Below are 57,671 nucleotides of genomic sequence, written 5' to 3'. Positions count from 1 at the left end.
TAACAACAAGATCCATGATCACCTTTAAACCGCGTCTGTGTGCCTCCTGTAACAGCCGTTCAAAATCAGCTAATGTTCCATAGTCTTGATGAATCTGATAATAATCACTAATATCATAGCCGTTATCATTTTGCGGAGATTGATAAATTGGTGTCAACCAAATGACATCACAGGCTAGTTCCTTTATATAATCAAGTTTTTCGATAATCCCTTGAATATCACCAACACCGCTTCCTGTTGTATCTTTAAAACTTTTCGGATATATTTGATAGACTGTTGCTTTTTTCCACCAAGGTTGTTTCATTCTTTCATCACACCTGCTTTTTCAAATTTCATAATAGATACCGTGGAATATTGATGAGCACGTCTTTAAGCTTGACGTTTAAATTTAGCAAATAGCAGCGTCAGCACAAACGGAATAATAAGTGCTATCGCCATTCCAATAAAGAAAGGACCCCAATTTTCTGTTACAATCGAGAAAAAAGCAGGTAGTCCCCCCACACCAATTGACAGTGCTTTTACCTCGTTTATCGTAATAAACATCCCAGCGATGCTTGAGCCGATAATTGCTGAGATAAACGGATATTTATAGCGCAAGTTGACTCCGAACATTGCAGGCTCCGTAATGCCAAGCCAAGCAGAAATTGAAGTCGTCATTGCCAAACCTTTTAATTTTTCATCTCTTCTATTTATAAACATCATGGCAAACGCTGCAGACCCTTGGGCAATATTAGACAGTGCAAGCATCGGCCATAGGAAAGTCGTTCCGGTAGAACCGATCAACTGTAAATCAACAGCAAGGAATGTATGATGCATTCCGGTAATAACAAGTGGACCGTAGACACCACCATAAATGAGACCTCCTAATGCAGGAACTGCTTTAAAAATCCCGACAACTCCATCTGTGATCCAGTTTCCGATCATAAATGTAATAGGTCCAATGATCATAAATGAGATAAATCCAGTTACTAGCAAAGCAATAGGTGCTACTGTTAACAGCTGAAAAGCATCGGGAATTCGCTTTCTTAAAAACATTTCAATCTGTGCCAACAAATATGATGCAGCAAGAACCGGTAAAACTTGTCCTTGGTAGCCCACTTTTTCAATGTTCAAACCGAATAGATGCCAGGTTGGTATTGAGCCTTCCTGTTGAGCACTTCCATATCCCCATGCATTTAACAGATCAGGATGGACGAGCATCAGCCCCAAAACAATTCCTAATAATGGACTTCCACCGAAACGGTTCACGGCACTCCAGCCGATTAACCCTGGCAGAAATACGAAGGCTGTATTTGCAATCAAATTAATGATGCTCGCTAAATCAGCCCAATTTTGGTGAACATCGATAAACGATTTGCCAGTGTAAAAAATATTTGGTGAGGTCATGATATTATTGATTCCCATTAATAAACCAGCGGTGACGATGGCTGGCAAAATCGGAATAAATATATCAGCAAGCGTTTTCACTGCACGCTGGAAAGGATGCAGTTTTTTCGCGGCTTCCTCTTTTGTAGCTTCTTTTGAAGATTCAGCTACACCAGCTAACGCTGTGAACTGTTTAAATACTTTTTCAACAAGTCCTTGACCGATGATAACTTGAAACTGACCATTTACAGAAAATGACCCTTTGACAACATCAATGTTTTCGAGTACTTCTTTATCGACTTCTTTCTCATCGACTAAGACCAACCGCAAACGGGTGACACAATGTGTTGCCGATACGATATTTTCTTTTCCACCGATTGCCTGAAGAATTTGTTCTGCAGATTGTTTGAAATTCTCCACATTATTCCCTCCTTAGAAACCGCTTTCATCTAAACATGTATATACATGTTATAGGTCTATTGTAATCATGTATATACATGTAGTCAACATTTTTTTAGCGCTTTCATTTTTTTTAAAAAAAAAGAGGCTATCCAGTAAGTCAATTTTTGACTATTGGACAGCCTCTTACATTGTAGGGTTTTATAATTTTCTTACTGTTATTTTACAATCGATTCAATACAAATGAATATATCTTTTTCAGTGATAGTTTTTTTAAATAATTTTATTTATATAGTGGAAACAACTTATTTAATATTATAGTTTTTTTCACCTAACTTACCTCCACCAACACCTTGGGTTGCAATTAATGTTACCGGTGTTTTTAAATCGTCCAATTCATAGGCCACTGCATTTTCTACTGTACCATTTTGTTTTATTGTTTCTAATTGAGAATCAAGAAATCGATCATCGGGGAGTCCAGCAATTTCAAGCTTATTAACTGAATTTGGATTATTGTCTTGTACCGCTTCAAATACTGCCATCCATGCTGTTGTAGGGTCAATATCTTTTTCACTTAAATTAGTTGCTTTATACCAAATTGCAAATATTGGTTTTTTACCATGTTCATTTCCTGTTTTTCCAGCAGGAATAACTTTTGTTTTAGTAATTTTAATTTTTAAGTCATTTAATTTTGCTTCATTCTCTTTAAAATAAACATCTTTTGATTCCTTTGAATTATTTTCAGTGACCGCCTGTTTATTTTTACTATCAGTATCGGAATTGTTTGCTTCATTTTGTCCACAACCAACAATCACCAATAGAGTGAGTACAGAAAATAATAATAAATGAGCTTTTTTCATGCTATTTATACCTCCTTTATGCTGCTATATTTGTTTTTGTCCTTTATATTTATTACATAAAATTTTAGAAATATACGACCCTATTCTTGAGGCTTATTAAGAAATCTCTAATGAAAAAAATAAAGAATGGTCACACTCCTGAGAGTCACAAATGGTTCAATAGAATTTGATCAGCTTTTAAAAAAATGGAGGGAAAACAAATGAATGAAGGTCGTCCAGTACCCGAATATTCCATCACAAAGAACGGCAAAAAAATGCCAAATAAACTTTGAAAATTATGGGGTTAATCCGTATTCTCATGTGGATTTGACAATAAGCCAAGACTGTTTGGTTTATAATATAAGGAAATCGATATTTTATTCATACCCAAAACAAGCAAAGAGTAGAACTCTTCCTACTTCCTACGTGACTTCTGAGATACTATGATTTTGATCCTGGTTGAGAGGTAAGAAAACTGTGGAAGAACAAGTTCTCCCCCAGCCACTTGCCAGAAGATTATCACACACCAAGTGAGCTATGCTAGGTGTGTAGGACGTGCAAAAATTAACAAATCAAAGTATAGGTTCCTTTACAAGCTGAACCTTGCATATACAAGGCCCTGCTTGAAAAGAAAGAATATGAACGAAGTAAAAAGTATTTGAATCATAACAAATCACGCATACCCTTTGTTATGATTTTTTTGTTTTTTTTTGATCATAGCGAATGACTAGGTACTCGTTAGAAAAACAAGTCATGTTAACGAGTAGTAAAAATGTAATGGTTACAAATACGGCGTTTTCATGAGATAAAAAAGCAGATGAAAAAAGGATAAGTGTCATCACAAGGTGAATATAGGAAAAGTGATAATGTCTACATGTTATACTCATAATCTAGCAAACTCTCCTTACATTAAACCATTGGGTATACACGATTCCAATCAAATGTTCTTTACTTTTTTTGAATCATAATCATGGTTTTCCTGTTCAACATCTTTTAAATAATACTTTTCAGAGGTAAAGAATTCGTTGTATAACGCTTTTACCTTTTTACTTAATAATATTAATGCAACAATATTTGGGATGAGGATAAACGACAGTGCTAAGTCTAAGAAACCCCAAATCACTTTCGCTCCGCCCGCAGCTCCGATGATAATCGCCACTAAATAGACTACTTTTAAGACATGCCCAGACATTTGTCCAAACAGAAATTCAGCTTGTTTTACGCCATAAAAGATAACAACTGTTATCGTTGAGACGACGAAGAACGCAAGTGAGATCGATACGAAATATCCTCCTGCATTTCCAAAATAACTACTAAACGCTTTTGCACTTAGTGCTGCAGGATCTTTAAGAGCATTTTCACTTGTCCAGACACCTGAGGAGAGGACGACAAAAGCTGTGGTAGTGCAGATGATCAGCGTATCAACGACAATTCCAATGACAGCCCAAAACCCTTGCCTTACCGGGTGATCAGTCATTGCAGCTGCATGTGCGATCGGTGCCGTTCCCATTCCTGCTTCATTGGAATAGAGTCCTCGCGCAAATCCCCAGCGGATCGTTTCGGCAAAAACTGCCCCTGCAAACCCGCCAGTAGCTGAAGATGAGGTAAACGCATTCGAAAAGATGAGAGAGAAAAATTCTGGAACTGCTGGAAGGTTCATCAACATAATGAGAAGACCAGCTCCCACATATGCTCCCGCCATAAGCGGTACAACCAACTCTGTCACTTTTCCAATCCGCTTAATTCCTCCAATCACAACTAAACCAATTAAAATTGCAATACCAAATCCAGCATAAACTTCATTAAAAGAAAAAGTTTGTGCTAATGAGACAGATGCTGCATTTCCTTGGACCATTATACTTGGGACAAGCTCAACAATCAATGCGACAGAAAAAAGAACGCCGAGCCATTTCATCCGCAATCCTTTTGTCATGTAATACATCGGTCCCCCGACAAATTCACCTTGGTCATTTTTTTCCCTATAATGAACAGCTAGCACGCTTTCGGCAAATTTAATCGCCATTGCAAACAATGCGATCAACCACATCCAAAAAACCGCTCCAGGACCCCCAAACATAATTGCTGCCGGTACACCGACGATATTTGCTGCTCCGACTGTCGAGCTAAGCGCTGATGTCAACGCCTGCAATGGAGTGAGTGTCCCTTCTCCCTTCGGCTTTTTTCTCACGCTACCTATCGTCTGTTTAAAAATATATAGAGGATATCGAAACTGAAAAAATTTTAGCAGGACCGTAAAATATATCCCTGTTCCTGTCAGTAGAATAATCAAAGGTGGTCCCCAAAGCCAATCAGAAATCAATTTTACCCAGTCTAGTAATTGTTCCATCTCATCACCCTTTTTTGTTTTTTGAAACTTTACCACCCATAAGCAATACTTAAACCTCTAAAGAATTTTTTGGACTTTTTAAACAATTATGACTATTATACCACTTATTTTACAGTGTTTCCAGTGACAATCCAACGACTGCCGTTCATCCAGCTCACCGCTTACGTCCCAATCGTTCATATACTCTTTCTTTATAAAATGCAGATGCTGGCTTTGAAAACATTCCTTTCTTACTTACAAGCTTATCAAGCCTAAGCTGATTTTCTGTTTTTCTCAGCAAAAGCTGTTCACGTTCATGTTCATCAGTGCATTGGGCTATTAAGTCTTCAATGGTCATTCGTTCTTTTTTTAATGCCTCTTCATCACCAGCCAGCCCAGCATTCTTCATGACACGATATGCCATCCGAAGGTGTTCTGGAATGTGAGCTGCTTCATCTTTTTTCAGTGGTTTGCCTATTCCAGGTAGTCCATCAAATTCTCCATCTTTGATTGCTCTTTTGATCTTATCCTCGGCGATTAAATTAAAGATATCCATGGTCTTATTCACCTTTTCTTTCATATGATATAATTAGTTTGACATCAATCATAATCAGCAGCTAACCAATTTTTTTACCAATTATAGTTTCTACTTTTCTAATTGGCGATTTCATGGTATATTTTATACATTCGTTTTTCTTTCGTTCCGATGGTTTTATGCTGATCCGGAAAAAAGGAGTGTAACAATTGAAAAGATTTATTAAAGAAAAAGGTCTTGCCTTTTTTCTCATAGCCGCTGTATTATTATGGCTAAAAACTTATGCTGCTTATGTCATTGAATTTAATTTAGGAATAAACAACACAGTTCAACAGATTTTGCTTTTTGTGAATCCGATTAGCTCAAGCTTGTTCTTTCTTGGAATAGGATTGCTTTTCAAGAAAAAAGTACAGCAGACAGCCATTATAGTGATTCATTTTTTAATGTCTTTTTTACTTTATGCAAATATCGTATACTACAGATTTTTTAGTGATTTTATCACACTTCCTACCATTATGCAGGCAAAAACAAACGGGGGACAGCTTGGAGATAGCGCTCTTTCATTAATTAATCCCCTCGACATTTTTTACTTTATCGATACAATCATTTTGATTGCACTTGCGATTTTTTATAACAGACCAACAGAAACAACTACAAAACGTCCATTTAAAATCGTAATGGGGGCAAGTATCCTCGTCTTCCTCGCGAATCTTGCGGTTGCGGAGATTGATCGTCCAGAGTTACTTACCCGTTCATTTGACCGCAACTATCTTGTGAAATATTTAGGAGCTTATAACTTCACAATTTATGATGCCGTTCAAAATATTAAAACAAACAGCCAGCGTGCTCTTGCAAGTTCCAGCGATGTAACGGAAGTTGAAAACTATATCAAAGCTAATCATGATAAACCAAATGCCAAATACTTCGGTAAAGCGAAGGGCAAGAACGTGATTTACATTTCACTTGAATCACTGCAGACGTTCGCAATTGACTATAAACTTAATGGTAAAGAAGTCACACCATTCTTAAACTCACTGGCTCATGATGATCACACATTTTATTTTGATAACTTTTTCCACCAAACTGGACAAGGTAAAACATCTGATGCTGAATTTATGATGGACAACTCGCTTTATCCTTTATCTCAAGGATCAGTGTTCATTAATAAAGCGCAAAACACATTGCAATCAGCACCAGCAATATTGAAATCTCAAGGCTATACCTCAGCCGCGTTCCACGGCAACTATAAAACATTCTGGAATCGCAATGAAATGTATAAAGCCATCGGATACGATAAGTTCTTTGATGCTACGTATTACGATATGAGCGAAGAAAAAACGAAAAACTACGGTCTAAAGGATAAGCCGTTTTTTGAGGAATCTATGCCGCTGTTAAAAAGTTTGAAACAGCCGTTCTATACAAAATTCATTACGCTCTCAAACCATTTTCCATTTGAAATGGATGAAGGCGATACAGATTTTCCAGCCGGTGAAACTGGCGACAGTGTTGTCGACCATTATTTCCAATCGGCTAACTATATGGATCAATCGCTTGAACAGTTTTTCAACGATCTGAAAAAGGCCGGTTTATATGACAATACGATTATTGTCATGTACGGTGATCACTATGGAATTTCAGAAAATCATAATGATGCAATGGCCAAAGTGATTGGCAAAGAAGTTACACCGCATGAGAATGCAAAATTACAACGCGTTCCTCTGTTCATTCACGTTCCTGGAGTGAAGGGTGAAAAATCCGATAAGTATGGCGGCGATGTCGATGTCATGCCTACTCTCCTCCATTTGATGGGTGTGAACACAAAAGATTACTTGATGAGCGGATCTGACCTTCTTTCTCCTGAACATCGTGAAGTTATTCCATTCCGAAATGGCGACTTCGTTTCACCGAAGTTCATGAAAGCAGATGGAAACTTCTATGATATGGGAACAGGAAAGCTTCTTGAGGAAAAAAACGTTGATCCAAATGTAGAAGAATCAGTCAAAAAAGAACTGGAAATGTCAGATAAAATTGTCGATGGTGATTTGCTTCGGTTCTATAAACCGAAAGGATTTAAAGCGATCAATCCAAGCGACTATGACTACACAAATCATCATCCAAAAACGTCAGAATCACATACTACATCACCAAAGAATTCTGACTCTGAATAATAAAAAATAAAAGGAACAGCACTCGCTCTCCATTTGGAAAAGCGGGTGCTGTTCCTTTTTTAGGATTAGATATGGTAAGCTTATTTTGGAATATAAAAAAGAAAGCGGGAATGCATCGTGATTGTAACAAATGATCAAGAGCTTGAGGGGCTCAAAACTATCGGCAGAATTGTTGCTTTGGCAAGGGAGGAAATGAAAAAACAAGCAACTCCAGGTATGAGTACAAAAGAGCTTGATTTGTTAGGAAAACAGGTACTCGAATCTCATGGGGCTACATCAGCTCCAGAAAAAGAATATGACTTCCCAGGAACAACATGCATCAGTGTCAATGATGAAGTAGCTCATGGAATCCCCAGCCAGTCCGCAATATTACGTGAAGGAGATCTCATTAACATTGATATTTCTGCCGAATTGGGTGGCTTTTATTCAGATACGGGTATTTCATTTATTGTTGGTCAAGGTGATGACACCTTGCACAAACTCTGTCAATGTGCAGAAAGCGCATTTCAAAAAGGGCTATTACAGGCGCGAGCTGGAAAAAAACAAAATCAAATTGGTAGGGCTGTTTTCAATGAAGCAAAAGCAAACGGATTTACTGTTATTAAAAACTTGACCGGTCATGGAATCGGAAAAAGCCTTCATGAAGCACCAAATCATATTTTAAATTACTATGACCCATTTGATGATGCACTTTTTAAGAACGGAACTGTGATTGCCTTGGAACCATTTATCTCAACAAAAGCCGAACATATTATAGAAGCTGGAGACGGATGGACTTTTAAAACACCTGATGGAAGCTTTGTCGCACAGATTGAACATACGATTGTCATTACAAAAGATAAACCAATTATTTTAACACAGCTGTAAATGGAAAGTCATCAGACTAAATTCATCCACATGACATAACTGAAGAAGAGACTAAAGACTCAGTTTTAACAAATATCTGATTTCCTCTTTTAACCTTACTCGATTGATGTTAGAATGCCCTTACAAATGAGTAATAGAAAGGGGTTTTCTGACATGCATTACGGAAGCAAAGGCTGGTATGTGGAAGAATTGAAAAAACTAGGGATGACGAAGTATGAAGGAAGAAAGCTTCAAAGCTTCAAAGCACATTTTTTAGCTAACTTATTGAACAGTATAAAAAAATAACAGTTTTGCCGTGCCGATGATAGGCACGGCTTTTTTTTCAGGTGGTGGATTATCTTTCTAGTTGAAGCCATAACCTCCCACTATTAGCCGCCTTATCTTCAAATCGGTATTCTTGTTAGAAAACAAACCAACAAAGAAATAAGGGCTTACCCGTTTTCCTTCATGTCTAAACCGTGCGATTAAAATGGAAAATATGATAGCATAGAGGAAAAGGGGTGTTCTCTATGCTTCAATATCGAATCATTGTTGATGGACGGGTCCAAGGTGTCGGCTTCCGCTATTTCGTGCAAATGGAAGCCGATAAACACAAATTAACAGGCTGGGTTCGAAATCATGATAACGGTACCGTTGAAATCTGTGCAGAAGGACCTGAAGAAAGCTTAAAGTCTTTTCTAAAAACGGTGAAACAAGGCAACCCATTCTCAAACGTAACAAATATTCAAGTCGAAACAAAACAAGCAGAGGGATACCAAAAATTTAAGATTAGCTATTAAAGACCGCCAACAATGGCGGTTTTTAACGCTCTTGACATATTATCTTTTTCAGGATAGTATTTAGTTAAATAACTAATTAACTAAATACTTAAGTTAAGGATGTTTACAATGAACCAGACATTTAAAGCATTAGCTGATCCAACAAGGAGAAAGATATTAAAACTACTGAAAGAAAAAGATTTGACTGCTGGTGAGATTTCAGCACATTTTCAAATGTCAAAACCCAGTATCTCTCAACATTTAAAAACTTTAAAATTAGCTGAACTCATTCAAGATGAAAAAAAAGGACAATACATCATATATTCGCTGAATACAACAATGTTTCAAGAGATTATGAGCTGGGCATTAACTTTTACTGAACAAAACAATCAAGATTCGGGGGATCAACAATGAAAAAGCATATGATTTCACTATCAATTATTTTCATTAATATACTATTGTGGGGATTTTCATATCCTTATCTTTCTAACCATATTCCGATCCATTGGTCATTCTCAGGTGAAGTTGATCGATATGCGACAAAAACAGAAGCGATGTTATTAATGTTGGGATTGCTTATATTTTTATATGCGGTGATGATTTTAACACCTAAACTTGAACCACGCAAAAATAATTTAGCGCTTTTTTCAAAAACGTATCACATTATCGTAAATGCCATGCTGCTGTTATTTTCTGTACTCAATCTGCTGCTTGTCCTGACTGGACTAGGATATCATGTCCCAATGGGAAGCTTTGTTCCAGTACTAGTAGGAGCGATTTTGATCGTCATTGGAAATTATCTCCCCAGAGTGCGTTCCAATTTCTTTATCGGCATTAAAAATCCTTGGACATTAAGCAGTGAGAAAGTCTGGAAAAAAACTCATAGATTTGCTTCAAAGATGTTTACCATTGCAGGAATTCTCATGGCAATAAACGGTTTGTTCCCTATAGGTAACTATGGAAATGTAGCCATGCTGGCTCTATTTTTAATAGCCGTTTTTGCTCCTTATGTTTATTCTTATGTTTTATATCGACAAGAAATGGGTTTTCATAAAAAGTAAACAAAGGCTCCACGGTGTTGGAGCCTTTCATATGTGAGGGAATATGATGATCAATGCCTATTAAAAGTTACCTTATTTAGAGGTTACCAATCAAGGTGAGAAATTGTCCTTTTTCGGATCGAAAAAGGGCGCAATTGGTTAGATTGAGGGAAACTGAAGATGTAAATACGCCTTATTGCACTTCAAGCAGAAATGAAAAAAATGGCTCAGAGAAAAAGGAATCAATATGAAAACTGCTTTTGGCTTTCCAGTTGCAGAACAGCCAATTGATTTGCCAAGTCATCCATATGCCCACTAAATATCTTGATCATTTTATTTAAAAAATTTAGGTTTAAGTATCTTATTTTGATAATATTTATGAAAAATATGAGTTGCTGCTGGTGATAACGGTGGAATCAGCCAAGTCCAGCTAGCAGCTAACTCACGGCCCGCTTCCGCTTCTTGTTCTTCAAACCGCTTAAATTGACTTGCCGCTGTATGATGGTCAACAATACTAACACCTGCTTTTTTGTATGAATAAAGGACCGCTCTGTTTAATTCAACAAGTGCTCTGTCTTTCCATAATGAAGTGGTTTGTGTTGTATCAAGGCCCATGATAGCCGCCACTTTTTCGAGCATATTATAGCGATCTGAATCTGCAAAATTACGCGCGCCAATTTCTGTTCCCATATACCAACCGTTAAAGGGTGCAGCATGATATTGTATACCCCCGATTTCCAGCTTCATATCAGCAATGATTGGCACAGCGTACCATTTCAGCTCTAAATATTGAAAGGCCGTGATTTCGGGATGTGAAATGTGAACCTCTTGGACTATCGACCTTGGCAATTCATACAAAACAGGATCGTGATCATCAACTTGAAAAACAAGTGGAAGCAGATCAAAAGGCGTTTTTTCCCCTCTCCAACCAAGCGTCTCACACATCTTTGTCAACTCAATTGTAGCTGGATCACCAATTACACCATTTTCTGTCTCATATCCAGCATACTTAATCAACTGTTGGTTCCAAATCTTCACCTTGTTAGGGGGGAAAATCGTGATATATGGCTTAATTTTTCCGCCATTTGTCGCAACTTGAATATGGTAAAACAACGCCTCCCGCACATCTTCTTCTGTCAAGACATCCCGCTTGTCAATGACTGAAAGACAGTTCCAAAACAACCGGCCAATACAGCGGCTACTGTTTCTCCAAGCCATTCTCGCTCCATGTTCTAACTCTTCTTTCGTATGGATGTAACTACCGGTTTCGGTGATTTCATTTTTAACATACTGTAATCGCGCTTGTGTCTCCTCAGCGGATTTATTCAGTTCCTCACAGTATGTTTCAATAAAGGTACTGGCTTCATTCCAAACTTTTTGTTGTTCATCCACCAAAATCTCTCCTTCCCGCTGTATCATTGTATCTCTCTCAAGCTTATTTTAAAACCTAAAAATAGCAATAAAAAGTTTCATTTTTCCTTAAACATTGCCAGATGCATTAACCGAATCAATCACTTTGCAGGATTAAAAAAACATTCAGAAGACTGAATGTTCAGGTTGTAATGGTAAATCGAACAAGTCTAATTAAAGTTTAAAACCTCCTCTGAAAATGGGATATCTGAGGAGGCTTTAATATGATATAGTATACGAATAAATTCTCCGAACCCCATAAAAAATCAGCATGCCAAATGGATGCTGATTTTTAAAAACTCTTTATTCTTTAGATCGATCCAGAATACTCCACACAATAAATACCAATCCTATTAACAAAGATATAATACTCAATATCAATAAGTTATTAGGAATATTCTCAAGAAGAACATTGAATTCTTCTATTGACCAAGTATCACTATTTGAAGCACCAATTGAAGCACAAATATATCTAGTCGAATAAAATATAGCTGATATTAATAAAAAAACAGAACCTAAAATACTTTTAATCATAAATTTGCTGCTCTTTTCATTTTAGAATTTAACCACTCTATACTGACGCTCTACCCATCTTTGCGGGTACACATATTTTGTAGCGTAAACTTTTGAACGGGGATGATACTTTTGTTCTTGTTTAACCTTATACTTTTTGTACACATGTCTATACTCTAAACGATACCTTCCACTCTTATATTCCTTAGACACAAAACCTACTGTTTGCGACCACGAGTCCGTAATGTCAAAGCCAACTACGGCCTCCAAATCTCTTAGCGGAATTTTAAGTGTACCAGAATATCTATTAGCAACAGTTCTAGTATGAGATGCAGTTAACCTTCCCCCACTTATCGTAGAAGCTCCAGCATATTTCCATGAGCTATATGAATGGCCTTGATAAGTTTTAGAAACCCCAAACCACATTAAGCTTCTTTCTAATGGAGAAAATGAATGATCTTCTTCAAAAAAAGCCTCTGCACCTATTGTCTCATCATTAGATACAAAATCTGTGTAGATATCAACAACCACTTCACCTTCTGCTAATCCAGAATTAACATCTACATCCAATTCACTTGCTGACGATTTTGTAGTAGGAACAAAAAATAATGTGAAAACCAATGCCACAGATGCAATCGATGATAAAATTACTTTTTTCATACTTGCCACCCTTTCCAGTTTGTATTAAACTGGATGACTTGCCTTGATGAAAATGATCGAAATTTCAGATAAATTCAAGCGTATTTATCTTTTCAAGCCCTCCTTTCTTGTTCAAATTAACACCTTAAAATACTTCATTCAACATAAATATCATTTTTTTCACGCCATAATCTTATAAGCTTCCGTCTTATACTTTCCCTGCTCCTCCAGAACCTATTAATCCATAAGATCTTTTCTTTAGTAGCTGTTGTAGTCACATTTCCGCCAAACGAGACCAATGTCATTAAATATTCTGCCACTTATCTTGGCCTTCTTTTCCGATTTAATATAAAAATATATTTCTCTAATCCCAGTTTTATTATAATATAGGCTGAGACTCATATCTTCCTCTTGGTGAGGGCTCCCACACACCTAGCCTATCTTGGTCTTCTTCATATTCTGGCAGGCAGCTGTGAGGAGAACTTGTTCCGTTACATTTTGTTTTCCCCTCAACCGACAGTAGCGAAGCCCATGCAATTGTTTTGAATCCTCAAAGCTTCGCTCTATTTTTTCTTTTCTTCTTTGATAAAGTATTTTTTCTGAGACAGACAAGCGATTTTGTCTGACCTTTTCTTTATGGTCTTCCCATACGTGTCTAGAGATGACTTTTTGATGTTTTTTCGATCGTGTACAGTTAGGGCATGAGGCGCACTGTTCAGGATTTGATTTATAAAATCTGTAGCCTTTTCGATCAGTTGTAGAATAAGAAAGTATTTGTCCATTTGGACAGATGTAGTTGTCTTTCTGTTTATCGTATTGAAACTTCCACTTTGGAAACAAACCTCTTGTCGGATGAAAGCGCCTGTGGGCAATGACACCAAAAATGTGACGATCGAACAATCCTTTACAAATGGGCGTTGTTAAATAACCAGAATCAAGACCGACTGCTTCTATCTTAAAACCAAAACGGTTGATTTGATGATCTAATTGGTCAAGATAAGGCATAGAATCATGAACATTGCCAAGTGTTACATGGGCATCAGTAATCATATTATATTTCATATCTGTTGTACGGTGATCCAAATAGAAAAAGCCTTCGGGTTTGTTTTCACAATAAGGATAGCCACTTTCGGGATCGGTTGTGCTTTACCTGATCTCTTTTTCACCTTTCACCTCCTCTTTAGCTTTCAGAGGCTTTTTTCATGTGTCTCCCGATCTTCTTGAATCGCTTCGTTTAAATCATGAATGTAGTTTAGTGTATCCTGTGTAACAGTTGTTCTCATGTATTTATGCTTATTGGCATTGGCTTTGAGGTGGGTAGAGTCAGTGAATAAGACACGCCCACCTACCATGTCATGATTGATGGCTTAAAGGACGATTTCATCAAAAATATCTTGGAAGATATTTTTGTCTTTAAAGCGAGTGCGTCTATTCCAGCTGATGGTCGAATGGTGTGGGACTGGATCATTGATATTTAATCCTAAAAACCACCGTTCTGAGTTCATTTTAATACCACGCTGAAAGCTTATTGGAACCCTAGGTCTTTAAAGGCTGCCGAGATTTTCTCGACAGCCTTTAAAGACCTATGAAACAGGAAGCCGATTTGAAAGATCGAACAATTCCTGTGAATAGTCGGTTCCTTTCATTGGGACACCGTGGCCTGTTAATAAAGATGCAGGCTGTAACTCTGCCAGCTTTCTGATCGAATCCGCTGCTTCCATGAAATCCATTGTAAAGTAGGCTGGTGGACCGTTGAGCTCTTGCTTTTGAATAGCAACTTCAAAAAGAGATTCTTGTTCAACTGTTGTCACCGCATCACCGGCAATTAACGTTCTATCTGACTGTCTAAACAGCGAAATATGACCAACTGTATGACCAGGTGTTTCTAACCATTCCCAGCCATTAAGAAACGGAACAGATCCATCTTCAGGTAGAGGCTTGACATTGGCTGAAATATCGATTGAATGTCGTGGAAATAATGGTGAAAGTTTGGCAACAAGACCATCTTTTATTTGCGGTTTTGCTGGTGGATAATCGGCTTTCCCTGTTAAATAAGGCAGTTCTTTCGGATGGGCGAATACAGGAACAGACGATGTATCCAACAACTCTTTCAAAGCCCCGACATGATCAAAGTGTCCATGCGTCAGAACAATCGCTTTCAGCTTGAAATCACCAAACTGTCTTTCCGCTTCATCAAGTATGAAAGAAGCAGATTTTGGCATTCCCGCATCAATTAACACCACTTCCCGTGAATCACGATTAAAAATAAAATAAACATTAACAATTTGAACCGTTAATCCGTAAACTCCATTTGCATACTCTTCCATAACTCCGCTTTTAACAGATGTTAAAGGCATCTTCATCATTTTCACCGCCATTTTTAAATATGTACGGTTAGTTTTGATCTATTGCCAAATCATTATGAACTAAAACACAGTTCAGTTTTTACCAACGTGATGACGTATGATAAGAACGTTTTTTTGGCAATAAACTTAGCACATAACGGCAAAGGCTAAAGCCAAACATACTACCAAATGTATTTAACATCAAATCGTCAACATCAAAAGACCTTGCTTCGATCAAACCTAATGCAGAGAATCCAAGCTGTAAGCTTTCAATGATCAAACTCGTCAGAAAAGACAGTAGTAGCGCTTTTTTAAAGGTTGTTTCTTTCCAGAGAATTCGAAGATAAACCCCTAATGGAAAAAGTAGCAAAACATTGAGTGCCGTCAGTTTAACAGCATTCCAAAAAAAGAAGTCAAATCCCCCTTGCTGATACATCTTGACCCAGTCGCTCACAAAATAAAAGGGAATCAACTGCACAATCAGTCGGGCAAATTCTTTCTGCGGAGGAACATAAATTCCACCGATTGTATAATGAAAAACACCGCATAAAAACACCAAAAAGCTCGCAAAAATAACTTTTCTAAAAAAGCTGGTCTGTTTTCGATGCTTAATCAAATCATATACAAAATAAAGCAAGACAAAAACAAAACCGACCTTCCCTAAATAAACCATTGAAGCCACAACCATCCACACCTTTTCACATTATTCATCAATTTTTAATGAGTTGGAAATACTCATACTTTTAATTTTGTAGTACGGAACAAGAAGCGAAAGCATAGCGAAACTAGCAATACTTAAAACCGCATACCAATAGTACCTCAAATAATGAAAAACCCCGGAAGCAGGTGGGCTTGTCAACATCATCATCCAAATGATCAGACCGCTGACGAGAAACGCGATCATCAAATAAACAATTAGTTCGATTAGCAAATCTTTTAAAATTGCTTTTACACTCTTACCAACCGCTCGATATATAGCATGTTCAGTCTGTCTTTGTATGGCTTTCGAGTACATAACAGCTGCTAATGATAAAGCCGAATAAAATGTTGTCGTCAAAAATAAGATCATTCCAAGAATTGAAAGATAGTTCGAAATGACCTCATATTTTTCGTTGTGCTCTTCATCTGAATCGTACATGCTACCAGGAATAGAAGCAACAATTTGTTTTGCTTTTTTTGTAAGTGCTTTCTTATTCTCTTTAGAGATATGAAGATCTGCAAAAATCACAAATTGCTTATATCCAGAAAAAACGTGATGCGTGTGTGCAACCTTTTCAGAAATAGCAACAGTAATTCCGTCACGTTCGATCGGAACTTGATTCATTTTGATTTGAAAGGGTGCACTGATCACCTTTCCAACCTTAAAATCCCAATGTTTAAATGTAAGCTCTTCATTTTTTTTGGTCTGCTCAACTCTGCCGATTTTTACATGGTCTTGCGAGTTAATTCTATTTTTCAAAGCTGCTTTCGGAAGAAATAGGAATGCAGTTTTCGATTTTTCAAATTTTTCAACTGCACTTTTTTCAATATGATAGTTTTTTTTAAGATAATTAAGTTCCTGATCATTGACTAAAACAAACTTGACATTTGGTATGGGGGTGAGGTTTTTAGGAATATTTAAATGATCTACCATACTTTCTGAAATTTCTCCATCTGTATTTTCCTGTTTATTGTCATTGATCCAGGATACAAAATAAGGTGAAAGCTGTTGTTTCGTCAACAACAATGTCGTTTCAAGTGTATTCGGGTATTTATCAACATACAGAACACCAGGAAAATGAAGAAGTTCATCTGCTGTTTGATAACGAAAGGAAACAGATTGATTCGTTTCAATCATAAATCCATTTACTTGCTCTTGAATGATCATTTGTTTTGAAGCAAGGGTATAATTAAGCGTTTTTTGATCATCATGACCCAGTGTTTCATCAGCAATTAACTGTGTAAAAAAGAACATCAAAATAGAACATGCCAAAACTGCCGTCAAAAGTACAGTTGATTTCCAATGAAACAACAATTGAATGAGTAAAGATTTTAATTTGAATGGTAAATTGGCGATTTTCTGATATAGACGAGAACCTTTAGGTGTTAACTGATTTCCTTTCAGATGGTGGGCAATCGAATGTTTATTCATTTTCCCCATGATCATCCATCCCGTAAAACATAATGAGCAAAATAATAGGCCCGTCCATATGATGACAATCGGAACGGCTTCTACCATTGAAGAAAAAACGTTCATATCAGTCAATCTTTGAGGATGGAGTTGCCCTTTGAAAAGTATGCCAATTGGAAATGCTACTAAAAAGCTAATCAGTATGAGGATAAGGCTTTGATAAAAGATCAGCAGAAAGGAATGATATTTTTTTGCACCGTAAGCTCTTAAGATTGCCATTTTTTTGCGATAGTCGCGATAAAAAACTTCAAACAATTGATAGCAACAGAGCATCGACCCTAATATTAAGACGATTGAAAACAGCAAGCAAAACATTGCGATTAACTCAGATTTTTTTAACCCTTCTTCAAAAAGGTTTTCATTTGCATATAACTGTTCAATATTTGATAAGTGACTTTCAAAATTTTCATACAAGTCATTTTCAATCTCTTCAACCTTGTGTTGTTTGACTGAAAAAATGAGACTTTTTTGTATCTTAGATTTCGCTTGAACACTTTTTCGATTTACAAAAATATTCGGGTATGTATTATAGCCATTTTTAATATCAACTGGAGCTGACCAATTGGCTGAATAATTTTCAATGATGCCGACTATTTTAAATGATTCTTCTATTCCCCCTATCTTTAGTTTAACTGTTTTGCCTAGTGAATTTTCCTCATTGAAAGCTTGTTGTAAATATGACTCTATCGCTATTTCGTGTTGATCTTTAGGCATTCTTCCTTTTAAAAGACCGATATGTCCTAATTGAAGAGCATCCTGATCCATCCAGCCTATCGTTGCTCCCAGATTTGAGTGATCAACATGTTCGGTATATCCAGCTAATGAGATGCTTCCAGATTTCTCTATACTTGAATTGTTCTTCAGCTCGTTCAGCTGTTTATCAGTTAAACCATTGATAACCCCATGATGTTCTCCATATTTTTCATAAGACTTTTCTTTTGTGAATGTCACAATATCATTTGTTGCACTGTTTACCATAATCAAAAAGATCATCGAAATGGCAATGACAAGCAGCATGACAAAAAACAGCTTTTTTCTCTGAAATAATGATTGAAAGGCAAATTTCAGCCAAAACATAAGACAACACCTTCATCTCGTTTTTAGTACACCATCTTCAATTAAAAATAGCTGATCTGGTTCTTCTACTAAATTTTCGTCATGTGTAACAACCACCAAAGTTCTATGTTTTTCTTTACATAATTTCACCAACAGATCCATGACATTTTGACTGTTTTTTGTATCTAAATTTCCAGTTGGTTCATCTGCAAAAATGATCTCCGGGTCGTTTGCCATTGCTCTGGCGATTGCTGTCCTTTGTTGCTGTCCACCAGATAGCTGATAAGGAAACGCAGTTAGTTTTTGTTCGATTCCTAAATGCTCTGCAAGTTCCCGAATATATGACATATTGAATTTTTTCTTATTCATCACCAATGGCAATATGATATTATCAAATACCGAAAGTTCAGGAATTAAGTGATAAGCTTGAAAGACAAAACCAAAATGCTGACCCCTAATTTCTGCTTGGGCCGCATCATGGAGTTGATAAAAGTTTTGCTGCTGAAATAATAATTGACCTTTAGTAGGTTGTTCCATTCCTCCAAGCATACTCAATAAAGTAGACTTTCCTGAGCCACTCTTTCCCATGATGACATTAATAGACCCTTTCTCAATAGCAATGGAAGCAGGGTGCACCGCATAGAATAGCGAAGCACCCTCACCAAAAGACTTGGCTATTTGATTCGTTGCTAGAATCATGCTCATATGATCTCTCCATTAATCTTATTGTATAACGTTCCCTCCGCCTTTAATATTGATCCCATAATCGGAGTATGTGTGTTTAATCACTTTTATTCTATAATCTCCTCCACTGACCTTCCCTACATTTTTTGTGTATCTACTTCCAGTTGTTAATTGACCAGTGTCACGACTTTCAAAAGACCAATTTTTTTCAAGATATACCGTATACTGATGTTTATCTGATAATGTTCTACCAGTTCGCACATTAATTGTATCTGCATTGGCAGTTATAGTTGTGGACTTGTTGTTTAAATTAAACTTGTAACTTCCAGTGACTGAAGAGCGAATATTAAAAGAGTAACCTTTACTGTAAGCCAGGCCAATAGCACTGATGCTCAAAATAAGGCCTAAAATCAAAGTGGATACAATGACTTTCCTTTTTTTATTTTTCAACACTATCTCTCCTCCCTTCCAAACCGCCTATAAATTTGAATTTAATACAACAATAAACATTCAGCTAAATCGTAGCTCACATATGATGAAGTGTCAACGTCATTTTATTGATTTTTAGAATGAAAACATCATAGAGGATTTTGAACATGAACGACTATGTTTATTGAATACTTCATCAAATGAAAGTAGCAACAAACAAATCTACTTTTTTAGGAATCAACATTTCTTTAAAATATAGTTATCCCATCAAATTCCACCTCCTCCTTTTACATTAAATATTAACATCAATTACCACCTGAAAAACTGACAAAATTTATCTAAATGATGACAATTAAAACCACCAGTGTGAACTAGCGGTTTGCTCTGCGGCTGAAAGCCTGGAGAGGATTTATCCTTGGAAGGGGTATAGCGATGAACATTGTCACGCATTGGTGGCTGTTCGAGATGGTACCGGTGTCCGGGGTGCTGCGAGCAGGACGACGAGTACTTAATATAGAACCGCAATGCGGCGCCATTTAACCACCCGAGGTCACCGTAGAGGAGCTTGGACACGCCGCCGGCAGATCCGAAAGCATGCGATTAGAGCAATACGGTGAACTGCAGCACAGATTAAAGAGCTGATCAATAACCAAAGACCAAAAATGTTAGAGTTTGACGTAGGATACAAAATATTTTATATATCACCATCAAAACTCCCAATATTATCAATGGTTAAAAACCTCTTTCGACCCCGACCATCGTTGTTCAACCACCAGATATAGCAGGGTGCACCGCATAGAATAGCGAAGCATCCTCACCAAAAAACTTGGCTATTTGATTCGTTGCTAAATTCATATGATCTCTCATTAATCTTATTGTATAACGTTCCCTCCGCCTTTAATATGGACATCAGGAATATCGGGGGCTGGGAGTTTTTTAACCACTTGCACTCTATAGTCCCCTCTACTGACTTCACCTACATTTTTTGTGTATCTTCTTCCAGTTGTTAATATACCCGTGTTATGAGTCTCAAAAGACCATTTTTTCGCAATATAAACCGCATACTGCTGTTCGTTTGCTGATGGTTGACCAGTACGCACATTAAAGGAATCTGCTCCTGCTGTGATTGTCGTGTACTTGTTGTCTAAATTAAAATTGTAACCTGTCCTTGACGCAATTTCAGAGCCCAGATCAAAGGAGTAACCCTTGCTGTAAGCCAGACCAATCGTACTGAAGCTCAAGATGAGACCTAAAATCAAAGTAGAAACCATGATCGTCCTTTTTTTATTTTTCAATACGATCCCTTCCTTCTTTTGATTCACCCGAAAATTCACATATGAGGAAGTGTCAATCACATGATTAAATTCTTAAAATTTTACCGCTAGAATCGACTACTTCATCCACTGGAAAAGCAACGAGAAATCTCTTTATATCATTCCATAAAATTCTATCAACTCCTTTCACATTAAACATTAACATAAAATCCCACTAACTAAACGAATTAAATGAATCTAAGTCATGACAAAAAAACTGCCCCTATTTAAGGAGCAGTCTTCTATTTCTCAATCACTTTTCCTCTTTCATAAACAATCGGTTGCAGATGAATATCTAATTTCTTAGCTAGTTTTGCTAATCTTTCTGCTTCACCATGGTTGACAAGGCTAATCACGGTTCCTTCATTACCGGCTCTCCCTGTTCGCCCAGAGCGGTGAATATAGCCTTCTTCATTTGGTAAATCAGCATGAATGACATATGGCAAATCTTGAATGTCGATGCCGCGTGCTGCGATATCTGTTGCTAGTAAAAGCGGGAATTCTCCTGCTTCAAATGCTTGCAAGATCTTCGCTCGCTCCATTTTTTTTGCTTCACTATGAAGGACACCAACATCAACATGATGATAATTAAGTTTTTCAGCGTACACAGTTAAATTGCCAATATCCTTTACAAAAACGAGTGCATGCATCCCCTCAAGTCTAGAGAACTTTTGCAAAATTTTAATTTTATCACGCTGATCACAAACGAGAAATTGATGTTTTACTTTTGTTGATTCTTCATTCGTGCGTTTTATTCGCACAAGCTCTGCTTCATTTGTCAGATCATTGAGCTCTTGTTCGACTTCTTTCCTTAATGTTGCTGAAAAACAGAGGAGCTGCCGATCCCTAAGGGTTGATTTGATAATCCCTTGAATCGTACCGCGATGCTCTGGAGTCAGGAGGTGGTCTGTCTCATCAAGAACAATCGTTTTAACTTCATGCATTTTCAGCTTTTTTATTTTGATCAGTTCAAATACACGACCAGGTGTGCCAACAATAATATGAGGATGTTTTTTTAGCTTTTCTTGCTGTTTTTTGATGTTGACTCCACCGATTAAAGAAGCTGCTCTAAGATCAGATCCTTTTTTCCATTCGACAATCACATCGAATATTTGCATAACAAGCTCTCTGGAGGGTGCAATGATCACGGCTTGAACATGTTTTTGATCCGGTTTGAGCTTTTCCAATAAAGGTAAAACATAGGCGAGTGTTTTACCTGTTCCCGTCGGTGACTCGGCAATGATATCACGCCCTTCTAGAATGGGCTCGGCTGTGTGATGCTGAACTGCAGTCGGTTGCTGAAAACCTGTTGCTTCCCAATTTGTCTTAATAAATGGTTGGACTTTATTTAAAAATGGCCAATTATCTGTCATGTTTTTCTCCTTTATTCTCTGGTTGATTCTGCTCTTAGTATCTCAAAACAAAAGCGGTAGCGCAATTTTTCTTTTATTGTCCCCCAACTGTTCGATATAATCTTAGAGAATGCTAAAAACATTAGAGGTGCAAAACATGAGTTTATTATCGGTAACAAAGTTAAGTCACGGTTTTGGTGACCGGGCGATCTTTCATGATATTTCCTTTCGATTGCTAAAAGGAGAACATGTCGGTTTGATCGGAGCAAATGGTGAAGGAAAATCTACCTTCATGAATATCATTACAGGAAAACTAGAACCTGATGAAGGGAAAGTAGCATGGTCAAAAAAAGTCCGTGTTGGCTACCTTGACCAGCATACAGTACTTGAACGTGGACGGTCGATCCGTGATGTGTTGAGAGATGCTTTCGATTATTTGTTTAAGATGGAAGAAGAAATGAACGCGATTTACGGCAAAATGGGCGAGGTCGATCCAGATGAACTCGAAAAATTGCTTGAAGAAGTCGGGATCATTCAGGATGCTTTAACAAACAATGATTTTTATGCGATTGATGCAAAAGTTGAAGAAATTGCCCGTGGTCTAGGGCTTCAAGACCTTGGCCTTGACAGAGATGTGACAGATTTAAGTGGCGGTCAACGGACAAAAGTACTGCTTGCCAAACTGCTTCTTGAAAAACCTGACATCCTCCTGCTTGATGAGCCAACAAACTACTTGGATGAGCAACATATCGAATGGCTGAAGCGCTATTTGCAAGAATATGACAATGCGTTTATTCTAATTTCTCATGATATCCCATTTCTAAACAGTGTGATCAATTTAATTTATCATGTTGAAAATCAGGAGCTTACTCGCTATGTCGGTGACTATGATCAATTCCGCGAAGTCTATGAAGTAAAAAAACAACAGCTTGAAGCAGCTTATAAAAAACAACAGCAAGAGATTTCTGAGCTAAAAGATTTCGTGGCTCGTAATAAAGCCCGTGTCAGTACGCGCAATATGGCGATGTCCAGGCAGAAAAAGCTTGATAAGATGGAGATGATCGAACTGCCGTCTGAAAAGCCAAAACCGGAGTTTCACTTTAAACAAGCAAGAACATCAGGCAAACTGATCTTTGAAACAAAAAATCTTGTCATCGGCTATGATGAACCACTATCCCGTCCATTAAACTTGAAAATGGAACGCGGCCAAAAAATCGCCTTGTATGGCGCAAATGGAATTGGGAAAACAACTTTACTGAGAAGCCTGCTTGGTGAAATTTCTCCACTTTCAGGTGAAGTTGAGCGCGGTGAGTACCTTCATATCGGTTATTTTGAACAAGAAGTTAAACAAACCAATAACAATACTTGTATTGAAGAAGTCTGGAATGAGTTCCCCTCGTTTACTCAATATGAAATTCGTGCCGCTCTAGCAAAATGTGGATTGACCACAAACCATATTGAAAGCAAGGTTTCTGTATTAAGTGGAGGAGAAAAAGCAAAAGTCAGACTCTGTAAGCTGATTCATTCGGAAACAAATCTACTCGTTCTTGATGAACCGACAAATCATCTTGATGTTGAGGCGAAAGACGAATTAAAGAGAGCCCTAAAAGAATATAAAGGTTCGATTTTGCTCATTTCCCATGAACCGGAGTTTTACATGGATATTGTAACAGAAACATGGAACTGTGAATCATGGACAACAAAGGTTTTATAGTGAAACACAAGGCTGCTGAATGGCAGCCTTGTTTCTTCTTTACTCAAGCGGTTTAAGCGCATTCTCGACTTTCATTTGCATGTCTCCAAGATACTGCTTAAATGTATGAATCTTTTCCAGTTTCTTATCAATCATACACATTTGTTCGCTTAGCATATCTTGAATTTCCTCAAGTTTTGCTTTTCTTTCTCCCTTATCTAAAGATAATAAATATCCTTCTTTATTCATCTCAAGTTGTTTGCTTGTTTCGATAAATTGTTGTAGCTCTTGCAAAGAAAATCCTAGTACTTCTTTTGTCATAACCACTTTCTCAAGCTCTTCTAAATCGTCTTCGGAATATAGACGGACTCCGCCATCAGTACGCTTTGGTGCAGAAAGCAGGCCAATTTCTTCATAAAAACGGATCGTTCTTTTTGTCAAACCGCTTCGTTTCGCCATTTGGTCAATTTTCATCCAGTTCATAGCCTTACCTCCCATGTCTTTTACTACATTTATTATACAACGAATGTTTACGTAAACGTTAGCGAAAAATTTCTCGGGAAATGAAAAAAGGACTCGGTTACATTCAACCAAGCCCTTCTCTAGTGAAGGTGACAGGCAACTTGACAAGTGATCTAAAGCCAAATAGTTTCCGATAGGAAATATCTGTTTGCACAAGTCGCAGTTCAGGGAGACGTTCTATTAATGTCAAAAGAGCAACTTGTGCTTCAATACGCGCCAATGATGAACCTAAACAAAAATGAGAACCATAACCAAAAGCTAAATGTGGATTCGGTTTTCTCGTCATGTCGAAAAGATGAGGTTTTGTAAATGTTTTCGGATCACGATTGACAGCCCCTAAAAGAATGTATACCTGTTCACCTTTTTTCATGGTGTTACCGTTCAACTGATAATCTTCAGAAACGATTCGAGCTGTTAGCTGTGTTGGACTCTCAAAACGTAAACATTCCTCAACAGCAGATTCAATCAAGGCCGGATTTTTTATTAAAGCAGTAAGCTGACTGGGATGATTCAGCAAAGAATATAATCCATTACTGATCAAATTTACTGTCGTTTCATGTCCGGCAATGATCAGCAAAATACATGTTGCCAATAATTCCTCTTCTGTTAAAGAATCTCCCTGTACAAATGTACTAATGAGGTCATCTTTAGGTTCATTTTTTCGTTTTTCAATCAGGGATCTGAAATATGTCATCAACTTCATGACAGTAGCACCGCCATTGATTAACGTTTTTCTTGAGCGGGTGAAATCGATTGTTTCAATTAAGCTTGCCGTCCATTCTTTAAACTGATATCTGTCCTCTTTTGGGACACCTAATATTTTTGCGATCACAAGAGTTGCTAAAGGAAAGGAAAACTCTGAAACAATGTCGACTTGTTGTTTCTTTTCCAGTTGATCGAGCAACTCATCTGCGATTGCACGAATAGACGGGCGAAGAGATTCTACCTGTTTTAATGTGAATGCTTGACTAACTAACGTTCTGATGCGTCGATGATCAGTCTGATTTTGAAATAATAGCATATGATGTTGTATATTTTTAAGGACTTCGTATTTTGTCGATGTGATTGGAAGAGGAATCCGGTTTTGAAATTTGCTGTCACTTAAAATGATTGTCGCTTCGTCATGACCGGTCACATACCAACCGGATTGTTTTAAGATTGTTCCCTTATAAACTGGTGCAATCGCTCGCAATTTCTCGTAAAAAGAATATGGATTTTGCCAAAAATTTGCGTGGGTACGCATGCTTGGTTTGATCAGCTCTAATTCTGGCGTCATCTCATACCTCCTGACTTGCCATTTCCGCTGCTGTTTCAATTTCAAAACCTAAATCAGTCAGCATTTTATGGTCATCTGTTTCCTTCTGGCCGGCCGTCGTTAAGTAATCTCCGACAAAAATAGAATTAGCCGCATATAATCCTAATGGTTGAAGTGAACGAAGGTTGACTTCCCGACCGCCTGAAATACGAATCTCTTTTGTCGGGTTCATAAAACGGAATAAGGCCAATACTTTTAAACAATACAATGGATTTAATTCATGGACTCCTTCCAATGGAGTGCCTGGAATAGCGTGTAAAAAATTAACCGGAATTGAGTCAGCATCAAGTGTTTTCAAACTTCTAGCCATATCAATGACATCCTGTTTTGTCTCTTTCATTCCAATGATGATACCGGAACACGGAGACATTCCAGAGTTTTTCACTGTCTCCACTGTATGGACTCGGTCATTATATGAATGGGAGGTTGTAATGTTTGCATGATTGCTTTTTGATGTATTGAGGTTGTGGTTATAACGGTCAACTCCTGCAGCTTTTAACCGTTTAGCTTGCTCCGGTTTTAGAATGCCGAGACATGCACAGATTTTCAATCCATACGTATTTTTAATTTCTTGGACAGCTTCAACAACTTGATCAATTTCCCGGTTTGATGGTCCTCTTCCACTAGCTACGATACAATATGTTCCGATCTGTAAATCATGAGCCTGCTTTGCTCCTTGCAGTAATGTCTGTTTATCTACCATACGGTAAGCATCAATCGGTGCTTTGGAGATGGCAGATTGAGAACAGTAACCGCAATTTTCCGGACACAGCCCTGATTTTGCATTCATAATCATATTCAGTTTGACTTTTTTTCCGTAATACTGTTTTCTAATTTGAAAAGCGGCATGCATCAACATCAGAATATCTTCATCTGGACTTTCCAAGATAGACAATGCCTCTTGGTTTGTTATTTCCTCTCCTTCCAACACTCGGCTTGCAAGTTCGATCCACTTGTTCATTTTCCTGCCCCCATTTGCGTCATTAGTTGAGAAACATCGATATGGTTCTTGACCATTTGTTTAACTGTTTTTTCTGTGATATCTTTCAGTTTTGGCGTTATCCCAATAAGTGGAACATCACATAGTTGTTCAATGATATTTGGATTGGTTTTTTCATCAAGATTTGGTCGCTCACTCCTGCCATTTATAACAATGCCGGCAATCTGAAGACCGAGTTGTTTTGCATATTGAACCGTTAAAAAAGTATGGTTAATCGTGCCAAGATCAGGTCTGGCAACAATTAGAACAGGCAATTGCAAAGCTTTGATTAGATGAGCAACTAAGTAATTTTCACCTAATGGGACTGCAATGCCTCCTGCCCCTTCGACAATGACATAATCATGCTGTTTTTTTATCTTGTTCCAATGATTGATCACTTCATTAATGCTAACCATTTTTCCTTCTTGCTTTGCGGCAACGTATGGTGCAAGTGGTTCTTTATATTCAAAAGGGGTAATTTCTTCATGGGTCAGACATGTGTGTGACATTTGCTTTAATAAGGCTGTGTCACTTTGCGGATTGTCGCGTGATATTCCGCTTAAAAATGGTTTAAACACGCCGACATCGATGTTTTTCTCTTTCAATAATGCGGCAATACCGCACGATATGATCGTTTTTCCAACTCCCGTATCAGTTCCTGTAACAAAAATCCCTCTCATTTTTTTAAATTCAACTCTTTTCCGATGAAATCAAATACTTCTAGCAAAGTAGCTATTTCTGTTAAACTGCTGTCAGCAGTGACTGTCAACCGAATTCGGCTTTCTCCTTCGGGAACTGTTGGTGGACGAATTGCTGGTGCATAGATGCCAGTTTCCTGAAGGCGTTTTGCAAACAAAACGGTTTTTTGAGAATCACCAATTATGACCGGAATAATTGGTGTATGCCCCCCCTTCACTACATATCCCAGTCGCTTTAAGCCACTTTTGATGGTCGTAATGATAGAATGCAAATGCTGCCGTTTTTCTTGGCTATTTTCGATGAGCTCCACAGCGGTAATGGCAGCTGCACAGCTTGCCGGTGGAATTGCAGTTTGAAAGATAAACGTTCTCGCATGGTTTCGCAAAAAATCAATTAACGTTTTCGAACCTGCAACAAAACCACCTTCTACACCAATCGCTTTACTTAAAGTACCGATCACAACATCTGGACAAACGCCAAAATACTCACTTGTCCCCCGTCCATTTTTTCCAAAAACCCCTGTTGCATGGGCGTCATCAACAATCACGATTGCCTGAAAACGTTTGGCAAGCCGCATGATCTTGTCAAGTGGTGCAATCGTTCCATCCATGCTGAATACACCGTCTGTTACAATAAACCGCCGTTTAAAACCTTTTATTGTCGTTAATTTTTCTTCAAGATCATCAACATCAATATGCTGATAAATGACTGTATCAGCTTTTGACAAGCGGCAGCCATCAATGATACTAGCATGGTTGTATTGGTCACTGAAAATAATATCGCCTTTTTCAGGTATTGATTGGAGCACACCAATGTTGGCTAAATAACCGCTTGAGAATAGGAGAGCCGCTTCTGTTTCCTTAAAGTTGGCAAGTTTCTGTTCGAGTTTCTCATGCCATTCCGTATTGCCTGTTGTTAATCGTGACCCACTGCTTCCTGTGCCACCATCATGCAATGCCGTTTCTGCAGCCAAAATGACTTGTTTATGATGGCTCAAATTTAAATAGTCATTGGAAGCCCATACTTGATTGTTGTCTTCTGTCGCTGGTAATGTCCGATACAGACCAGCTGTTTTCGTTCTTTCTAAGCGCTTGCTTAACCATTCATCAACACTCACGGCTAGTAACCTCATCAATCGCTTCTTTCATGATCGCCACCATCGCTCCCAGCTCATCTGTTGTACTGCAAAGTGGTGGCAAAAATGCAACAACATCACCGAGCGGTCTTGTCAGCATGCCAAGTTCTCTCATTTTTAAAGACACTTGGTAGCCAACTCGTTGTTCTGGTGGATAAGCTAGTTTTGATTCCTTTGACTGAACAAGCTCGATCCCGCACATAAAACCGAGTTGGCGGATATCGCCCACATGAGAAAGTGATGTTAACTCATGAAGTAGTTCATGAAGAACTTTTGATTTGGCGGCAACCTGTTCAACGATGTTTTCTGATTGAAATAAACGCAAATTTTCAATTGCAACAGCACAGCCAAGCTGGTTTCCCGTGTACGAATGGCCATGGAAAAATGTTTTTAGTGTTTGATAGTCATCATAAAATGCTTGATAGATATCCTCTGTAGCTAATGTAATCGCAATTGGCAAATAGCCACCGGTAAGGCCTTTTCCTGCTGCCATTAAATCAGGTTGAACATTTTCATGCTCACAAGCAAACATTTTTCCGGTTCTGCCAAATCCTGTTGCCACTTCATCAACAATCATTAACACATCATATTGTGTGCAAAGCTGGCGGACACCTGCTAAAAATCCTTCAGGCATCGTGATCATGCCTGATGCTCCTTGAACCATAGATTCAATTGATAATGCAGCAATCTCACTGTGATGCTCGCTTAACAGTTGTTCGAGCTCTGCAAGACATTCATCACGACATTTGTCAGCGTCACCACTTTCAGAGCGATAGACATAAGGAACCCTCGCTTTGAAACTATCAAACATGAGCGGACCATATACATGATGGAAAAGCTCAATTGAACCAACACTGACCGCTCCGATTGTATCGCCATGATAGCCGTTTTGCATCGCAATAAACTTTTCTTTCTCTGGTTTCCCTTTATTTTTCCAATATTGGAATGCCATTTTTAGAGCAATTTCCATTGCTTCTGCCCCACTGTCTGAATAAAACACCCTTGTCAACTGCTCAGGGCTGATATCGACTAAGGTTTCGGCTAGTTCTGTTGCTGGGACGTTTGTCATTCCTAACAATGTTGAATGCGCAATTTTACCAAGTTGTTTTTGAATGGCCTCATCTAATTCCTTTTTCCGATGTCCATGGACATTAAGCCATACTGATGAAAAACCGTCATAATACTCCTTGCCATTGATATCTTTTAGCTTAATTCCGGTTCCACTTTCAATCATTAATGGATCTTTATCATAGTCTTTCATTTGGGTAAAAGGCAGCCAAAGATGTTTTTTACTTTTTTCAATTAGCATCTTGATCCCCCCAGTAAATCATGACAGGCTGTTTTTCCAAATCATTGATGCAGTTTTCTAAATCTCTTGATGAATCAACAAAAAAGATTCGACAGCCGTTTTCATCTCCACACTCTTTTAATTTTGTGACCCGTTGATAGCCGAGGTTTTTGCTTGCCACATAGCCGGTTATGTAATCGGGGTCATCTGAGAAACAAAATTCAGCAATGACAGCAGGATGATCACATACTTTTGTTGCAAGAGCTAGTGCCTCTTTTATTCGAGATTTTAGCGGAATGTCGTGTTTTGTCGCCCACGTCCGAAAATTGGTGTCAGACCAATCAATTCGGGAGACACGCACACCTTTTTCCTTTCTTCCATCAATTCGTTTGCCTGAGTGAATATCAATGAAAACAGCACCCCTTACTTCTGAATATTCAGGCATTTGTTGATATGCTTTTTCAAGTGCCACGCTTGGAACACCAGCATATTTAAGAAGTTCAACAGCCAATTCTTTTCCTGTTTCTACTGAATTCACTTGATTTGTGTTTACTTGTAAAGGATGAAGTAATTTAATCGGTTGATTTATGGCTTCAAATTGAATTTGCATAAAATCCGGTTGTCCTCTTGAATGTCCAAGGCTTTTAGCTAGCAATGCATTAATCGCCTGTTTTAAACCGCTGTACGTTGTAAGCCGCTCTCCGCCGGATATATGTTTTCCACCTTCTTCATGAGATCCATTTTGGGAAGCTCTCATTCTGACACTGTAATATTTTTCTCCCTTAATGCTCTTACCCTCCATTTGTTAACTTATTTATTTTTTAGGTTAACATTACAAATAGAATATTAGTATTCTTTCATGAATATGTCAATGAAAATAAAAAAGACAAAAGAGACTAAGAAATTCTCTTTTGCCTAGATATCTACGACTGTTCAAGCTCTTCAATCATCAGCGACAGCTCTGTCCAGCGTTCCATCGCTTCTTCAAGCTTTTCGGCCGTTTGATTTTGTTCTTCCATCAGTGTCTGGATTTTAGCAAAATCACTGCCTGCTTTTGCAATTTCCTCTTCAAGCTGTTTATGTTTTTCTTCGAGTTCTGCAATTTTGTCTTCAATACCTTCCCATTCCAACTGATCTTTATATGAAAGTTTCTTTCGTTTCTTTTTTTGAATAGGTTCGGCATCGACCGATCCTTGAGAAGGTTTCTGGCGATTTATTTCCTTTTGTTTCTCCATGTATTCGCTGTAAGAACCTTGAAAGCGTGAAATGATTCCGTTTCCTTCAAACACCAGCAAACGGTCAATAACGCGATCAAGGAAATAGCGGTCATGGGACACGGTGATGACAACACCTGGAAACTGCTCCAAATAGTCTTCTAAAATACTTAGTGTTTCAGTATCAAGATCATTTGTCGGCTCATCAAGAAACAAAACATTTGGCTCTTCCATTAACACTTTGAGAAGATAGAGCCGTCTTTTCTCACCACCGGATAGCTTCCGAACATAGGTGCGCTGCATCTTGCGCGGAAACAAAAACCGTTCTAGCATTTGTTCAGCGGTGATCACTTGTCCATCAACAGTCTTGACAATTTCCGCTGTTTCTTTTATATATTCAATCACTTGCACGGTTTCATCCATTTCACTGTGATCCTGTGTATAATAACCGATTCTAACGGTCTGTCCAATGGTGATTTGACCTGCTTCAGGCTCAAGGCGTCCAGCCAGTGCATGTAACAGGGTCGTTTTTCCAATACCATTTGCCCCAATCATCCCAATTCGATCTCCTGGAACAATCAGTTCATTAAACGAACGGACAAGCTCGTTTCCGCCGCGGCTGATCGTAACACCTTCTGCCTCAATCACTTGCTTACCAAGACGGTGTGAGCCAATTGCAAAATCGAGAGATGAATTCACCTCAAGTCCGTCCTGATCTTTTAACTCTTCGACTCGCTGAATTCTCGCTTTTTGTTTTGTAGATCGGGCTCTGGCTCCTCTTCTCAGCCAAGCAAGTTCTCTTCTCAACAAGTTTTGCCGCTTTGTTTCGTTTTGCTCAGCAAGTGCTTCCCTTTCAGCCCGTTTTTCTAAAAATATTTCATAATTGCCTTTATACGTATAAAGGTGTCCGCGATTTAGTTCATAAATCCGGTTTGTCACCCGATTGAGAAAATAACGGTCATGTGTGACCAGAACGACTGAACCCGGATATCCGCTTAAATAGCTTTCAAGCCATTCAATTGTTTCATTATCAAGGTGGTTTGTCGGCTCATCTAAAATGAGAAGATCTGCGGGCTGGATCAAAGTTTTGGCAATTGCAACCCGCTTTTTTTGACCTCCAGAAAGAGCTCTCACTTCTTTTGTTAGATCAGTGACACCAAGCTTTGTTAAAATCGTTTTTGCCGCTGTATTGGCATCCCATGCACCATATTGGTCCATTTTACCTTGAGTCGCAAGAAGATTCTCCTGTTTTTGCGGATCTTCTGGAAACATATTGAGTTCCTGCAAGGCTTGTTCATACATCCGCATGGTTCGCATCATCACAGAATCACCGGAATAAACGTGCTCCAGCACCGTTTCAGAGCCTTCCATCTTCGGCTCTTGTGGCAAATACTCAATTTGCAGGCTGCCTGATTTCGTGATCTCGCCTTTTTCCGTTGACTCAAAACCAGCAATCACTTTTAATAAACTACTTTTTCCCGTTCCATTTGGCCCAATCAAGCCGATTCGCTCGTTTTCTTCAATATGAAACGAAATATTATCAAATAATGTTTTTTCTCCGTATGTTTTATATAAACCTTCTGCTTTTAAAATACTCATGTATTCTACCAATCCTAACATCATGTCATAATTATATTTTAATGCAGTTTAGAAAAGAAAACTAGTATCACTATAAAACAGCAGGCAGCCAAAGATAAACACTAGTCACAATAATGAAAATCCCCGTGATATTCAGCCAAAAACCGGCCCTGATCATATCCTTCATCTCTAGTAATTGAGCGCTGAAAACGGCGGCATTTGGTGGAGTAGAAATGGGTAGCATAAATGCGCAAGATGAAGCAAGTGCAGCTGCCGCCATTAATCCAGATGGTTCAACGTGAAGTGCGGTCCCCAAACCGACAGACATCGGGATCACCATATTGGCGACAGCTGTATTGGACATGATTTCTGTCATAAATAAAATCGCCGCTGTTAATACAATCAAAACAAACAGATACCGATTACCTTCTAATAGCTGAAGCTTACCGGCTATCCAACCTGTTAAGTTGGTTTCTGAAAATCCAGATGCAAGCGACAACCCTCCACCGAACAACAGCAACAAACCCCAAGGCAACCTCTCAAGATCTTTCCATTCTAAAATTCTTTCATCTTTTCTACTAGGAATAGTGAAAAGCATAACGGCTCCCAAAATAGCAATTGATGGATCTGATATGTGAAAGGGAAGCAGAAATTTGAACATCCATAAACAAGCGGTCAACAAAAAAACGCTGAATACCCATTTCTCCTCGTTTGTCGCAGCACCTAACTCTTTAAGATCATGATTGATAAACCCAGACTTTTTTCCTGCAAAGTCGCTAACTTTAAATTTAATCTTTGTCAAATAAATATAAAGAATCAATAAAAATACAACAGCAACCGGAAACCCGAATAAAAACCATTCAAAAAACAAGATTTCATGATGAAGTAGCTTTCGGGACATTGCCGCAAACACTGCGTTCGGTACAGAACCCACCAAAGTGGCGAGGCCGCCGATTGAGGCAGCATAAGCGACAGCCAACAAGATACTTTTGCTGAATTTTTGCAAGGAATCCCCTGTTAAAACGTGTTTCTCCTCGACTTCTTTAATCACCGCAAGTGCAACGGGAAGCATCATCAAAGCGGTAGCAGCATTGGAAATCCACATTGATAAACATGCTGTCGACAGCATGACCCCAAGTACAATCCGTTGGCTTTCCGTACCAATCCGTTTTAAAATATGCAACGCAATCCGTTTATGAAGATCCCATTTTTCAATCGCTATCGCAATGATAAAGCCGCCCATATACATAAACACAATCGGATCGCCATATGCCTTAGCTGTCGTCTCTACATCTAAACCGCCAAATGTCGGTAACAAAATAATCGGAAGTAGAGATGTAGCCGGAATTGGCACAGCTTCGGTGATCCACCAAACAGCTGTCCAAGCCGTTACAGCAAGAACGATCCGAGGGGCGTGTGCTAACTCCGCCTTTGGCATCAAAACAAAAATCAGCAAAAAACTGATGGGTCCTAATGCTAAGCCGATCCGTTTTGTTGGTGTATAAACATTCATATACCCTCCCCCTTCGAAAGTGTTTTCATCACTTTCGATTTGTCTGGGGGAAATTCCTTGTGGATTTCTACATTCCTAAAACAGAAATAAACTTAGTTGACAAACTTTTTTCCTCTATCCACGATTGAAAATCGGTTATCATCAAGATCAACTGCTTGATATTTGTATGCGGATTTTCCATAAACTCTGCCTCAGCATAGGCAAACGGAAACCCTAAAACATTATCTATCCCTATTTCATTAAAAGAATTTCTGATAACACTTCTCAAAAACAGGCATCATGTAACAAAAGTTTTCTCCCGTAATCATAAAATCCTTTTACATAAGAAAAACGGGGATCATTTTTGGAATGCGATTGGGGAAAAGTTCAAATTGAGACTAATAAAGGAATTTAATGAAGAATTAGGGTGGGACATAAAGATCATCAAGTGATCGAAAATTTTTACGCCTTACAAACAGAAAAGTAAAAACATTAGACCCGAGTTCATTCCCTTTCGAGAAAGATAGACTTAGATGATGTAAAAATAAAGCCAAAAATAGTAAAAAAACGTCTCTTTGAGAAGATGTGAACACTTTTGAAAACTCTAAACTGTAAAAAAAAGAGAAGCCTTCGCCTCCCTAGTCTTCTACCTGATATTCTGCCATTTTAGCAAGATTTTGCACGTTTTTCTTCATTTCTTGCATCGTTAGCGAAATTTGTTCTACATTAGCTGCTTGAGCTGTTGTATCATTAATCACTTGAATCGATTGTTCAAGACCTTTCAATAAAGCGTGGATTTTTTTCGTAATTTCATCAATTTGTCCGACATTTTCTTTTGAGTGTGTTGCCAATTTTCTGATCTCATCCGCTACAACTGAAAAACCTTTACCAGACTCTCCTGCTCTTGCAGCTTCAATTGCTGCATTCAATCCTAGCAGATTACTTTGATCTGATATGCCCTTAACTGTCACTGAAATTTTTTCAATTTCACCGGCACTCTCACTCACTTCTTTTGCCTGTTTCGAAATATCTGTCATCTGCCCGGAAAACCCGTTCACTGATTTTGCAAGTTCTTGAATAGAAATAGCAGTCTGTTCAACGATTGCAGACAGACTCTCAGCGACCTGATGGAGCTGATCTGCTTTTTCAAAGTTTGTACTTAGGCTGACTCCACCAATGACGCGGCCGTTTTCATGGAGTGGAACCGCTCTTACAACAAGTGGGATACCGAACTTTTCTTTTGTTACTAAACTTACTTTTTGTCGATTTTGCCGGATTGCGTCAGTCATCACGTCTCCATCTTGCAAAGGATCACCGGAATTCGCATTCAAAGACAACGTTTTTCCTGGAATATGAATGATAAGTTTTTCTGTATCATAAATGCGAATGGCCACATCATCTTGAATTAACTGATTTAAAAAAGGAGCTACTTTTACAAATGCGTCCAAGAGAGGATGAATTTCTTTATGTTCAATTCCACTCATACTTAAACCTCCTGATTCTCTGGTCATGATTTCGAAGATTTATTTGATTCCTATGAACTCGAAGATGATTTGAAACACATCGATCAAGGACAATTTTAGGAAAATTAAAAATTCATCTTTTATATCGGCTTTTTTTAAAGAAATTAAAATCTACTAATAAAAAAAGATTTTACCGGTTATTCGGTAAAATCTTCTATCCGAAAAAAATGTTAAGCATCTAAATCAACATTATGATACACTTGCTGAACATCTTCCAAATCTTCGAGTGCATCAATTAGTTTTTCAAATTTCTCCTTTGCATCCTCTGGCAGTGTCACGTCATTTTGCGCAAGCATTGTCAGCTCTGCGACAGTAAATTCAGTAATACCAGCGTTTTGCAGTGCTTCTTGGACAGCATGAAACTGATCAGGTTCAGCGTAGACAATGACTGCATCATCTTCTTCAAGAATATCCCGAACATCAATATCGGCTTCCATTAATAACTCGAGCACTTCATCAGCTGTTTTGCCTTCAAAACCGATGACTGCAGTTGGATCAAACATATAGGCAACAGAACCGCTCACTCCCATATTACCGCCGTTTTTCCCAAAAGTAGAACGCACATCAGCCGCCGTCCGGTTCACGTTGTTTGTCAGCGCATCAACGATCACCATAGAACCGTTCGGGCCAAATCCTTCATAGCGAAGTTCATCATAACTTTCTTCAGCACCGCCCTTCGCCTTTTCAATCGCCCGTTCGATAATGGCTTTTGGGACATTATACGTTTTTGCCCGCTCAAGCACGAATTTTAACGCCTGATTTGACTCAGGATCTGGCTCTCCTTGTTTCGCCGCAACATAAATTTCGCGTCCAAACTTAGAATAGACCCGACTTGTATTCGCATCCTTTGTCGCTTTCTTTTCTTTTATGTTGTTCCATTTACGACCCATGATGTAACCACTCTCTTTCAACATTGAATCTTTTATTCACAAAATCTATTATAACGCAGGATGATGAGATTTTATGTTATTCAAACAGAGAAATTGCGACATTTTTTTGGAGATGTGTTTATTCAGTTTTTATCTGTAGCATTTTAGCTTAATAGATTTGAATTAAAGTACCCTCTCAATGACCTATAAAAAAGTAATTAACAATCATTATAATCATTAAAAAATTGCTTTACATAAAAAAACGTGATATATATTTAAGTTTTATAATTTCATAGATAAAAAGGAGTTGTTCATTGGGCAAATTTGGTAAATACATATACTTACCAATCTTAGCTTTATTTCTGTCATATAGCTTATCATATCCACTTTCTGTTAGGGCAGAGGAAGGCCATGAGATAATCACAGAAGATCATGCGAAAGAAATGGTTGAGACTTATGATAAATAAACTGAAAATATTGAAAAATCAGAAGATGTTGAAGTAGATGAGAGATATGTTAATGAAATGATTTTAAATCAAGAAAAAACAATGAAAGAAATTGAGAAAAAAATTGAGGAAGCCAAAAACAAAGGTGAAAAATTATATACTCAACAAGAAATACTCAATTTAACAGCTCGAGATGTTGGTATTAGTAATGAAGACATGCAACAAGTTAAACAAGCAATAAAAAGTGAACAACAAGAAACAGACAATGTTATTGAAGCATTTGAAGAGATTGGTGAAGATGAACATCCAATTGTACAAAATATAGAAAAACACCAAGAAGAATTTAAAATTCCATTATCTTTAGTATATGTTGATCATAACGAAGATAAAAAAGATGGAACTATATCAGGCGGTGGCTGGCCATATTGCCTAGACGATAATGGATATGGGTATAAAAAATTTATAACCTCTGATTGCTATAAAGCATTAATATTTTTACCTGTTTGCATGGCAGATTCAACCTTAGGTAAAAAATGGCCAAATCTAAAATACTGTAAAGCTTATAAACGAAACTGTTCACCGGTAATTGGACATAGTAAATATAAGCACAAACATGCTTGGTGGCAACGGATTCCTTAATAAAGGAGAAAATATTTTGAAAAAAGCTCTATTTTTAATTTCCTTGTTGTTATTGATTCTTTCAATTACAGGCTGCACATTAGAAAGAACAGCTGAACATCGCAAGCATGGAAAAAAACCTAATATCGTCAGCGACAAAAAAGAAGTCTCACAAATTGATACAGGAGCAGCAGTCAGCAGCTACCATGAAGATCATATCACTGGAAAAGGCATAAAAATTGCTGTCCTTGACACAGGTATTGATACAAAAAATGATGATTTATCATTTGAAAAAGGGATCAATGTTATCGGCAAAGATCAAAAAAATGTGCAAGATGATAATGGTCATGGAACAAAAATTGCCGGGATCATCGGTGCCAGAAAAAAACAATAAAAACCTAATTGGAATTGCTCCCGAAAGCAAACTGTACATTGCAAAAGTTGCTGATCACAATGGAAAAGTAAGCTATGGCGACTTAATCAAGGGTATCAATTGGGCGATCAAGGAAAAAGTTGATATCATCAATATCAGTCTAGAATTTGAAAAAGACAATCCCGAAATGCATGAAGCAATAAAAAAAGCTTATAAAAATAACATGATCATCATATCTTCCTCTGGGAATATTAGATTTGAAGGTGACACTTTTGAAGCTTATCCAGGCAAATATAAAGAAGTCATTTCAGTCGGAATGCTTAATACTGTAGGTGAAATTTATTCAAAAGAATTTGAGAACAAACAAGTTGATGTTTTTGCTCCAGGTGAAGACTTAACAAGTTCATACTTTAACAATAAGATGACTTTGGATACCGGAGTATCATTCGCTACAGCATATGCTTCTGGATATGCAGCCTTAATCATTCAGTCAGATCAAGAAAAACATTTGAGTATCTCTATCGACAGTGTTAAAAAACAAATGAAAACTGGGCTTGAACAAGGAATACATGGTTTTCCTTTAGAAGTTTATCTGATGATAGCCATTCATCTATTAACGATCATTGTATTAGTGGGACTCGTTCTATACCATATCTGGTTTTTCATCAACAAGAAAAAACACAATAAACGATATCCAAAAATAAAAATCATTTTAATGATAGTCATCATGATTTTTATAAATGTAGCGGTACGAATATCCATCATGTTATTCAATCTTTAAAACAGCTTTCACTAGAAGGCTGTTTTTTTAATGCCCTTCGCTTTCCGTCACAAAACTGTAACTTTTATCATGTAAATTTTAATCAAAAATCGTTATTATAGGTATAGGGGTATATGTATTTATAGAAAGGAGTACTTCAACATGACCAAAAAAATTGTGATTATTGGCGGAGTCGCTGGCGGTGCATCGGCAGCTGCACGGCTCAGAAGATTAGATGAACAATCTCAGATCGTCCTGTTTGAAAGAGGCGAATATATTTCTTTTGCTAATTGTGGACTTCCTTACTATATTGGTGAAACGATTAAAAAACGTGAAAAGCTACTTGTTCAAACTGTTGAAGGGATGAGCAAGAAGTTTAATTTGGACATTCGAAACCTTAGTGAAGTCGTTAAAATCAATCGTCACCGCAAGACGGTGACAGTCAACCATTTACCTGAAAATCGTATGTATGAAGAAAGCTATGATGTGCTTATCCTTTCACCAGGAGCAAAACCGATCATCCCACAAATTTCTGGGTTAACAGAGGCAGACAATGTCTTTACATTGAGATCCATTCCTGACACCGATCAGATTAAGGGCTTTGTTGATAATCATCAGCCTAAGGAAGCCGTTGTGATCGGAGGCGGATTTATCGGTTTAGAGATGGCAGAAAATTTAGTTGAGCGGGGTATCAATGTAACACTTGTGGAAATGGCCAAACAAGTGATGGCACCGCTAGATTACGAAATGGCAGCAATTGTTCACAAACACCTTATCGAAAAAGGTGTCAATTTAATTTTAGAAGATGGTGTTCAAGCCTTCCGTGACAACGGAAAAGAAGTGATGTTATCAAGTGGAAAGGTGATCAACACTGATTTCACGATTTTATCCATTGGCGTTACACCTGAAAATCAATTAGCTGCGGAAGCCGGTCTTCACATCGGTAAACGTGGAGGCATTCAAGTGAATGAGTTGCTGCAAACAAATGACGAACACATTTATGCGATTGGTGATGCGATCGAAACAGCTGATTATCTCCATCAACAACCTGCTTTCATTCCATTAGCTGGTCCAGCCAATCGCCAAGGTCGAATTGTTGCCAATAACATTTACGGTAAGAAAGAAGCATACAAAGGTACATTGGGAACATCGATTGCCAAAGTCTTTGATTTAACAGCAGCTGTGACAGGCAGTAATGAAAAAACATTACAAAGACTTGGTATTGATTACGAAGTTGTCCATGTTCATCCTGGTTCACACGCCGGCTATTATCCAGGTGCACATCCGCTTGCACTTAAAATCATCTTCAGCCCTGACAGCGGACAAATCTACGGTGCACAAGCAGTTGGGAAAGATGGAGCTGATAAACGAATTGACGTTCTATCAGCTGCAATCAAAGGCAAGCTCTCAGTATTTGACTTAACAGAACTTGAACTCGCCTATGCCCCTCCATTTTCATCAGCAAAAGATCCTGTCAACATGGCGGGCTATGTTGCTGCAAATATACTTGAAGATGGATTGGAGACTGTTCAGTGGCATGAAATTGATGAAATCGTCGAAAATGGTGGCTTTTTAATTGATGTTCGTGAACCACATGAGAGAAAACAAGGCTTTATTAAAGGCTCACTTAACATTCCGTTAAGCGAAATCCGCGACCGACTTGAGGAAATTCCAAACGATAAGCCAATCTATGTCGCTTGCCAAGTCGGGTTAAGGGGTTATCTTGCCGCTAGAATCCTGACTGGCAATGGATATCAGGCAATTAATTTGGACGGCGGCTGGAAAACATATTCTTCTGTTAAACATTCTTAAAGACAAGAGCCTTTCATAGAGAGAAAGGCTCTTCATTTTGCTCTTTTGCATAAAAAAGCACTACTAACAAACACTAACATCTGTAAACATCTTCAATGAAAGGAGCTTGCCATATGAATAAAAATGATCTACAAGAATGCATTTCAGAATGTGAAAGTGCATTAACTCATTTAAATCATGCATTGCGCAAAGTACATGACCAAGCAAAACCTAAAATGGAGCATGCTGTAAGAGATCTAGAAGAATGTATTCAAGAATGTCGAAGTCATTTGTAAGACTATAGTTCCTGCTGTTCAGATCTATTTTAAAAAAACAATTACAAACACGTTACCGAAACGAAAATTTAATAAAAAATACTCCAATAAAGGCGGTTACTCTTCGGCAGGCATGACCTAGATTGGGCGGAATATTTTGATTCCCGCTCAATCCAGGTCTGTTTTTGTGGTATAAAAATGGATGGCTTGGTTGAGGAATAGCGTTTATAGGATGTCTGGGAATTGAAAAGAAGTCATCTAAAAGAGAACACTCAAAACAAAAAATGTTTTGATGATAAAATAAACACTTATGATCAAGAAAATAATGATGAGTGAGAGTCTTTTTTTACTCTTTATTTCATGAATGCATTTATATAAGAAAAAAACAGTTAATAGAATGGTTAAAATATAATCAATATTTTGTAGAGTCGAACCCATAAGTACCTCCCTATATTTTGTTAATATTTTATTATAAAGAAAATAACACCCTTACGACAATGACCAATAAGAACTATATTTTCCCTACGATAGAAACAATTAAAACTCCAAAAAAAGAAGCCCTGTAAAAGGACTTCTCTTCATAACATTAGCCTCCAACCGGCAATTCTGCTGTTTTCATATCCCCTGATGCCATATGATTATGCTGTTGAGATAAAGCCGCTCCACCTAAAACCATCGTTACCAAAGATAAACAAATCATCATTTTTTTCATTACACTTCACTCCCTAATGATTTCATTTTATTTTCGGCTTTCACAGCCATTTTGACAAATTCGAGTGCTTCCTTATAGTGGCCTTTATCTTCATAATACCTAGATATAAGCAAACAAAGATCATGAACACCGTCTAAATCATTTAGTTTTTCTAAATCGTGAAGATCTCTCAAGCAGATTGCCATACTGTCAGACGTTTCACAGCAATACAATTCATAAATAATATTTATTTTCTTTTCATATATGTTATTACTATTTCGAGATAGTTCCACTTGTCCTTTTTGATATGAAGTCATTGCTGCTTCTTTTTCTCCGATCTTGAACAGCTCCCTTGTCAACATATAAAGAGAATTGATAAAGTAACATGACTCACACCATTCTTGATTACTCAATGCTTTTTGTAATGCATGGATACATTCTTCTGATCTGTTCAAAGTTGAATAAAAAATACTAATATCATGGTAAAGCATCGCTTCTAAAAATGGATCAGCAATCTTTTCTGAAATCTTAATAGACTCTTTGAAATAATGTTCCGCCTCTTTGAAACGTTCAATATGCATGTAATTAGCGCCCATCACAACGAGGGACACCGCCAATCTTTTTTCATACCCCTCATGCATCTTAAATATGGTCATTGCATCTTTTGCATAATTGAGAGAAACTTGATTTTGCCGAAGAGACATATACAGCCAACCCAATTTAATATAAAACTCAGCGTGCTCAATTTTGTCAGGAATGTCAGCCAATTTATGCTCTGCAATTTTATAAAGACTAATCGCCCGATCAAAATTCCTCGAATAAGACTCATACATGGCTTCAAAAAAGTAAAAATAGTAATCAATGAGGTGATTCGTCTCTTCAACACACTTGCTTTGCGATGCCATAAAATAAGCTCGGTCAGGGGGCCGTTCTCCTCTTGCATCATAAAGCATCATCCGATATCTTTCCCCAAGCAAAGAAAAGTAAGTTAATACATCCTGATTTTCTTCCATATCAACAAATGTTGATTTTACCCGTTCAAAAAGACTTTTTGCTTGTTCAATATCATGCATTTTAATAGCTAAATGAAATTCATTTAATATACCACCCACAACCTCAGAAGCGACCTTGCTCATCACATCCCCCCTTTCTTTATCCTTCTATTACCTGACAACTCGATGTTAACATAGTTTGTAATTCGTGGTAATAACATACAGTCAATAAGTGAGGCTCTGGTGAGTTTATTCCAGCCCATCAAAAAAAGGCTAAAGTTATACTTCAGCCCATTTCGTCTACTCCTAACCCCAATGTGTGGTTGCTGTTATTTGATGATGATCTTTTGATACCAAACGGCTGCTGCTTCAACTTCTTGGGTCGTTAGATGATGCCCATTATTTTCCCAATGAAGTTCTACATTCGCATTGCTGTTTTCTAATAAGGATTTTAATTCAGTCGATTCCATCGGTGGACAAATAGGATCATTCGTTCCAGCAGCAATAAATACCGATTTTCCTGACAAATTAGGAAGATCAATTCCCCTCCTCGGCACCATTGGATGAAAAAGAATCGCATTTTTCAAGGCATTTTCATAATGAAATAGTAAACTTGCAGCGATATTGGCTCCATTTGAATAACCAATTGCGACAATGTCATATCGATCAAAATTATACTTTAATGCTGCTTCATCAAGAAACTCGTTTAATTCTTTTGTTCGAATGATAAGATCTTCTTCATCAAAAACACCTTCCGCTAATCTTCTGAAGAATCGCGGCATTCCATGTTCTAATACATTTCCACGAACACTTAAGACAGAAGCCTCATGATCAATTTTTTCGGCAATAGGCAATAAATCTAATTCATTACCGCCAGTACCATGAAGTAATAATAAAGTTGGTTTTGTTGAATCTTGCCCTCTATTAAATATATGTTTCATCATTTATCTCCCTTCTCCACAAATCATCCTAGGCTCCAGCCCTGTTTTATGGCGATTTCGGTCTTTCTATTTCAAAAATTTCACCAATCTTGGCGTTATGATGTTTCTAGCTGTATCCTTATGTCTCCCCTTTAACGGCTGAATCGATATAGAGCACCATTCAAAACACCATCTTTGGAAATCGTTGTGACGAAAGCAATCGGTCTTGGAACAATGCTTCCAATTAGAAATTTATAATGATCTCTTTCACTATTTTGTTAGGGTAATCGAATCATTCCTTTACTCTTGTTCATCTAGTTCTCTAACTTCAAACGGCAACAATCCTTGTTCAATTTGTTCTCTATATTGTTCATATCGCTTCGGTAACATCAATTTTTGGCCCATTGTTGTTAATGATTCATCATGTGCAAACCCTGGAGGATCAGTTGCTATTTCAAAAAGGATGTCCCCATATTCCCTAAAATATATAGCATTAAAATAGTTTCTATCCTGTACAGGAGTGACACCATACCCATTTCCTTCAACATGCTTTTTCCAATTCAATTGATCTTCGTCATCATCAGCGCGCCATGCAATGTGATGAACTGTTCCAACCCCCATTTTTCCGCGTCCGCTCGAAGTTAATTTTAAATCAATGACATTTCCAATTTCCGCCTTTGAACGAAAACGAACAAACTCTCCCTCTTTTTCAATGAGTTCAAGTCCCATAACCTTCTCTAACAATTCTGCTGTTTTATTAGGATGCAACGAGAATAAAGTTGCACCTCCAAATCCTTTAATAGCTGTATGAGGTGTTATACCAGCAAAACTCCATGAATTTTGTTCCCCTTCATCTCTTTCAATAATTTCCAATTGAAGCCCGTGAGGATCTTGACATGCTAAGTATTGCTCTCCGAAACGAGCCATTTTAGTAAAAGGTACTTTAAATTTCCCCAATCTTTGTTCCCAAAATGCCAGTGCACCTTTAGGAACTGCATAGGAAGTCACACCTACTTGACCATCTCCAATTGTTCCTTGACATGCTCCTGCCCATGGAAAAAATGTGATGATTGTTCCAGGTGTACCACCTTCATTCCCGAAATAAAGATGATGAGTACCTGGGTCATCGAAATTGACAGTTTGCTTAACTAAACGCAAACCTAAAACTCCAGCATAAAAGTCGACGTTCTCTTGAGGATGACCGACAATTGCTGTGATATGATGGATACCTTTTGTTTTCTTATTCATTGATAACACTCCTCTTTTTATGTGGACAAAGGGAATTGAATATATTATTCTCTCTCACCGATAATATAATGTAAGGATGCGGTCATCGATTTTATCTCGAATTCGAGATATTTAACCAAAAAAAATTAGCATTCGATCTATGATGAATTCATCCTATATTATCTCGAATGTGAGAATATCATAATATTAATTATTTTTATTTGTCAAGTTTTCAAACTTGCTCTCCAAGACGGATGGTAAATTTAAAGCTGAAGCAATCCCTTCAGCTTTAAATGATGGAGTCATAATACTGTTTTAAATCCAATTTCACATCGCTTTTGAGACAATGCCATCTAACACCCTCAATGGCACCTTCTAAACTGCAAAGACAGTTGAAGCAAGTATCTCCTTCATAGAAATAGAGTTTAGAAAAAGCTGCTTTGCTACCCATTTTTATGAGAGTTTCGGCATCTTCAATTCCAACTATAGCAAGACGTTCCATAAGTTTATCGCCAATATTAGGAAGTCCACTAATTCTTTTCATGATGGTTCCTCATCAAAAGCTGCTAGTGCAATGGGCAGAGCTTTCACAACTTGGTTTCCAACAGCCGGTAATCCGAGTAATATCGCACTGATCACTTCTTTCCTTGATACACCAGATGCTTTTGCATTTTTCACATGGAATGGGATTCCGCTTTCAAGACCAACTGCAGCCATTACAGCAAGATAAGCAATTTTTTCAGTTTTTTGATCCAGATTGCACACTTGATCAAGCTTACCAACGGCATCCCCCCAAACTTTCGCATGCTCTGGGGCTTCATTCAAAAAAGTTTGAAACGAATGGCTTACAAATTCCATCTATTGTACCTCCATTCTATTCTTTTTTCCAAGCTGGAAGTTTTGCTAACATTCCTTTTGCTAGATGGCTGGCTGCATGGTTATCAAAACCTTGCGTTTTAACAATGAACTCTGTCATAGATTCAAGTTTTTCTTCGTAAGACTGCATCGTGCCATCAGGCCTGGCACAGAATGCACAATAATCTTTTTCCTCATCTCTCATTGCAAAATCCTCTCGATTCTTCATAGGCATCCCACAAGCAATACAGATTTTCATATCAGTATTCTCCTTTGATTAAGTTTAAATAGTGGTCTATCAATTGCTCACCATATCTTTCTAATACTGAACCATTGGGGGCAAACAAATCACCATTGATTAAATAATGATGAATGAGACCAATCCATGTGTTAAATAATAAATCAACAGGCTGAGAACATATTTTGTTATTCTTCATCTCTTTTTCAGCGATTTGGATCATATGAAAGGAAATCGTGGACTGAATCATGATGAAGGAATGACGAGAGCTTTCACTTAAAAAACGGCCTTCTAAGATCAACCTGGTGTAAAACGCTTCATACTCACGAATTCCTCTGATATGGGCAAAAAGAACATCCTTCATACCGCAATGATCGCCAACCAGTTCATGCAAACGCTTGGCCAAGCGCATCCCGAACTCTTCTATAACAGTGTCTAAAAGCAACTCCCTTGTCGGAAAATGCACAAACACCGTGCCATGTGATACGTTTGCACTTGTAGCAATATCCGAAGTTCGCGCAACAGTTAAACCGTCTTTCGCAAATTGATGGATGGCAGCTTCTATAATTTGCTGTCTTGTTTGATTCTTTTGTATTTGTCTTTTTGAACGTGTCATTTCATTGACTCTCCACTCATTGAGTTTAAACTCATTATATAGTGAAGGGGGTATGGTGTCAATATGGATAAGATGAGGTAGGAAGGTCATCAAGTGATTAATCCATTTCAAAAAACCCTTAAAAAAACAAAAGAGACTAACATATGATATTACTTCTGTTAGTCCCTTACATTATTTTATTTGTTTGTCATTTTGTCTAATAATTTTTCATCATATCTTAAAGTGTCAACAATATCAAATCCAACAAATTCTTCAAAATCATCATCACTGAAACAAAAGGATATACCGTAAACGCTAAACGTTTTCATTATTTTTTGATCAGATAGCCTAAAGCTATACATGAGACTTCCGTTATTTATAGATTTTGAGTAAATTCTTTTAACTCCTGCAAGGCTTGAAGCAGAAATTGCAGAAGAACCGAATCATTCTATTCCCACAACTCTATCTTCGATGTCAATATCAAGCACAATATCTTCATTCATTTCTAATTCATCAGTAGATTTTATCTTGTATTTCCTAGATGGCGGCAAGACATATAGATAACCTAACTCTGCTTCTTTGTCAAATGTTATAGCTGATCGCAAATGAAACCTCCTGATTGGTATCTCTTTGTCATCATCCATCTTCATGTTGCTGACAAAGAAGAAATCTTCATTTTTTTCCTGTTTTAAAGGCCTGCAAACCAGGCAAGGCATGACCATTAAAATCAAATAAAGCTTGATTGTCCCATTCGTTTCCAGTCTCGTCCTTGACATTTAAATAACCCATGCCAGCTTGTGTAGCCCATGAAACATTTCCATTATACCAAAGCGGTTCCCAATAGAAAAAACCTTTTCCTTTATTGTTTGGGACTTGTTTTATTGATGCTATTAAATCAAGTAAATATTTCTTTTGTCCTTCAGGAGTTGCTGAATATCCGCCAATTTGAGCTTCTTTCTCTCCAAATGCATTCTTCTTATGATCTGCATTTCCTGTCGTATGACCATAGGCAGTTTCAACAACAATCACATCTTTATTATAACGGGAGCTGATCGTATTCATATTATGTTGTAGGTTTCGCAATGAGCCATGCCAGTATGGATAATAAGAAATACCAATCACATCAAAATCAACATTTCTTTTCGTGATTTCGTCAAACCACCATTTAAAAACGTCATGATTTCCTCCATCTGCCAGATGCAACATGATAGGAGTATGAGACATCTGTGTATCTTTTACTGCTTTAATTCCAGATTTCAGAAAAGTTGATAATCGATTAAATTCTCCACCACCTTCTCCCCAATTTTTCCCATATGGCCACAACATTCCACTATTTAATTCGTTCCCAATTTGAACCATATCAGGATAGGCGTTTTGCTGCTTCAGATGATTTAAAACATCTTTAGTATAATCATAAAGGGCATCTGTCAATTCTGGAAAACTCTTATTTTTCCACGCTTTAGGCAGGTTCTGCTTTCCAGGATCGACCCAAAAGTCACTATAATGAAAATCCAGTAAAACTTTCATTCCTAATTTTTTAGCTCGTTTAGCTAAGTTGATCGTTGTCGATAAATCGTTTGTACCAGCTCCATAACTATTTCCATAGCTATCGCGAGGATCATTCCATATCCGAAGACGAATGTAATTAACCCCACTATCTTTTAAAATTTGTAGAGCATCTTTCCTTTTACCATTAACATCATAATTCGCACCTGATTTCTCCATATCCGCCAGAGTTGATATATCAGCACCACTAATAAAATGATCACTTGCATAAACATGGATATCACCAGTAAAAATGACACTAAGACTTAAGAAAGCACCTAGAAATACACTCAACATTCTTTTTTTCGCCAAGTTCTTCCCTCCATATTCTTTTATTAAAATTGGCCTAATACAAAATCAACGGCTTCTTTAGCATTTCGTGTCAAATTGATATATTCAACACCTTTTGTCGCAATGAGTTTAATTCCTAACCGATCAGTATCTTCTTTAATGTCTTTATAATAGGAGTTGACTTGTGGCGCAAGAATGATCATATCAAAATCTTTCATGATGTCGTAATGTGATCCATAGGCACCTGCTGAAGCACTTATTGCAACACTATATTGTGAAGCACCATCTTTAAGCGCATTCGCTAACATCGCACTAGTACCAGCTCCGGCACACAATACAAGTACATGAATATCTTTATCAAGTTTACGGGTAACATTTTCTACAGGTTTTGCTGAATGATCACTTGCTACTGAAACTGTCGATTCAGTCGTTTCTACTTTCACCATCTCAGTATTTTCAGCTTCTTTTTCGAGCAACACTTTATCATATGCTTTACAGAATGGTAAATAAATTGCAAAATCTATCACAATTAAAACGGCCGCTAAAATAAAAGCTAATAAGCCCATGCCGGTTCCAAGGACAAGTCCAACTGGACCTGGAGTAGCCCATGGTAATACATACATAAAGCTATTCATCCCTAAAACATCAACAAAGAATTTAAAAGCGCAAACATTGATCATCGGTGTAATCAGAAACGGAATAAAGAAATACGGATTCAAAATAATTGGAGCAGCAAATAGCAATGGTTCATTAACCGCAAAACACACTGGGACAACCGAAGCTTTCCCTACTGCTTTTAATTGTTTCGATTTGGCGAATAATAGAAAAATAAACGGAACAATTAAGGTTGCACCAGTTCCACCCATCGTACCTACAAAGTTACCTAATCCAACAGTTAACACTTTAGATGCTTGTTCACCTGCATGATACAACTGTAAATTTGCCTCAACATTTGCATAGATGATCGCAGCAATGGCTGGTTCTACAATAGATGGCCCATGTACACCAACAAACCAAAATAAAGCCATCGCTCCCCATATAATTGCAATTCCTAAATAGCCATCAGCTGCAGTAAATAAAGGTTGGAGCACCGTAATGACAGCTTCAGCAAACGAAATTCCGCCAAAGTGGCGAATCACTAAATCAATCAATACGGCTGCAAAAACAGAGAACGAAAACGGAAAAATATCCCTAAATGTTTGCGAAATTGTCCCAGGTACCTCTTTAGGCATTTTGATGGTAATATCTTTTATCACACAAAATTTATAAACATTAACGGTAAGAAATGCCGCAATGAAAGAAGCTAATAACCCTTTTGTTCCCATAAAATCTGTTGAGAAGCCACCATCAATTTGCGATACACTTAATAGTAGGAAACTGACGATCGAAGCCAGCATCACTGAAGTAGAATTGATCGATTTGTTTTTTGGCATTCTACGATTCATAGAATCTGTCAAACAACGAGCAGTTGTAGCTGCAACAAGCAGCCCTACAACCCCCATTGAATAACCGTAAACTTTCCATAACCACATGGATACTGCTTCAGGTAATTTCATACCAAATATTTCAGGAATGCTAGCAATCAAAATAAAGATACTGGAAAATAAAATAGCAGGCATAGCCGATAAAAAACCATCGCGAACAGCACCTAAATAAATATTTCGAGAAATCTTTTCGAAGAGCGGTTTCCCTTTTTCGATTTGTTTAATGATTGCATCCATCGCTTTACGCCCCTAGTCATTATTTTTTTTATATAATTCAATAAAATCTTGAATGAGATCTCTTAAAAGCAATGTTGTCATTAAATGATCTTGTCCATGGATAAAAATGAAGCCTAGCTCCATGTCTTTTCCTCCAGCTTCTTCTGTTAGAACCTTTGTTTGAGCATTGTGTGCTAATGTTAAATTTTCATCAGCTTCTTTTAACCCCTGTTCTACATGTTCAAAATGTCCTTGTCTAACTTCTCGCAAAAGTTTTAACAAAGTGCTTCTTGCATCACCAGAATATGCAACAATTTCAAACCCTAACATCTGCAATTCTTCTTTACCCATTGCTCATTCCCCCGTTAAATGATTGTTTTTGTATCACTTACAAATTTATACCAATAAGCGGATTCTTTCGGATATCTTTTTTGCGTTTCAAAATCAACATAGAATAAACCATATCTCTTGTTATAGCCATTAGACCATGAAAATAGATCCATTAATGACCAGAGAAAATATCCTTTTACATTTACTCCATTAGAGATTGCTTGACTTAAAGATTGTAAGTAAACTCGTAAATACTGAATTCTCGGTGTATCAATAATGATCCCATCTTCAAATTCATCTTTATATCCCATACCATTCTCAGTAATATAAATCTTATTGTAGTGTGGATAATCTTCTTTAATTCTTAAAAGTAAATCATACAGCCCTTCTGGATAAATCAACCAATCCCAATCCGTACGAGGAATTCCTTCTTTATCAATTCTTTCTCCAATCCCTTTGACTTTGTAAACAGACGTGCCTTTTTCTCCTGTACCATTATGATGAATCAGATTTTCACCATCATAAGCTTTAACAAAATGACATTGGTAATGATTAATTCCTAAATAATCGTTCCGCTTGGATGCTTTTTTCATCTCTTGAAAATCATCTTCAGAAAACGAATATGTAGCATCATTTGCTGCACATATTTCATCTAATGCACCTATGGTTTCTTCTGAGTAATGGCCAAGATATGTAGCATCAAGTAAAAAGCGAATCGATAATGCGTCATCCAAAAAAGCTGCATGTTTGTCTTCAGCAGATTCTGAAGCTGGATACTTCGTTTCTAATGAATGAACAACTCCGATTTCGCCTTTATACCCATTGTCTTTAAAGAGATTGACCACTCTTGCATGCGCATACATCATATTGTGTAAACATTGAATAATCTTTGTAAAATCGTACTTGATTCCTGGAGGGAAAATCCCTAACAAATACTGATTCGTGGCAACCGGATAAATTTCGTTAAAAGTACTCCAATAATGCACTTCTTTAAATTCGTTAAAACAAAATTCAGCAAATTGAACAAAAGCCTCGACATTCTCTCGATTTAAAAAATCTCCTTGATCAAACAGAACTTTAGGCGTATCAAAATGATGTAAAGTAACGAATGGAGTGACATTTCGTTTTTTACACTCGGCAAAAACGTTGTGATAAAACGCGACTCCCTCTGGATTGATTTCTCCAACTCCATTTGGGAATATCCGGCTCCATGCTATCGATAAGCGTAATCCATTCACACCAAACTTCTCACACAACTCAATATCTTTTGCATATTGATGGTAAAAATCACTCGCAGGATCTGGGCTAAATCGCCCTTGTTTTTCTAAAAATTCATCCCATGCGACTGCGCCCTTTCCACCTTCCTTTGTAGCTCCTTCTACTTGATATGCAGCTGTAGCCCCACCAAAAATAAAGTCATCCGGTAATTTCAGCATGATATTCCCTCACTATCTAAGACTTTTTTGTTTATATCAATTAGATTGTAAACGCATTCAAAACAATTGTCAACACAATCGAACAATTATAATCATTATTTATTTTAAAAAAATGACCATAATTTAAATAAAAACGTTTAAAATAGCCGAAAATAATGAATGTTTATTTATGTTCGTTTGTGTTAACTGTGAATAATTGTTTCCTAAGCACTGTAGGTATCGTCTATTACAATATACATCTATCCAAAATTGTTATGAAAAGGTTCACCATAGTAGATATTAAAAGGATTTATATTTTCTCCCTAAAAAATAGACGGCATTTCTGAACATCTAAACACAAAAATGGGATACCGTTGTCACAGTATCCCTCTCATTTTCTAGATCATTTTTTAGCAATAGACAGCAATCCACATGCATATATTGCTATCTATTAAATCCATTACTCATTTGTTGTCCCTGTCTATGATTTATGTACATACCAATCAGTTTAACGGGGATATACCCTATCATTCCGCCAAGTGTATTTAAAATCAAATCATCAACATCAAAACTTCCAAATCCAAAAATAAGTTGGAGCAATTCGAAAGTTAAACTTAAACAACATGTTGCTAACGTAACCTTTTTAAAACTAAGAAACTGACTTGACAATAACGGAATAATAAATCCAAAGGGGACAAATCCAATAATATTTCCAGTTAAATTTTCAACCCGTATATTTAAATTTATATCATTTGCCAAAAACACATAGTATGTAATCGTCTGAAACGGAATAAAGTTATGACTATTCCATAACTGGCTGTCGTCACTACTAAATGTAAAGTGAGCAATGATGTCTGGAATCGTCATGTGTTTGAACAGAATGAATTTTGAAAGAACTAACAAATAAAAGCATAATGCTATGATTAGTCCTACTTTTATTACAATTTTCATAAAGATTATCTCCTTACTTTTCAGCCTTTCTATAAATCTCTCCAAAATGACATTTAAAAGAATCAATTTGTAATTTCTTCGGAATAAATGTCCTTTGACTTCACTTTTAGAAACAAGCTGTTCTGAAATATCCGCCTTTGTTTTCAAATTCTCTAGTTCGGAAATACAAAACTTTTATTTTTACTTTTAGCTTGATTCAAACATTGTCTTTAGTATCTTCAAGACTAAAATCAGATGTCTTGAGACTCTATCATACTGAACTGGACATGGAATATGAAAAGTATTTCTAAGTCCTACTTAACATTTAACCATATGCATACCACAAGTTTATTAAATAACAAGCAACTAGTCTTGTGGTTCCCAACTAACATACCATGCATCACTCATTTCACTCGAGTACGAAACCATTAGCAAATCGAAATCGTCATTTGAATTTCCATATATTCATTTTTTACTACCAAGCTTATATTTATTCTTTAATGTGCCTTCACAACATACTCCACCCGTTATTCGTATGATCTAATTATAGTTTTTTCATCACTAAATCCTCAGCATGTCTCATCATAGTAAATTTGAGAAAAATGCAACTTTGAAGGGGTAAAATTGAAGTTAATGAAGACGGTTAACAACACAAAACATTATGTGTGGGGGCTTAATTGCCCCCAACTTTTAAGGTCATCAATACCACACACTCCACATGCGCCGTATGCGGAAACATGTCAACAGGCTGTACCTCACGCGTTACATATCCGCCATCCTCAAGCACCCGCAAATCGCGCGCTAGGGTTCCAGGGTTACATGACACATAGACAACCCGCTTTGGTTTCATGTCGATAATCGTCCGCAACAAAGCTTCATCACAGCCTTTGCGAGGTGGGTCAACGACTAGTGTATCGGCTTTAACACCTTCCTCATACCACTTTGGAATCACCGTTTCCGCTTCCCCCACTGCAAATTCAACGTTTGCAATCCCATTTAGCTCAGCATTCCGTTTTGCATCCTCTATTGCTTCCGGTACGATCTCAACACCGTACACTTTTTTCGCCTGTTTTGCCAAAAATAAAGAAATCGTACCGATGCCACAGTAGGCGTCAATCACCGTTTCTTCACCAGTTAATTCGGCGTATTCAAGCGCTTTCTCGTAAAGGACTTTTGTTTGTTCTGGATTGACTTGGTAAAACGATCTAGCGGAAATCGCAAATCTAACATCGCCAATGAAATCGTAGATGTATTCTTCGCCCCATATAACGGTTGTTTGATCTCCAAAGATGACGTTTGTTTTTTGGGGATTGATGTTTTGGACGATCGATTTGACGTTTGGAAAGGCTGTGGTCACCTCTTCGACGATGTTTGCTTTGTGTGGAAATTCGTTTGTTTTCGTGATAAAGACGACCATCATTTCTCCGCTCACAGCGCCATACCTGACCATAATATGCCTGAGCCAGCCTTTGTGACGTTCTTCGTTATAGGCTTTGATTCGATAGCGATTGCATATTTGCTTGATGACTTGAACAGCGCGGTCATTTTCCGTCTGCTGAATGAAGCATTTGTTCATGTCAATAATCTCATGGCTCCTCTGCTGGTAAAAGCCTGCGATAAGTCCGCCTTCTCTTTCAGCAACTGGTACTTGAGCTTTGTTCCGATAATGCCACGGGTCTTTCATGCCAAGTGTCGGGTGGACGGTCATCTGATTCAGATCAAGCTTTCCAATTCTCTCAAGCACATCTTTGACCTGTTTTTGTTTATAGCGGAGTTGACCTTCATAATCGATATGCTGTAGCTGACAGCCGCCGCATTGTTTGTAGATTGGGCATGGGGCATTTGTGCGGTATCCACTTTTTTCTTTTAAGTCAACTAGTCGACCAAAAGCAAAAGCTTTTTTCACCCGAGTTACCTTAATTTTCCCTGACTCGTCAGGGAGAGCATTGGGGACAAAAATCGGAAAACCGTCGACTTTAGCAACTCCTGCACCTTCATGTGTTAAATCTTCAAAGACAACATCATAATATTGATTTTTTTCAACGGGGATTTTTTGTTTCATGTTTTTCACCTACGAGAAGAAAAACTTGGTCAATGTTGGACCAAGTTCGTCAGTTCAGTTTTTCTGCTTTTTCTTTAGACATAATGACATCGAGATGATGATAAAGGTTTTCAAATTCTCCCGGTAATTGCCCACCGTATTCACCATCAAGGTTCAACAGCATTTTATCTTTGACTGTCACTTTGACACGGTTTGCTTTTGTATAAATGACATGCTCATGATGAATATGTTCACCGCGAAGTGCGAGCCCGGCAACTTTGATAAATTCAGCGAGGTTACTCCGTTTTAAAATAATGAGATCAAACATGCCATCATTTAGGCTTGAATCTGGAGCAAGTTTTTCAAAGCCGCCAACTGAATTAGTTAGCATGACTAAAAACAGCATGACTTCTCCACTAAACAATTTTCCATCATATTCGATTTCAACCTCAGTTGGTCGAAGTGATGGAAGCATTTCCATCCCTTTTAAATAATAGGCAAGTTGACCGAGCATCGTTTTTAATTTACTTGGGACATCATATGTTAGTTCAGTTAAACGACCACCGCCAGCAATATTAATGAAATATTGTCCATTAACGCGACCGATATCAATTGAACGAGTTTCTCCCTCTAGTATTGTGTCAACAGCCTTTAAAATATCCTCCCTTGGGATGCCGACTGCTCTGGCAAAATCATTTGTCGTCCCAACCGGAATCACTCCAAGCCTCGGGCGTTTTTCTAAAGGAGCCAAACCATTGACAACTTCATTTAAAGTGCCATCACCACCAGCTGCAATAATTAAATCAAACTGTCTCTCGGCAGCGCTTTTTGCTGCCTTCACAGCATCGCCCTCACTTGTTGTTGCATGGCATGATGTCTCATAGCCAGCTTGTTCAAATTTTTGCAGAACTTTGGGAAGGTTTTTTTTAAATAACTCACGACCAGAGGTCGGGTTATAAATAATTCTTGCTCTTTTCATCATTTCATCATCCTATTAAAGTATCCATATCTTTTCACACTAACAACCTTTAATTATACTAGTTGTTTAAAAAATCGCAACAAATGGTTAAAATATTTCTCCCTTCTTCCCTAGAACAAAAAGCCAACACCTTCAAGTGTAAAAAATGTAAAATATAAATAAGGGAGGATGAAGTTATGAAAAAACTTGTTTATTTTAACCATGACGGAGGGGTGGATGACCTCGTCTCCTTATTTCTCATCTTGCAAATGAAAGAAATTAAATTAATTGGAACATCCGTGATTCCCGCTGATTGTTACTTGGAACCAGCTTTAAGCGCCAGTAGAAAGATCATTGACCGCTTCGGTTCTTATCCACTAGAAATTTCAGCTTCTAATTCACGAGGGGTTCACTCTTTCCCAAGGGAATGGCGGATGCACTCCTATTATGTTAATGCTCTACCGATTTTAAACGAAAAAGGTGTAGCCAGAACTCCAATTTCTGATCTTCCCGCCCACCTTCATCTAATCAACCTGTTAAAAATGAGTCCTAAACCAGTCACATTACTGTTTACTGGTCCATTGACAGACTTGGCCCGTGCTCTGAGAAAAGATGCGACGATTGTCACTCAGATTGAAAAGCTGGTCTGGATGGGTGGTACTTTTCTTAAAAAAGGGAATGTGGAAGAACCTGAACACGACGGGACAGCAGAATGGAACGCTTTCTGGGATCCAGCTAGCGTGAAAACGGTGTTTGATCACAATATTCCAATCAATATGATGACGCTTGAAAGTACAAGACAAGTACCCCTAACAAATGAGATCCGCATGCATTGGGCGAGCATGCGGAAGTATATCGGCATCGACTTTGTCGGTCAATGTTATGCAATATGCCCACCACTTGTACATAACGAGACAAACTCGACTTACTATCTTTGGGATGTCCTGACAACATTGTCACTCGGAGCAACAGATCTGGTCCGTTTTAAAAGTGTCAATGCCATTGTTCACACAGAAAGCCCGCGGCAAGGAACGATAGAAGAACATCCAGATGGTAGAGTCATAAATGTCGTCGATCAAGTTGATCGACAGAGGTTTTTTGCGTACTTGGAAGAATTAATGAAAAAAGCTAATAGGGAGATGAATGATGAAAATGGGTAAATCCATCTATATTAGACCATTAACTGTAAATGATGCTGAAGCATCCCTAAAATTGCAGATGGATAACCGTGATTTTTTTGAACAGTTTTCCATGGAACGCTCTTCTGATTTCTATACAATCGAAGGACAAAAAAATGGCTCCAAGAATTCTCAACCATGAGGCAAGATGATGAACAATATGAATTTGGCATTTTCCAGTTGGCAAATGATGTGCTGATAGGAACGATCAATCTTTTTCAAGTCTGTTGCGGCTCTTTACAAAGTGCTTTTATCGGATATTTTTTAGATCAAAAATATCATGGCAAAGGCTATACGACAGAAGCTGTCAAATTGATGACTGCATTTGCATTTTCTGATTTAAAACTGCATCGCATTGAAGCTGAAGTCATGCCTCACAACTTGGCATCGATTCGAGTGTTAGAAAAAGCCGGATTTCATAAAGAAGGGATTGCTCGGAAAAACGTTAAGATTGAAGAAAAATGGGAGGACCATCAAGTGTTAGCACTGATTAATCCTCATGATTAGGCCTAACTCTGACGTTTATAAAACCCTCTGTCCCCAAAGAAAGTATTTTTGTGTCCAACTGCCCCAAGTGCTTAAAATTTCAACGTCTTGCTTAGCGCTTAAATTAGAGATCCAATATTCTTTACCCATATGAATGCCAACGTGTGTAATGACTTTGTCAGCTCTTGTGCTGAAAAACATTAAGTCACCGATTTTCAATTGTCTAAAAGAGATTGGCTGACCCACTTTGGCTTGGTCTCTGCTTGTCCTTGGCAAATTCACTCCAAATTTTTTGTAAACGTGTTGTACCCAGCCACTGCAATCTGTTTTTGTTGGGGGTTTCTTTCCTCCATAAACATATGTAGTTACATCCTGTAAACTGCGTGCGTATTCCACAAGGTCTTTCGCTTTATTCTTAGAGCGGACAACGACAAAATCTCCAACATGAATTAAATTGGGATTTGTAAATTGGGGATTCAAGCTTTTTAAATCGGCATACCG

The 57,671-nt window shown here is 37.7% G+C and carries 55 protein-coding genes and 4 pseudogenes (2 of these 59 cut by a window edge); 14 read left to right on the top strand and 45 right to left on the bottom strand.

What is annotated here, in order from left to right; translation table 11 throughout:
* From treC to PDT38_RS12595, 5 genes are all read right to left on the bottom strand, one after another.
* Window positions 1-304, bottom strand: partial view of an alpha,alpha-phosphotrehalase gene (gene treC / locus PDT38_RS12615; RefSeq protein ID WP_270802045.1) — the beginning only. 1,376 nt of this gene lie to the left of the window's left edge; the window shows 304 of its 1,680 coding nt (coding positions 1-304); the start codon lies at window positions 302-304; its stop codon lies beyond the left edge, outside the window.
* A 65-nt stretch (window positions 305-369) separates the two neighbouring features.
* On the bottom strand, window positions 370-1,785 hold the full coding sequence (treP, locus tag PDT38_RS12610; protein WP_270802043.1) for a PTS system trehalose-specific EIIBC component: 1,416 nt from the start codon (window positions 1,783-1,785) through the stop codon (window positions 370-372).
* 284 nt (window positions 1,786-2,069) lie between these two features.
* On the bottom strand, window positions 2,070-2,624 hold the full coding sequence (locus tag PDT38_RS12605; protein ID WP_270802041.1) for a DUF5067 domain-containing protein: 555 nt from the start codon (window positions 2,622-2,624) through the stop codon (window positions 2,070-2,072).
* A 916-nt stretch (window positions 2,625-3,540) separates the two neighbouring features.
* Window positions 3,541-4,950, bottom strand: a complete 1,410-nt coding sequence (locus PDT38_RS12600) for an alanine/glycine:cation symporter family protein (RefSeq protein WP_270802039.1) — start codon at window positions 4,948-4,950, stop codon at window positions 3,541-3,543.
* Window positions 4,951-5,104: 154 nt separating this feature from the next.
* Window positions 5,105-5,485, bottom strand: coding sequence for a DnaJ family domain-containing protein (locus PDT38_RS12595; protein ID WP_270802038.1), 381 nt, complete (start codon window positions 5,483-5,485; stop codon window positions 5,105-5,107).
* A gap of 188 nt (window positions 5,486-5,673) precedes the next feature.
* Between PDT38_RS12595 and PDT38_RS12590 the strand changes: the two genes are divergently transcribed.
* From PDT38_RS12590 to PDT38_RS12565, 6 genes are all read left to right on the top strand, one after another.
* Entirely contained in the window at window positions 5,674-7,632 is a 1,959-nt protein-coding gene (locus PDT38_RS12590) for an LTA synthase family protein (protein WP_270802037.1), read from the top strand.
* A gap of 117 nt (window positions 7,633-7,749) precedes the next feature.
* On the top strand, window positions 7,750-8,499 hold the full coding sequence (gene map, locus PDT38_RS12585) for a type I methionyl aminopeptidase (RefSeq protein WP_270802035.1): 750 nt from the start codon (window positions 7,750-7,752) through the stop codon (window positions 8,497-8,499).
* A 153-nt stretch (window positions 8,500-8,652) separates the two neighbouring features.
* The gene (locus tag PDT38_RS12580; RefSeq protein WP_270802034.1) at window positions 8,653-8,784 is read left to right on the top strand and encodes a YflJ family protein; all 132 of its coding nucleotides are present in this window, start codon (window positions 8,653-8,655) and stop codon (window positions 8,782-8,784) included.
* A 224-nt stretch (window positions 8,785-9,008) separates the two neighbouring features.
* On the top strand, window positions 9,009-9,278 hold the full coding sequence (locus PDT38_RS12575) for an acylphosphatase (protein WP_270802033.1): 270 nt from the start codon (window positions 9,009-9,011) through the stop codon (window positions 9,276-9,278).
* Between the two features lie 108 nt (window positions 9,279-9,386).
* A complete protein-coding gene (locus PDT38_RS12570; protein WP_270802032.1) occupies window positions 9,387-9,671 on the top strand; it encodes an autorepressor SdpR family transcription factor in 285 nt (94 codons plus the stop codon).
* Window positions 9,668-10,318 carry an SdpI family protein gene (locus PDT38_RS12565; protein WP_270802030.1) on the top strand — a complete coding sequence of 217 codons (651 nt, stop codon included), beginning with the start codon at window positions 9,668-9,670 and terminating at the stop codon, window positions 10,316-10,318. The genes PDT38_RS12570 and PDT38_RS12565 overlap by 4 nt, the downstream gene beginning before the upstream one ends.
* A gap of 312 nt (window positions 10,319-10,630) precedes the next feature.
* Here PDT38_RS12565 and PDT38_RS12560 read toward each other — a convergent pair whose 3' ends face one another.
* The 10 genes and pseudogenes from PDT38_RS12560 to PDT38_RS12515 all read right to left on the bottom strand — a co-directional run bounded on the left by PDT38_RS12560 (window position 10,631) and on the right by PDT38_RS12515 (window position 22,229).
* Window positions 10,631-11,716, bottom strand: coding sequence for a nitric oxide synthase oxygenase (locus PDT38_RS12560; RefSeq protein ID WP_394356272.1), 1,086 nt, complete (start codon window positions 11,714-11,716; stop codon window positions 10,631-10,633).
* A 546-nt stretch (window positions 11,717-12,262) separates the two neighbouring features.
* Entirely contained in the window at window positions 12,263-12,880 is a 618-nt protein-coding gene (locus tag PDT38_RS12555; protein ID WP_270802026.1) for a hypothetical protein, read from the bottom strand.
* Window positions 12,881-13,291: 411 nt separating this feature from the next.
* Window positions 13,292-14,361: pseudogene (locus PDT38_RS12550) on the bottom strand (IS1182 family transposase); the annotation flags it as partial.
* A gap of 81 nt (window positions 14,362-14,442) precedes the next feature.
* Window positions 14,443-15,216, bottom strand: coding sequence for an MBL fold metallo-hydrolase (locus PDT38_RS12545; RefSeq protein ID WP_394356276.1), 774 nt, complete (start codon window positions 15,214-15,216; stop codon window positions 14,443-14,445).
* 88 nt (window positions 15,217-15,304) lie between these two features.
* Window positions 15,305-15,877 carry a VanZ family protein gene (locus tag PDT38_RS12540; protein WP_270802154.1) on the bottom strand — a complete coding sequence of 191 codons (573 nt, stop codon included), beginning with the start codon at window positions 15,875-15,877 and terminating at the stop codon, window positions 15,305-15,307.
* A 30-nt stretch (window positions 15,878-15,907) separates the two neighbouring features.
* Window positions 15,908-18,451, bottom strand: a complete 2,544-nt coding sequence (locus PDT38_RS12535) for an ABC transporter permease (protein WP_270802024.1) — start codon at window positions 18,449-18,451, stop codon at window positions 15,908-15,910.
* Between the two features lie 12 nt (window positions 18,452-18,463).
* Window positions 18,464-19,135: an ABC transporter ATP-binding protein gene (locus PDT38_RS12530; RefSeq protein WP_270802023.1), complete on the bottom strand. Its 672-nt coding sequence runs from the start codon at window positions 19,133-19,135 to the stop codon at window positions 18,464-18,466.
* An 18-nt stretch (window positions 19,136-19,153) separates the two neighbouring features.
* A complete protein-coding gene (locus tag PDT38_RS12525; protein ID WP_270802022.1) occupies window positions 19,154-19,567 on the bottom strand; it encodes a hypothetical protein in 414 nt (137 codons plus the stop codon).
* An 848-nt stretch (window positions 19,568-20,415) separates the two neighbouring features.
* Window positions 20,416-20,865: a hypothetical protein gene (locus tag PDT38_RS12520; RefSeq protein ID WP_270802020.1), complete on the bottom strand. Its 450-nt coding sequence runs from the start codon at window positions 20,863-20,865 to the stop codon at window positions 20,416-20,418.
* 233 nt (window positions 20,866-21,098) lie between these two features.
* Window positions 21,099-22,229, bottom strand: coding sequence for a DEAD/DEAH box helicase (locus PDT38_RS12515; RefSeq protein WP_270802017.1), 1,131 nt, complete (start codon window positions 22,227-22,229; stop codon window positions 21,099-21,101).
* A gap of 136 nt (window positions 22,230-22,365) precedes the next feature.
* On the opposite strand from PDT38_RS12515, the gene PDT38_RS12510 reads away from it, so the two are divergent.
* On the top strand, window positions 22,366-23,922 hold the full coding sequence (locus tag PDT38_RS12510; protein WP_270802014.1) for an ABC-F family ATP-binding cassette domain-containing protein: 1,557 nt from the start codon (window positions 22,366-22,368) through the stop codon (window positions 23,920-23,922).
* A 39-nt stretch (window positions 23,923-23,961) separates the two neighbouring features.
* Here the strand turns inward: PDT38_RS12510 and PDT38_RS12505 are convergent, their stop codons facing one another.
* The 12 genes from PDT38_RS12505 to PDT38_RS12450 form a co-directional block, all read right to left on the bottom strand.
* A complete protein-coding gene (locus tag PDT38_RS12505; protein ID WP_270802011.1) occupies window positions 23,962-24,384 on the bottom strand; it encodes a MerR family transcriptional regulator in 423 nt (140 codons plus the stop codon).
* A gap of 103 nt (window positions 24,385-24,487) precedes the next feature.
* A complete protein-coding gene (locus tag PDT38_RS12500) occupies window positions 24,488-25,699 on the bottom strand; it encodes a cytochrome P450 (RefSeq protein ID WP_270802010.1) in 1,212 nt (403 codons plus the stop codon).
* 1 nt (window position 25,700) lies between these two features.
* Entirely contained in the window at window positions 25,701-26,699 is a 999-nt protein-coding gene (bioB, locus tag PDT38_RS12495) for a biotin synthase BioB (protein WP_270802008.1), read from the bottom strand.
* On the bottom strand, window positions 26,696-27,397 hold the full coding sequence (bioD, locus tag PDT38_RS12490) for a dethiobiotin synthase (protein ID WP_270802007.1): 702 nt from the start codon (window positions 27,395-27,397) through the stop codon (window positions 26,696-26,698). Before bioD ends, bioB begins: the two co-directional genes overlap by 4 nt.
* On the bottom strand, window positions 27,394-28,533 hold the full coding sequence (gene bioF / locus PDT38_RS12485; RefSeq protein WP_270802005.1) for an 8-amino-7-oxononanoate synthase: 1,140 nt from the start codon (window positions 28,531-28,533) through the stop codon (window positions 27,394-27,396). Before bioF ends, bioD begins: the two co-directional genes overlap by 4 nt.
* Complete coding sequence (bioA, locus tag PDT38_RS12480) at window positions 28,523-29,860, bottom strand: adenosylmethionine--8-amino-7-oxononanoate transaminase (RefSeq protein ID WP_270802003.1); 1,338 nt, start codon at window positions 29,858-29,860, stop codon at window positions 28,523-28,525. The genes bioF and bioA overlap by 11 nt, the downstream gene beginning before the upstream one ends.
* Entirely contained in the window at window positions 29,850-30,626 is a 777-nt protein-coding gene (gene bioW / locus PDT38_RS12475; RefSeq protein WP_270802152.1) for a 6-carboxyhexanoate--CoA ligase, read from the bottom strand. Before bioW ends, bioA begins: the two co-directional genes overlap by 11 nt.
* Before the next feature lie 136 nt (window positions 30,627-30,762).
* A complete protein-coding gene (locus tag PDT38_RS12470) occupies window positions 30,763-32,652 on the bottom strand; it encodes an ABC-F family ATP-binding cassette domain-containing protein (protein WP_270801997.1) in 1,890 nt (629 codons plus the stop codon).
* A gap of 70 nt (window positions 32,653-32,722) precedes the next feature.
* On the bottom strand, window positions 32,723-34,144 hold the full coding sequence (locus tag PDT38_RS12465) for an SLC13 family permease (protein ID WP_270801995.1): 1,422 nt from the start codon (window positions 34,142-34,144) through the stop codon (window positions 32,723-32,725).
* Window positions 34,145-34,211: 67 nt separating this feature from the next.
* The gene (locus PDT38_RS12460; protein WP_270801992.1) at window positions 34,212-34,412 is read right to left on the bottom strand and encodes a hypothetical protein; all 201 of its coding nucleotides are present in this window, start codon (window positions 34,410-34,412) and stop codon (window positions 34,212-34,214) included.
* Between the two features lie 349 nt (window positions 34,413-34,761).
* Window positions 34,762-35,160 (bottom strand): methyl-accepting chemotaxis protein, encoded by a 399-nt coding sequence (locus tag PDT38_RS19470; RefSeq protein ID WP_253907759.1) that lies wholly within the window; start codon window positions 35,158-35,160, stop codon window positions 34,762-34,764.
* 656 nt (window positions 35,161-35,816) lie between these two features.
* Window positions 35,817-36,536: a YebC/PmpR family DNA-binding transcriptional regulator gene (locus PDT38_RS12450; protein ID WP_270801988.1), complete on the bottom strand. Its 720-nt coding sequence runs from the start codon at window positions 36,534-36,536 to the stop codon at window positions 35,817-35,819.
* A gap of 293 nt (window positions 36,537-36,829) precedes the next feature.
* On the opposite strand from PDT38_RS12450, the gene PDT38_RS12445 reads away from it, so the two are divergent.
* From PDT38_RS12445 to PDT38_RS12420, 5 genes and pseudogenes are all read left to right on the top strand, one after another.
* A complete protein-coding gene (locus PDT38_RS12445; RefSeq protein ID WP_270801985.1) occupies window positions 36,830-36,982 on the top strand; it encodes a hypothetical protein in 153 nt (50 codons plus the stop codon).
* A 57-nt stretch (window positions 36,983-37,039) separates the two neighbouring features.
* Window positions 37,040-37,600 (top strand): hypothetical protein, encoded by a 561-nt coding sequence (locus PDT38_RS12440; RefSeq protein WP_270801983.1) that lies wholly within the window; start codon window positions 37,040-37,042, stop codon window positions 37,598-37,600.
* Window positions 37,575-38,733: pseudogene (locus tag PDT38_RS12430) on the top strand (S8 family serine peptidase). The gene PDT38_RS12440 and the pseudogene PDT38_RS12430 overlap by 26 nt, the downstream one beginning before the upstream one ends.
* 141 nt (window positions 38,734-38,874) lie before the next feature.
* The gene (locus PDT38_RS12425) at window positions 38,875-40,524 is read left to right on the top strand and encodes a CoA-disulfide reductase (RefSeq protein ID WP_270801979.1); all 1,650 of its coding nucleotides are present in this window, start codon (window positions 38,875-38,877) and stop codon (window positions 40,522-40,524) included.
* Window positions 40,525-40,637: 113 nt separating this feature from the next.
* Window positions 40,638-40,799 carry a hypothetical protein gene (locus PDT38_RS12420; RefSeq protein WP_270801977.1) on the top strand — a complete coding sequence of 54 codons (162 nt, stop codon included), beginning with the start codon at window positions 40,638-40,640 and terminating at the stop codon, window positions 40,797-40,799.
* Between the two features lie 565 nt (window positions 40,800-41,364).
* Here the strand turns inward: PDT38_RS12420 and PDT38_RS12415 are convergent.
* From PDT38_RS12415 to PDT38_RS12335, 17 genes and pseudogenes are all read right to left on the bottom strand, one after another.
* Window positions 41,365-41,490 carry a PhrK family phosphatase-inhibitory pheromone gene (locus PDT38_RS12415; protein ID WP_172293371.1) on the bottom strand — a complete coding sequence of 42 codons (126 nt, stop codon included), beginning with the start codon at window positions 41,488-41,490 and terminating at the stop codon, window positions 41,365-41,367.
* Window positions 41,490-42,605, bottom strand: a complete 1,116-nt coding sequence (locus tag PDT38_RS12410) for a Rap family tetratricopeptide repeat protein (protein ID WP_270801974.1) — start codon at window positions 42,603-42,605, stop codon at window positions 41,490-41,492. Before PDT38_RS12410 ends, PDT38_RS12415 begins: the two co-directional genes overlap by 1 nt.
* 185 nt (window positions 42,606-42,790) lie before the next feature.
* Entirely contained in the window at window positions 42,791-43,405 is a 615-nt protein-coding gene (locus PDT38_RS12405) for an alpha/beta hydrolase (protein WP_270801972.1), read from the bottom strand.
* Between the two features lie 93 nt (window positions 43,406-43,498).
* A pseudogene (locus PDT38_RS12400) lies at window positions 43,499-43,626 on the bottom strand (flavin reductase family protein); the annotation flags it as partial.
* Window positions 43,627-43,681: 55 nt separating this feature from the next.
* Window positions 43,682-44,629: a ring-cleaving dioxygenase gene (locus PDT38_RS12395; RefSeq protein ID WP_270801970.1), complete on the bottom strand. Its 948-nt coding sequence runs from the start codon at window positions 44,627-44,629 to the stop codon at window positions 43,682-43,684.
* 268 nt (window positions 44,630-44,897) lie between these two features.
* The gene (locus tag PDT38_RS12390; protein WP_270801968.1) at window positions 44,898-45,152 is read right to left on the bottom strand and encodes a TfoX/Sxy family DNA transformation protein; all 255 of its coding nucleotides are present in this window, start codon (window positions 45,150-45,152) and stop codon (window positions 44,898-44,900) included.
* Window positions 45,149-45,466 (bottom strand): carboxymuconolactone decarboxylase family protein, encoded by a 318-nt coding sequence (locus tag PDT38_RS12385; protein ID WP_270801966.1) that lies wholly within the window; start codon window positions 45,464-45,466, stop codon window positions 45,149-45,151. The genes PDT38_RS12390 and PDT38_RS12385 overlap by 4 nt, the downstream gene beginning before the upstream one ends.
* 16 nt (window positions 45,467-45,482) lie before the next feature.
* Window positions 45,483-45,722 carry a zinc ribbon domain-containing protein gene (locus PDT38_RS12380; protein WP_270801963.1) on the bottom strand — a complete coding sequence of 80 codons (240 nt, stop codon included), beginning with the start codon at window positions 45,720-45,722 and terminating at the stop codon, window positions 45,483-45,485.
* Between the two features lies 1 nt (window position 45,723).
* Window positions 45,724-46,317, bottom strand: coding sequence for a TetR/AcrR family transcriptional regulator (locus PDT38_RS12375; RefSeq protein ID WP_270801961.1), 594 nt, complete (start codon window positions 46,315-46,317; stop codon window positions 45,724-45,726).
* A 422-nt stretch (window positions 46,318-46,739) separates the two neighbouring features.
* Window positions 46,740-46,901, bottom strand: a complete 162-nt coding sequence (locus PDT38_RS12370) for a DUF2283 domain-containing protein (RefSeq protein ID WP_270801959.1) — start codon at window positions 46,899-46,901, stop codon at window positions 46,740-46,742.
* Between the two features lie 67 nt (window positions 46,902-46,968).
* Window positions 46,969-48,153 (bottom strand): glycoside hydrolase family 53 protein, encoded by a 1,185-nt coding sequence (locus PDT38_RS12365; protein WP_270801956.1) that lies wholly within the window; start codon window positions 48,151-48,153, stop codon window positions 46,969-46,971.
* 23 nt (window positions 48,154-48,176) lie between these two features.
* Entirely contained in the window at window positions 48,177-49,853 is a 1,677-nt protein-coding gene (locus PDT38_RS12360) for a PTS lactose transporter subunit IIBC (RefSeq protein ID WP_270801954.1), read from the bottom strand.
* A 12-nt stretch (window positions 49,854-49,865) separates the two neighbouring features.
* Window positions 49,866-50,183, bottom strand: a complete 318-nt coding sequence (locus tag PDT38_RS12355) for a PTS lactose/cellobiose transporter subunit IIA (RefSeq protein ID WP_270801953.1) — start codon at window positions 50,181-50,183, stop codon at window positions 49,866-49,868.
* Window positions 50,184-50,197: 14 nt separating this feature from the next.
* Window positions 50,198-51,598 (bottom strand): 6-phospho-beta-galactosidase, encoded by a 1,401-nt coding sequence (gene lacG / locus PDT38_RS12350; protein ID WP_270801951.1) that lies wholly within the window; start codon window positions 51,596-51,598, stop codon window positions 50,198-50,200.
* A 423-nt stretch (window positions 51,599-52,021) separates the two neighbouring features.
* Complete coding sequence (locus PDT38_RS12345; RefSeq protein ID WP_270801948.1) at window positions 52,022-52,528, bottom strand: VanZ family protein; 507 nt, start codon at window positions 52,526-52,528, stop codon at window positions 52,022-52,024.
* A 652-nt stretch (window positions 52,529-53,180) separates the two neighbouring features.
* Window positions 53,181-54,569, bottom strand: coding sequence for a 23S rRNA (uracil(1939)-C(5))-methyltransferase RlmD (gene rlmD, locus PDT38_RS12340; protein WP_270801946.1), 1,389 nt, complete (start codon window positions 54,567-54,569; stop codon window positions 53,181-53,183).
* A gap of 49 nt (window positions 54,570-54,618) precedes the next feature.
* Window positions 54,619-55,527 carry a diacylglycerol kinase gene (locus tag PDT38_RS12335; protein ID WP_270801944.1) on the bottom strand — a complete coding sequence of 303 codons (909 nt, stop codon included), beginning with the start codon at window positions 55,525-55,527 and terminating at the stop codon, window positions 54,619-54,621.
* Window positions 55,528-55,703: 176 nt separating this feature from the next.
* Between PDT38_RS12335 and PDT38_RS12330 the strand changes: the two genes are divergently transcribed.
* A complete protein-coding gene (locus PDT38_RS12330) occupies window positions 55,704-56,666 on the top strand; it encodes a nucleoside hydrolase (protein ID WP_270801943.1) in 963 nt (320 codons plus the stop codon).
* A pseudogene (locus PDT38_RS12325) lies at window positions 56,653-57,191 on the top strand (GNAT family N-acetyltransferase). Before PDT38_RS12330 ends, PDT38_RS12325 begins: the two are co-directional and overlap by 14 nt.
* Window positions 57,192-57,206: 15 nt before the next feature.
* Here PDT38_RS12325 and PDT38_RS12320 read toward each other — a convergent pair.
* Window positions 57,207-57,671 carry the 3' portion of a C40 family peptidase gene (locus tag PDT38_RS12320; RefSeq protein WP_270801940.1) on the bottom strand. The gene runs 126 nt beyond the window's last position, so only the last 465 of its 591 coding nucleotides appear in the window; its start codon lies beyond the right edge, outside the window; the stop codon is at window positions 57,207-57,209.

Source organism: Bacillus changyiensis, from assembly GCF_027706145.1.
GTDB classification, from domain to species: Bacteria; Bacillota; Bacilli; order Bacillales; family Bacillaceae; genus Bacillus; species Bacillus changyiensis.
This window is presented reverse-complemented; position numbering and strand designations above follow the sequence as displayed.

What these genes read in the sequence shown, in the direction of transcription:
- PDT38_RS12605 (WP_270802041.1), bottom strand. Translation starts at nt 2,624, where the DNA reads ATGAAAAAAGCTCATTTATTATTATTTTCTGTACTCACTCTATTGGTG.
- PDT38_RS12600 (WP_270802039.1), bottom strand. Translation starts at nt 4,950, where the DNA reads ATGGAACAATTACTAGACTGGGTAAAATTGATTTCTGATTGGCTTTGG.
- PDT38_RS12595 (WP_270802038.1), bottom strand. Translation starts at nt 5,485, where the DNA reads ATGGATATCTTTAATTTAATCGCCGAGGATAAGATCAAAAGAGCAATC.
- PDT38_RS12580 (WP_270802034.1), top strand. Translation starts at nt 8,653, where the DNA reads ATGCATTACGGAAGCAAAGGCTGGTATGTGGAAGAATTGAAAAAACTA.
- PDT38_RS12575 (WP_270802033.1), top strand. Translation starts at nt 9,009, where the DNA reads ATGCTTCAATATCGAATCATTGTTGATGGACGGGTCCAAGGTGTCGGC.
- PDT38_RS12570 (WP_270802032.1), top strand. Translation starts at nt 9,387, where the DNA reads ATGAACCAGACATTTAAAGCATTAGCTGATCCAACAAGGAGAAAGATA.
- PDT38_RS12565 (WP_270802030.1), top strand. Translation starts at nt 9,668, where the DNA reads ATGAAAAAGCATATGATTTCACTATCAATTATTTTCATTAATATACTA.
- PDT38_RS12560 (WP_394356272.1), bottom strand. Translation starts at nt 11,716, where the DNA reads ATGATACAGCGGGAAGGAGAGATTTTGGTGGATGAACAACAAAAAGTT.
- PDT38_RS12555 (WP_270802026.1), bottom strand. Translation starts at nt 12,880, where the DNA reads ATGAAAAAAGTAATTTTATCATCGATTGCATCTGTGGCATTGGTTTTC.
- PDT38_RS12545 (WP_394356276.1), bottom strand. Translation starts at nt 15,216, where the DNA reads ATGCCTTTAACATCTGTTAAAAGCGGAGTTATGGAAGAGTATGCAAAT.
- PDT38_RS12540 (WP_270802154.1), bottom strand. Translation starts at nt 15,877, where the DNA reads ATGGTTTATTTAGGGAAGGTCGGTTTTGTTTTTGTCTTGCTTTATTTT.
- PDT38_RS12535 (WP_270802024.1), bottom strand. Translation starts at nt 18,451, where the DNA reads ATGTTTTGGCTGAAATTTGCCTTTCAATCATTATTTCAGAGAAAAAAG.
- PDT38_RS12530 (WP_270802023.1), bottom strand. Translation starts at nt 19,135, where the DNA reads ATGAGCATGATTCTAGCAACGAATCAAATAGCCAAGTCTTTTGGTGAG.
- PDT38_RS12515 (WP_270802017.1), bottom strand. Translation starts at nt 22,229, where the DNA reads ATGACAGATAATTGGCCATTTTTAAATAAAGTCCAACCATTTATTAAG.
- PDT38_RS12510 (WP_270802014.1), top strand. Translation starts at nt 22,366, where the DNA reads ATGAGTTTATTATCGGTAACAAAGTTAAGTCACGGTTTTGGTGACCGG.
- PDT38_RS12505 (WP_270802011.1), bottom strand. Translation starts at nt 24,384, where the DNA reads ATGAACTGGATGAAAATTGACCAAATGGCGAAACGAAGCGGTTTGACA.
- PDT38_RS12500 (WP_270802010.1), bottom strand. Translation starts at nt 25,699, where the DNA reads ATGACGCCAGAATTAGAGCTGATCAAACCAAGCATGCGTACCCACGCA.
- bioB (WP_270802008.1), bottom strand. Translation starts at nt 26,699, where the DNA reads ATGAACAAGTGGATCGAACTTGCAAGCCGAGTGTTGGAAGGAGAGGAA.
- bioD (WP_270802007.1), bottom strand. Translation starts at nt 27,397, where the DNA reads ATGAGAGGGATTTTTGTTACAGGAACTGATACGGGAGTTGGAAAAACG.
- bioA (WP_270802003.1), bottom strand. Translation starts at nt 29,860, where the DNA reads ATGCTAATTGAAAAAAGTAAAAAACATCTTTGGCTGCCTTTTACCCAA.
- PDT38_RS12470 (WP_270801997.1), bottom strand. Translation starts at nt 32,652, where the DNA reads ATGAGTATTTTAAAAGCAGAAGGTTTATATAAAACATACGGAGAAAAA.
- PDT38_RS12465 (WP_270801995.1), bottom strand. Translation starts at nt 34,144, where the DNA reads ATGAATGTTTATACACCAACAAAACGGATCGGCTTAGCATTAGGACCC.
- PDT38_RS19470 (WP_253907759.1), bottom strand. Translation starts at nt 35,160, where the DNA reads ATGACAGATATTTCGAAACAGGCAAAAGAAGTGAGTGAGAGTGCCGGT.
- PDT38_RS12450 (WP_270801988.1), bottom strand. Translation starts at nt 36,536, where the DNA reads ATGGGTCGTAAATGGAACAACATAAAAGAAAAGAAAGCGACAAAGGAT.
- PDT38_RS12440 (WP_270801983.1), top strand. Translation starts at nt 37,040, where the DNA reads ATGATTTTAAATCAAGAAAAAACAATGAAAGAAATTGAGAAAAAAATT.
- PDT38_RS12425 (WP_270801979.1), top strand. Translation starts at nt 38,875, where the DNA reads ATGACCAAAAAAATTGTGATTATTGGCGGAGTCGCTGGCGGTGCATCG.
- PDT38_RS12420 (WP_270801977.1), top strand. Translation starts at nt 40,638, where the DNA reads ATGAATAAAAATGATCTACAAGAATGCATTTCAGAATGTGAAAGTGCA.
- PDT38_RS12415 (WP_172293371.1), bottom strand. Translation starts at nt 41,490, where the DNA reads ATGAAAAAAATGATGATTTGTTTATCTTTGGTAACGATGGTTTTAGGT.
- PDT38_RS12410 (WP_270801974.1), bottom strand. Translation starts at nt 42,605, where the DNA reads ATGAGCAAGGTCGCTTCTGAGGTTGTGGGTGGTATATTAAATGAATTT.
- PDT38_RS12405 (WP_270801972.1), bottom strand. Translation starts at nt 43,405, where the DNA reads ATGATGAAACATATATTTAATAGAGGGCAAGATTCAACAAAACCAACT.
- PDT38_RS12395 (WP_270801970.1), bottom strand. Translation starts at nt 44,629, where the DNA reads ATGAATAAGAAAACAAAAGGTATCCATCATATCACAGCAATTGTCGGT.
- PDT38_RS12390 (WP_270801968.1), bottom strand. Translation starts at nt 45,152, where the DNA reads ATGAAAAGAATTAGTGGACTTCCTAATATTGGCGATAAACTTATGGAA.
- PDT38_RS12385 (WP_270801966.1), bottom strand. Translation starts at nt 45,466, where the DNA reads ATGGAATTTGTAAGCCATTCGTTTCAAACTTTTTTGAATGAAGCCCCA.
- PDT38_RS12380 (WP_270801963.1), bottom strand. Translation starts at nt 45,722, where the DNA reads ATGAAAATCTGTATTGCTTGTGGGATGCCTATGAAGAATCGAGAGGAT.
- PDT38_RS12375 (WP_270801961.1), bottom strand. Translation starts at nt 46,317, where the DNA reads ATGACACGTTCAAAAAGACAAATACAAAAGAATCAAACAAGACAGCAA.
- PDT38_RS12360 (WP_270801954.1), bottom strand. Translation starts at nt 49,853, where the DNA reads ATGGATGCAATCATTAAACAAATCGAAAAAGGGAAACCGCTCTTCGAA.
- PDT38_RS12355 (WP_270801953.1), bottom strand. Translation starts at nt 50,183, where the DNA reads ATGGGTAAAGAAGAATTGCAGATGTTAGGGTTTGAAATTGTTGCATAT.
- lacG (WP_270801951.1), bottom strand. Translation starts at nt 51,598, where the DNA reads ATGCTGAAATTACCGGATGACTTTATTTTTGGTGGGGCTACAGCTGCA.
- PDT38_RS12345 (WP_270801948.1), bottom strand. Translation starts at nt 52,528, where the DNA reads ATGAAAATTGTAATAAAAGTAGGACTAATCATAGCATTATGCTTTTAT.
- rlmD (WP_270801946.1), bottom strand. Translation starts at nt 54,569, where the DNA reads ATGAAACAAAAAATCCCCGTTGAAAAAAATCAATATTATGATGTTGTC.
- PDT38_RS12335 (WP_270801944.1), bottom strand. Translation starts at nt 55,527, where the DNA reads ATGAAAAGAGCAAGAATTATTTATAACCCGACCTCTGGTCGTGAGTTA.
- PDT38_RS12330 (WP_270801943.1), top strand. Translation starts at nt 55,704, where the DNA reads ATGAAAAAACTTGTTTATTTTAACCATGACGGAGGGGTGGATGACCTC.